General features: G+C 71.2%; 41 protein-coding genes, 1 tRNA gene, 3 rRNA genes and 1 pseudogene (2 of these 46 cut by a window edge). 25 read left to right on the forward strand and 21 right to left on the reverse strand.

The annotated features are described in order from the left end of the window. Positions 1-18, reverse strand: partial view of a phosphatase PAP2 family protein gene (locus C7M71_RS13600; RefSeq protein WP_111491247.1) — the beginning only. It extends 675 nt beyond the left edge of the window; 18 of the gene's 693 nt are visible here — the first part of the coding sequence; its start codon is at positions 16-18; the stop codon falls past the left edge of the window. 204 nt (positions 19-222) lie between these two features. Continuing rightward, on the reverse strand, positions 223-1278 hold the full coding sequence (locus C7M71_RS13605; RefSeq protein ID WP_111491246.1) for a C40 family peptidase: 1056 nt from the start codon (positions 1276-1278) through the stop codon (positions 223-225). Positions 1279-1558: 280 nt separating this feature from the next. On the opposite strand from C7M71_RS13605, the gene C7M71_RS13610 reads away from it, so the two are divergent. From C7M71_RS13610 to C7M71_RS13640, 7 genes are all read left to right on the forward strand, one after another. Then, positions 1559-1894: a hypothetical protein gene (locus C7M71_RS13610; protein WP_111491245.1), complete on the forward strand. Its 336-nt coding sequence runs from the start codon at positions 1559-1561 to the stop codon at positions 1892-1894. Between the two features lie 214 nt (positions 1895-2108). Continuing rightward, complete coding sequence (locus C7M71_RS13615) at positions 2109-2924, forward strand: hypothetical protein (RefSeq protein WP_111491244.1); 816 nt, start codon at positions 2109-2111, stop codon at positions 2922-2924. Continuing rightward, entirely contained in the window at positions 2914-4209 is a 1296-nt protein-coding gene (locus C7M71_RS13620; RefSeq protein WP_229758705.1) for a hypothetical protein, read from the forward strand. The genes C7M71_RS13615 and C7M71_RS13620 overlap by 11 nt, the downstream gene beginning before the upstream one ends. 93 nt (positions 4210-4302) lie before the next feature. Beyond that, on the forward strand, positions 4303-5802 hold the full coding sequence (locus C7M71_RS13625; protein WP_111491260.1) for an SCO6880 family protein: 1500 nt from the start codon (positions 4303-4305) through the stop codon (positions 5800-5802). 37 nt (positions 5803-5839) lie between these two features. Beyond that, positions 5840-7195, forward strand: coding sequence for an ATP-binding protein (locus C7M71_RS13630; protein ID WP_111491243.1), 1356 nt, complete (start codon positions 5840-5842; stop codon positions 7193-7195). Positions 7196-7516: 321 nt separating this feature from the next. Next, a complete protein-coding gene (locus tag C7M71_RS32600) occupies positions 7517-9115 on the forward strand; it encodes a type IV secretory system conjugative DNA transfer family protein (RefSeq protein WP_265737654.1) in 1599 nt (532 codons plus the stop codon). A 290-nt stretch (positions 9116-9405) separates the two neighbouring features. After that, complete coding sequence (locus tag C7M71_RS13640; RefSeq protein ID WP_111495068.1) at positions 9406-11148, forward strand: ricin-type beta-trefoil lectin domain protein; 1743 nt, start codon at positions 9406-9408, stop codon at positions 11146-11148. Positions 11149-11219: 71 nt separating this feature from the next. Here C7M71_RS13640 and rrf read toward each other — a convergent pair. From rrf to C7M71_RS13670, 5 genes and pseudogenes are all read right to left on the reverse strand, one after another. Then, positions 11220-11336, reverse strand: a 5S ribosomal RNA gene (gene rrf / locus C7M71_RS13645). A gap of 74 nt (positions 11337-11410) precedes the next feature. Continuing rightward, positions 11411-14533: ribosomal RNA gene (locus C7M71_RS13650) — 23S ribosomal RNA — on the reverse strand. Positions 14534-14804: 271 nt separating this feature from the next. Further along, positions 14805-16321 (reverse strand): 16S ribosomal RNA (locus tag C7M71_RS13655). The 16S, 23S and 5S rRNA genes sit together here, the layout of an rRNA operon. Positions 16322-16948: 627 nt before the next feature. Then, a pseudogene (locus C7M71_RS13665) lies at positions 16949-18786 on the reverse strand (ATP-binding SpoIIE family protein phosphatase). Positions 18787-18962: 176 nt separating this feature from the next. Continuing rightward, on the reverse strand, positions 18963-20384 hold the full coding sequence (locus C7M71_RS13670) for an NAD(P)/FAD-dependent oxidoreductase (protein ID WP_407675895.1): 1422 nt from the start codon (positions 20382-20384) through the stop codon (positions 18963-18965). A gap of 744 nt (positions 20385-21128) precedes the next feature. Here C7M71_RS13670 and C7M71_RS31745 point away from each other — a divergent pair. From C7M71_RS31745 to C7M71_RS31755, 3 genes are all read left to right on the forward strand, one after another. Further along, a complete protein-coding gene (locus C7M71_RS31745; RefSeq protein WP_229758706.1) occupies positions 21129-21893 on the forward strand; it encodes a TetR/AcrR family transcriptional regulator in 765 nt (254 codons plus the stop codon). A 256-nt stretch (positions 21894-22149) separates the two neighbouring features. After that, positions 22150-23550, forward strand: a complete 1401-nt coding sequence (locus tag C7M71_RS31750) for a sigma-70 family RNA polymerase sigma factor (RefSeq protein ID WP_229758707.1) — start codon at positions 22150-22152, stop codon at positions 23548-23550. A 344-nt stretch (positions 23551-23894) separates the two neighbouring features. Continuing rightward, positions 23895-24335, forward strand: a complete 441-nt coding sequence (locus C7M71_RS31755) for an NPCBM/NEW2 domain-containing protein (protein WP_111494992.1) — start codon at positions 23895-23897, stop codon at positions 24333-24335. 47 nt (positions 24336-24382) lie between these two features. Here C7M71_RS31755 and C7M71_RS13690 read toward each other — a convergent pair whose 3' ends face one another. The 7 genes from C7M71_RS13690 to C7M71_RS13725 form a co-directional block, all read right to left on the reverse strand. Further along, on the reverse strand, positions 24383-25183 hold the full coding sequence (locus C7M71_RS13690; RefSeq protein WP_111494994.1) for an ABC transporter permease: 801 nt from the start codon (positions 25181-25183) through the stop codon (positions 24383-24385). Continuing rightward, positions 25180-26187, reverse strand: a complete 1008-nt coding sequence (locus tag C7M71_RS13695; RefSeq protein ID WP_111494996.1) for an ATP-binding cassette domain-containing protein — start codon at positions 26185-26187, stop codon at positions 25180-25182. Before C7M71_RS13695 ends, C7M71_RS13690 begins: the two co-directional genes overlap by 4 nt. 103 nt (positions 26188-26290) lie before the next feature. Then, the gene (locus tag C7M71_RS32605) at positions 26291-29572 is read right to left on the reverse strand and encodes a BTAD domain-containing putative transcriptional regulator (protein ID WP_407675896.1); all 3282 of its coding nucleotides are present in this window, start codon (positions 29570-29572) and stop codon (positions 26291-26293) included. Between the two features lie 21 nt (positions 29573-29593). After that, entirely contained in the window at positions 29594-30301 is a 708-nt protein-coding gene (locus tag C7M71_RS13710) for a DsbA family oxidoreductase (RefSeq protein WP_111495443.1), read from the reverse strand. A 142-nt stretch (positions 30302-30443) separates the two neighbouring features. Beyond that, positions 30444-30516 (reverse strand) — tRNA-Gly (locus tag C7M71_RS13715). Positions 30517-30613: 97 nt separating this feature from the next. Further along, positions 30614-31150 (reverse strand): universal stress protein, encoded by a 537-nt coding sequence (locus C7M71_RS13720; protein WP_111495441.1) that lies wholly within the window; start codon positions 31148-31150, stop codon positions 30614-30616. A gap of 456 nt (positions 31151-31606) precedes the next feature. Further along, entirely contained in the window at positions 31607-33808 is a 2202-nt protein-coding gene (locus C7M71_RS13725; RefSeq protein WP_114914360.1) for an asparagine synthase-related protein, read from the reverse strand. 549 nt (positions 33809-34357) lie between these two features. Here C7M71_RS13725 and C7M71_RS13730 point away from each other — a divergent pair. From C7M71_RS13730 to C7M71_RS13750, 5 genes are all read left to right on the forward strand, one after another. Continuing rightward, complete coding sequence (locus C7M71_RS13730; RefSeq protein ID WP_111494382.1) at positions 34358-35842, forward strand: MFS transporter; 1485 nt, start codon at positions 34358-34360, stop codon at positions 35840-35842. Positions 35843-35909: 67 nt separating this feature from the next. Further along, positions 35910-37154, forward strand: a complete 1245-nt coding sequence (lhgO, locus tag C7M71_RS13735) for an L-2-hydroxyglutarate oxidase (RefSeq protein WP_229759119.1) — start codon at positions 35910-35912, stop codon at positions 37152-37154. Between the two features lie 27 nt (positions 37155-37181). Next, positions 37182-37943 carry a tRNA (guanosine(46)-N7)-methyltransferase TrmB gene (gene trmB / locus C7M71_RS13740; protein WP_111494378.1) on the forward strand — a complete coding sequence of 254 codons (762 nt, stop codon included), beginning with the start codon at positions 37182-37184 and terminating at the stop codon, positions 37941-37943. A 120-nt stretch (positions 37944-38063) separates the two neighbouring features. Continuing rightward, a complete protein-coding gene (locus tag C7M71_RS32610) occupies positions 38064-39299 on the forward strand; it encodes a PrsW family intramembrane metalloprotease (RefSeq protein WP_265737655.1) in 1236 nt (411 codons plus the stop codon). Positions 39300-39407: 108 nt separating this feature from the next. Further along, positions 39408-39971 carry a hypothetical protein gene (locus C7M71_RS13750; RefSeq protein WP_111492938.1) on the forward strand — a complete coding sequence of 188 codons (564 nt, stop codon included), beginning with the start codon at positions 39408-39410 and terminating at the stop codon, positions 39969-39971. A 213-nt stretch (positions 39972-40184) separates the two neighbouring features. Here C7M71_RS13750 and C7M71_RS13755 read toward each other — a convergent pair whose 3' ends face one another. Further along, positions 40185-41078 carry a LysR family transcriptional regulator gene (locus tag C7M71_RS13755; RefSeq protein ID WP_111492939.1) on the reverse strand — a complete coding sequence of 298 codons (894 nt, stop codon included), beginning with the start codon at positions 41076-41078 and terminating at the stop codon, positions 40185-40187. A 102-nt stretch (positions 41079-41180) separates the two neighbouring features. Between C7M71_RS13755 and C7M71_RS13760 the strand changes: the two genes are divergently transcribed. From C7M71_RS13760 to C7M71_RS13770, 3 genes are all read left to right on the forward strand, one after another. Beyond that, on the forward strand, positions 41181-41570 hold the full coding sequence (locus C7M71_RS13760) for a nuclear transport factor 2 family protein (protein WP_111492940.1): 390 nt from the start codon (positions 41181-41183) through the stop codon (positions 41568-41570). 48 nt (positions 41571-41618) lie between these two features. Continuing rightward, positions 41619-42425, forward strand: a complete 807-nt coding sequence (locus C7M71_RS13765) for a nucleotidyltransferase domain-containing protein (RefSeq protein ID WP_111492941.1) — start codon at positions 41619-41621, stop codon at positions 42423-42425. Between the two features lie 229 nt (positions 42426-42654). Further along, positions 42655-45786 (forward strand): DUF3427 domain-containing protein, encoded by a 3132-nt coding sequence (locus C7M71_RS13770; protein WP_111492942.1) that lies wholly within the window; start codon positions 42655-42657, stop codon positions 45784-45786. Here the strand turns inward: C7M71_RS13770 and C7M71_RS13775 are convergent. Together C7M71_RS13775 and C7M71_RS13780 are read right to left on the reverse strand one after the other, a co-directional pair. Next, entirely contained in the window at positions 45762-46166 is a 405-nt protein-coding gene (locus C7M71_RS13775) for a hypothetical protein (protein WP_111492943.1), read from the reverse strand. The genes C7M71_RS13770 and C7M71_RS13775 overlap by 25 nt on opposite strands. Next, entirely contained in the window at positions 46163-46813 is a 651-nt protein-coding gene (locus C7M71_RS13780; protein WP_111492944.1) for an ATP-binding protein, read from the reverse strand. The genes C7M71_RS13775 and C7M71_RS13780 overlap by 4 nt, the downstream gene beginning before the upstream one ends. A 186-nt stretch (positions 46814-46999) precedes the next feature. Between C7M71_RS13780 and C7M71_RS13785 the strand changes: the two genes are divergently transcribed. The 3 genes from C7M71_RS13785 to C7M71_RS13795 all read left to right on the forward strand — a co-directional run bounded on the left by C7M71_RS13785 (position 47000) and on the right by C7M71_RS13795 (position 48891). Then, positions 47000-47881 carry a helix-turn-helix domain-containing protein gene (locus C7M71_RS13785; protein ID WP_111492945.1) on the forward strand — a complete coding sequence of 294 codons (882 nt, stop codon included), beginning with the start codon at positions 47000-47002 and terminating at the stop codon, positions 47879-47881. Next, positions 47878-48081 (forward strand): DUF397 domain-containing protein, encoded by a 204-nt coding sequence (locus tag C7M71_RS13790; protein ID WP_111492946.1) that lies wholly within the window; start codon positions 47878-47880, stop codon positions 48079-48081. The genes C7M71_RS13785 and C7M71_RS13790 overlap by 4 nt, the downstream gene beginning before the upstream one ends. 66 nt (positions 48082-48147) lie before the next feature. Further along, positions 48148-48891, forward strand: a complete 744-nt coding sequence (locus C7M71_RS13795; RefSeq protein WP_111492947.1) for an HNH endonuclease — start codon at positions 48148-48150, stop codon at positions 48889-48891. 13 nt (positions 48892-48904) lie between these two features. On the opposite strand, the gene C7M71_RS13800 is transcribed toward C7M71_RS13795, so the two are convergent. Beyond that, the gene (locus C7M71_RS13800; protein ID WP_111492948.1) at positions 48905-49444 is read right to left on the reverse strand and encodes a hypothetical protein; all 540 of its coding nucleotides are present in this window, start codon (positions 49442-49444) and stop codon (positions 48905-48907) included. A 155-nt stretch (positions 49445-49599) separates the two neighbouring features. Further along, positions 49600-50565: a LysR family transcriptional regulator gene (locus tag C7M71_RS13805; protein ID WP_114914361.1), complete on the reverse strand. Its 966-nt coding sequence runs from the start codon at positions 50563-50565 to the stop codon at positions 49600-49602. 34 nt (positions 50566-50599) lie between these two features. Between C7M71_RS13805 and C7M71_RS13810 the strand changes: the two genes are divergently transcribed. From C7M71_RS13810 to C7M71_RS13825, 4 genes are all read left to right on the forward strand, one after another. Continuing rightward, on the forward strand, positions 50600-51526 hold the full coding sequence (locus tag C7M71_RS13810) for a serine hydrolase (RefSeq protein WP_111491783.1): 927 nt from the start codon (positions 50600-50602) through the stop codon (positions 51524-51526). Positions 51527-51609: 83 nt separating this feature from the next. Beyond that, entirely contained in the window at positions 51610-52605 is a 996-nt protein-coding gene (locus tag C7M71_RS13815; protein ID WP_111491782.1) for an MBL fold metallo-hydrolase, read from the forward strand. A gap of 84 nt (positions 52606-52689) precedes the next feature. Continuing rightward, on the forward strand, positions 52690-54162 hold the full coding sequence (locus tag C7M71_RS13820) for a WGR domain-containing protein (protein WP_111491781.1): 1473 nt from the start codon (positions 52690-52692) through the stop codon (positions 54160-54162). A 211-nt stretch (positions 54163-54373) separates the two neighbouring features. Beyond that, complete coding sequence (locus C7M71_RS13825; RefSeq protein WP_111491780.1) at positions 54374-56353, forward strand: discoidin domain-containing protein; 1980 nt, start codon at positions 54374-54376, stop codon at positions 56351-56353. Between the two features lie 34 nt (positions 56354-56387). On the opposite strand, the gene C7M71_RS13830 is transcribed toward C7M71_RS13825, so the two are convergent. Then, entirely contained in the window at positions 56388-57410 is a 1023-nt protein-coding gene (locus C7M71_RS13830) for an alcohol dehydrogenase (RefSeq protein ID WP_111491779.1), read from the reverse strand. A gap of 125 nt (positions 57411-57535) precedes the next feature. Further along, positions 57536-57671: the 3' portion of an STAS domain-containing protein gene (locus C7M71_RS13835; protein WP_111491778.1), read on the reverse strand. 182 nt of this gene lie beyond the right edge of the window; 136 of the gene's 318 nt are visible here — the last part of the coding sequence; the start codon falls outside the window, past its right edge; its stop codon occupies positions 57536-57538.

Raw genomic sequence — 57671 nt, forward strand, 5'->3', positions numbered from 1 at the left:
AGCCGGCAGCGTGAGCACGCCGCACCTCCTGTTCCGCCTGCCGACCGCTGTTCGGCCGGGCCGTGGCGCATGGTCGTCCCGCGTCGTCGCGGCGAGGGCCGTCGCGGCGGGTCCGGGAGACACAACGCCGCAAGGAAGGCACAGCGTTCCACGTCAGAGCGGTGTTATGGAAACTTGACTGGTCGCTCACGGCTCCCTTACACGGGAGTGCCTGAAGCGCGGTCAGCTCGCCCCGGAGGGGTCGGCCGCGATGCCCGCGCCATTGGCGATGGTGCCGTCGCTGCCGCGTGCGGGGAGGGCCGCTGCGCCGTCGGAGGTGACCCGGGTGGCGCCGATGTAGTCCGGGGCGTCGATTCTGTCGTAGCGGATCACGGCCCCGGTGTGCGGGGCGTTGATCATATAGCCGCCGCCGACATAGATCCCGACGTGGTGGATGGTGCGCGGATCGTTGAGGTCGTGGGCGAAGAACACCAGGTCACCGGGGCGCAGCTGGTCACGCGAGGGGTGCTCGCCGGCGTACCACTGGTCGTTGGCGACCCGGGGCAGCGTGATGCCGACGGTGGCGTACGCGGCCCGGGTGAGCCCGGAGCAGTCGAAGCGGCCGCCCTGCGAGGGCAGTCCCTCGCCGCCCCAGAAGTAGGGGGTGCCCAGCTTGGTCTGGGCGAAGTAGATGGCGCCGGATGCCTGGGCCGAGTAGGCGACCGGGCTGGTGGCGGCGGTGAAGCTGATGGACAGCGAGCGGATCCGCTTCACATAGCCCTGGGTCTCGGCGTACGGCGGCACCCCGCCGTACTGGATGACCCGGTAGGGCCCGGCGTTGTAGGCGGCGAGCATATTGGCGACCTTGTCGCCGGGGACGTTGCGGGTGTCGCGGGCCAGGGAGCAGTCGTAGGAGGCGGCGGAGGGGATGGCGTCGGCCGGGTCCCAGATGTCCTTGCGGCCGTCGCCGTTGCCGTCCACGCCGTGGCTCTCCCAGGTCGGCTGGATGAACTGGGCGATGCCGTAGGCGTGGGCGGGGGAGACCGCAGTGGGGTTGAAGCCGCTCTCCTGGTAGAGCTGGGCGGCCAGCAGCGGCGGGCTGAGCTCGGGGCAGAGGGTGCCCCACTTCTGGATCAGCCCCTGGTAGGCGGCGGGCACGGTCCCGGGGGCCAGCGCCGGGACGCCGCCGGCGACCGCAGGCCCGGCTGCGACGTAGGTACCGACCGCGATCAGTCCCAGGAAGGAGAGCCCGACCGCCCCGGCCGCCCCGGCCACGGCCAAGGACCTGCGGAGTACCATCACATGCCCCCTGCACATGCCGGGCCGACGGACTGACGCCACCACACAGTGTGGGGCAGGGCGTTGCTCTGAGCAATCGTCAGAGGTACAAGGAGTGAGCGGTATCCTCTGTCAGGGGGGCACTGCCCACCCGGCCCATCCTGGCCGATGTGGCCCCCACCGCACGACGGATCCTTGAGAAGTAGCCAAGTCGACATCAAATCTGGCCAAGAATAGTCCCCGACCCTTCGCCCGAGCCCGGTGCGGGGCCTTGAATGCCTGATCAGGCGGTGAGAAACACATGACGTCCGACACTCTGAACTACCTGAGCGCGGAGCCCGACAAGGGCAAGAGCATCGACACCATCATCGGCGGCATCGCGCCCGACTGGGGACCGTTCGCCAGTCTCGGCTCGGAGGCGCGAGTCATGGTCGAGGTGGTGATGGCGGCCTGCCTCCTGGGCTGCCTGGCCATCGCGATCTGGGGGGCTGCCAAGCAGCGCATCGGGGCCACGGCCATGCGCGACACCTTCAGCGCCGAACAGGGGAAAGGGCTGATCATCGCCGGGCTCACCGGCGTGTTCATCATCGGTTCGCTGGGCACCCTGTTCACCATTGTGTATGGGATGGCCATCTGACGATCCTATTAGTCATCCCGCAGCGGAGTCCCGGTCACCGGACCCGGGGCAGCGGACGGTCCGCCCTCCCACGGCGCACGCCTTCCGCCCGCTGTGCACCAGCCGCCGGTCTTATGCCCCTTGCAGCAGCCGTCCCCCGTCCGTCACCGTTGCCACCGTCTCCCCCGGGCCCGCCCGCCGGGGTTGCTCCTTCCTTCGTCCCAGGAGGGCCGCCGTGTCGTTGTCCGACGACCAGCCGCACACCCGTACGCGGCTCCCGGTCGGCGACCTGCCGCCTCCGCAGCCGGGCCGGCAGCCCCGGCCGCTGCGCACCCTGCTGACCGTGATGGGGATCCTGGTGCTGCTCGTGGTGGCGATCTCCTTCGCCAACCGCGACAAGCCCGACCCCCACCGTGGCAGCGGCACCGCCGCCGCCGACGGCAGCGGCGGCGGCGGCAAGGCCGCGCCCACCGCCGCCACCGGGCAGCGCCCGGTCGACACCACCAGCAACGGCATCCCCGCCGGCTTCCCGCACACCGACCAGGGCGCCCAGTCCGCGGCGGCCAACTACGCCGTCGCCCTCGGCTCGGCCGGGATGTTCGACGCCGACACCCGGCACTCGGTGATCGACACCCTCGCCGACCCGGCCGCCGCCGACGCCCTGCGCAACCGCCTCGACAGCGCCTTCGCCCAGGGCGCCGCCGCCAAGTACGGCCTCGGGGAGCACGGCACCGCCCCGGCCGGCCTCACCTTCATCAGCCGCACCATCCCGGTCGGCACCAAGGTGGAGCAGTACGGCGACGCCGCCGCCCGGGTCGCGGTCTGGAGCAGCGGCCTGATCGGCCTGGCCGGCCAGGGCTCCACCCAGCCGGTCGCCGAGAACTGGTTCACCCTCACCCTCAGCCTGCGCTGGGTCGGCAACGACTGGAAGGTCGTCGACTTCCACCAGCAGCCCGGCCCCGCCCCGGTCAACGGCGACCAGCAGGCGGCCAACGCCGACGAGATCAAGTCCGCGGCCGAGCAGTACGGAGGGTTCCGCTATGCCCGCTAGCCCCCTACTCCGCCGTGCAGGCTCCCTGGGCACCGCACTGGCCGCGATGCAGTTCACCGCGCTGATGGCCGCCCATAGCGTCCTGGCCGCGCCCAGCCCCACACCGACGCCCACATCGGTGCCCACGCCCGCACCGACCTGCGTGACGCTGCCAGGACCGGGGAGCAGCCACTGCGGCAGCGGCAGCGGGGTGCCCGGCAGCGGCACGCTCGACACGGTCACCGACCCCCTCGGCTCCCTCGCCAAGGGCTGCGCCGAAGCCGCCGCCTGGGTGATCCGCCGCCTCTCCACCGCGATCGACAGCACCACCGAGGTCGACTTCACCAACGGGGCCTTCCTCCGCCAGTACGCCGTGGTCTTCGCCGCCTCCACCATCCTCACCATGGTCCTGTGGCTGCTGGCCGTGGCCAAGCGGGCGGTCCGTGGCGCCCCGCTCCAGCAGGCGTTCTCCGAGGCCGTCGGCTACCTCTGGCTGACCGTGCTCGCCTCCGCCTTCACCCCGCTGATCCTGTACACCGTGGTCACCGCCACCGACGGCATCACCAAGGCCATCGCCCTGGGCACCAAGTCCGACACCGGCACCTATCTCGGCGGCTTCGCCGACACCCTGGAGAAGGGCGACCTCGGCGGCGGCCCGCTGATCCTGATCATCGTCTCGCTGGTCGCGGTCCTGGCCGCCGCCGTCCTCTGGCTGGAGCTGCTGATCCGCGCGGCCATGCTCTACGTGGGCGCGCTGCTCGGCACCGCCGTCTACGCGGGCCTGGTGGACAAGCAGCTCTGGAAGCATGTCCGCCGCTGGGCCGGGCTGATGATCGCCGTCGACCTGGCCAAGCCGGTGATCGTGATCGTCCTGGGCCTGGCCGGGGCCATCGCCTCCGACGCCGGCGCCACCGACTCCTTCGCCAGGGTCCTCTCCGGCCTGGCCATCCTCTTCCTCTCCATCTTCGCCAGCACCGCCATCTACCGCTTTGTGCCCGGCTTCGGCGACGACATGATCGCCATGCGCCGCGCCCGCGCCGGAGCGGTCTCGGCCGGCCAGGCCGTGGTCAACGGACCCGCCAACTTCGTCAAGCAGGGCATCTCCACCCACGGTTCGCGCGGCGGCGGCGACTCCGGCCCGGGCCGGGCCTCCGGCGGCTCCTCGTCCGGGTCCGGCGGCTCGGTCGGTCCCGGCATCGCCGCCCACTCCACCCGCAGCACCGGTTCCGCCGCCGCACCCCCGGCCCAGTCGGCCTCACCCGCCTCCTCCGCCCACCACAACAGCCCGACTTCGAAGGGGGTGTGACGGCCGGTGACCAGCCAGCCCGTCGGCCAGTACGGCGGACAGTACGGCGGACAGTACGGCGGAAGCCCCTACACCCACCAGCGCCGGACCTATCTGATCGGCAAGGCCCGGCCCAACGCCGTCATCGGCCGCAACCGCGAGACCGGCGAGGTGCTGCTGATCATCGCCGGGGCGTTCGTCGGCATGATGGTGGGCCTGCTGGTGCCGCTCCTCCCGCTGCGCCTGCTCGGTCTGGTCGGCTTCCCCGCCCTCGCCTTCGCCGCCGTCTACGTCCCCTACCGCAAGCGCACCTTCTACAAGTGGGCCGAGATCAACCGCACCTACCGGCGCACCGTGCGCTCCGGCAAGGGCAGCTGGCACTCGGGCGTGATGGAGGCCGGCACCCGCCTCGACGGCCGCGAGGTGGAGATCGGCCCGCCGCCCGGCGTCGGCCGGCTGCGCTGGCTCTCCGCGCCGTTCGGGCCCGACGAGGTCGCCGTACTGCTCCACCTCGACCGGCACACCGTCACCGCCGCCATCGAGATCGAGGGCCCCGGCGTGGGCCTGCGCGACTCCGAGGACCAGGAGGCCCTGGTCGACCGGTTCGGCACGCTGCTCAAGCATGTCGCCAACGGCGACGGCTTCGTCACCCGCCTGCAGATGCTGGCCCGTACGCTGCCCGCCGACCCGGACGCCCACGCCAAGGACGTCGAGCGGCGCGGCGACCCCGCCGCACCGCCCTGGCTCCAGCACTCCTACGACCAGCTGCAGTCGATGGTCTCCACCTCCTCCGAGCAGCACCGCGCCTATCTGGTCGCCTGCATGCACTACACCCGCGAGCTGGCCGCCGAGGCCAACGCCATGGGCCGCACCGCGCACCGCCGCGCCCGTGGCGACGAGGGCATCGCCGCGGTGATGGCGCGCGAGCTCACCGACATCTGCGCCCGGCTCGCCGAGGCCGACATCCGGGTCCGCCAGCCGCTCGGCCAGGCGCGGCTCTCCTCGCTGCTGCACTCGATGTACGACCCGGACCACCCCATCGACCACATCCAGGCCATGTCCCGCCGCAACGCCTGGCCGGCCGAGCTGGACGCCACCCACCCGCAGTACCTGACCGCCAAGACCCGCGAGTCGGCCACCCGCGAACCCTGGTGCCACGCCACCGCCTGGGTGAAGGAGTGGCCGCTCACCCCCGTCGGCGTCAACTTCCTGGCGCCGCTGCTGGTCCACACCCCGGACGTGATCCGCACCGTCGCCGTCACCATGGACCTGGAACCCACCGACGTCGCCATCGAGCGGATGCTCACCGAGAAGACCAACGACGACGCCGAGGCCAGCCGCGCCGCCAAGATGAACCGCACCATCGACCCCCGCGACCTGGCCCACTCCGGCCGCGTCGACCAGCGCGGCGACGATCTGGCGTCCGGCGCCGCCGGCGTCAACCTGGTCGGCTACATCACCGTCTCCTCCCGCTCCCCCGAGGCGCTGGCCCGCGACAAGCGCACCATCCGCGCCTCCGCCGGCAAGAGCTATCTCAAGCTGGAGTGGTGCGACCGCGAGCACCACCGCGCCTTCGTCAACACCCTGCCCTTCGCCACCGGCATCCGCCGATGAGCACCCCGCCCCCCAGCCGCCGCACCGAGGAGTCGCCATGCCGTCCCCGCTGAGCGCGCTGACCGAGGCATTCACCAGTTTCGTCTTCGGCAAGGTGGAGACCACCCGGCTGCCGGTACGCACCTCCACCGGCCAGGCGCAGGCCGTCTACCTGCCCACCGCCGCCCCCGGCCTGGGCGACTCCGGCGTGATCATCGGCCGCGAGGTCTACAGCGGCAAGGGCTATGTCTACGACCCGTTCCAGCTGTACGGGCAGCAGCTCCCGGCACCGCACTGGCTGGTCCTTGGCGAGTCCGGCAACGGCAAGTCGTCGCTGGAGAAGACCTATGTCCTGCGCCAGCTGCGCTTCCGCGACCGCCAGGTGGTGGTCCTGGACGCGCAGGGCGAGGACGGCGTCGGCGAGTGGAACCTGATCGCGGAGGCGCTGGGGATAACGCCCATCCGGCTCGACCCGATGGCCGCGCTGGACGGCGGCATCCGACTCAACCCGCTGGACCCGGCGATCACCACCACCGGCCAGCTGGCCCTGCTGCGCACCATCGTCGAGGTGGCGATGGGCCGTGGCCTTGAGGAGCGGGCCGGGTTCGCCCTCAAGGCCGCCCACGCCCATGTCCACACCGCCATCACCGACCGCCAGCCGGTGCTCACCGACATCGTGGACACCCTGCGCAACCCCAACCTGGTGTCGGTGGAGCCGCTCGGGGTGTCGCTGGACGACGTCCGCGCCTGGGGGCTGGATGTCGCCCTGGTCCTGGACCGCCTGGTCGACGGCGACCTGCGGGGCATGTTCGACGGCCCCACCACGGCCGGCATCGACCTGGATGCGCCGCTGATCGTCTTCGACCTCTCCCATATCGACCGCAACTCCATCGCCATGCCCATCCTGATGGCCATCGTCGGCGTCTGGCTGGAGCACACCTGGATCAGGCCGGACCGCCGCAAGCGGATCTTCCTGGTCGAGGAGGCCTGGCACATCATCAGCAGCCCCTTCGTGGCGCAGCTCTTCCAGCGGCTGCTGAAGTTCGGCCGCCGCCTGGGCCTCTCCTTCGTGGCCGTCGTCCACCACCTCTCCGACGTGGTCGACGGCGCCGCCGCCAAGGAGGCGTCCGCCATCCTCAAGATGGCCTCCACCCGCACCATCTACATGCAGAAGGCGGAGGAGGCCCGCGCCACCGGCCGGGTCCTCGGGCTCCCCCGCTGGGCCGTGGAGATCATCCCCACCCTGTCCCCCGGCATCGCGGTCTGGGACGTCAACGGCAACGTCCAGGTCGTCAAGCACATCATCACCGAGACCGAGCGGCCGCTCGTCTACACCGACCGCGCGATGACCGAGGACGCGGTCGCCGAGCGGGTACGAGCGGAGCAGCAGCTCGCCGACGACCCCGCCGCCTAGCACCCCTCGGAACGCCATGACCCGTCCCGTGCGCCCCTCACCCGCCCCCGCCCCCACCCCCGTGCCCCGCTCCGGGATACCGGACGGGGCGGTGATCGCCCTGCTGGCCGTGCTGCTCGGCTCGGTGGCCCTCATGTGGACGGCCACCGGGCTGGCCGCGCTGGTCACCTGCGGGTCCTGGCCCCACGATCTGCCGTTCACCCGGTCCGCGCAGGCGATCCGGCGTCTGGTGACCGCACCGCACGACGTGGCCGCCGCCTGGGCGCCGGGCGCGGGTACGGATGCACCGCCGGCGCCGCTGCCCTCCGCGACCGCCTTCTGGTGGACCTTCTTCCTGCTCCTGGTGGCCCTGACCGCGCTGCTACTGCTGGCGCTCGGCGCCTGGGCACACCTCCGCCGGGCGCCCCACCGGCTCCCGGCGGGTGTGCGGACCAGCCCCGAGCCCGCTCCGCCGCCCCATCCACAGCCTGTGGACAGAACCTCCGCAGCCACCCCGCCCCACCGACCCCCGTCTCCGCAGACCTCCCCCTCGGATGCCTCCCCACGGAGACCTCTCCCCCGAAGACCGCCCCCTCGCTGCCCCCGCCCCCACATCCGCTGTCCTTCGCCGCCCTGCTCCCCCGGGCCGCCGCCATCCGCCCGCACCCCGACACCGGCCTCGCCGGGCCCGGCGCCCGCACCGCCCCCGACCCGCTCGCCTACGGTGTCGCCCTGGGCCGCGACACCGCCACCGGCACCCCCCTCTACGCTCCACTCGACCGCGGCCACTGCGTCTTCGCCCCGCCCTCCGCCACCCGCGCCAAGGGCCCGCTGCTGATCCACCCCGCGATCACCCACGCCCCCGGACCGGTACTGGCCACCTGCGCCGGCCCCGCCACCTGGGAGGCCACCACCGAACAGCGCGAGAAGACCGGCCCCGTCCGCGTCTTCGACCCCCTGCGCCTCACCACCGCAGAGGTGCCGCAACGGCTCCGCTGGGCCCCGCACGACGGCTGCCAGGACCCCGCCACGGCCACCGCCCGCGCCGCCGCGCTGCTGCACCCGGTGATCCCCCCGCACAGCACCGGCCCCGCCGCCGCCGTCCACACCGCAGCCCGCACCCTGCTGCGCTGCTGGCTGCACGCCGCCGCCCTCGACGACCGGCCGTTCCGCCAGGTGCACCGCTGGTCGGGCAGCCACGGCACCCATGACGCGCTGCGCATCCTGCGCACCCACCGTGGAGCGGCCGAGGGCTGGAGCGGCGAACTGGAGGCCGCGCTCACCGCCGCCCCGCACGCCACCGGGCGCGAACTGCGGGACGCGGCCCTGGAGTTGCTCACCCGGACCTTCTCCGCCCTGGAGGAGCTGCATGTGCTGCAAGCCTGCACACCGTCCGCGAGCGACCGGCTGGACGTGGAGTCGCTCCTCTCGGAGCGGGGAACCCTCTATCTGGTGGCGGAGCCGGTCGAGGCCCCGCACCACCAGCCCGGCGCAATGCCGCTTCTGACCGCACTCGCCCAGGACGTGGTCGAGCGCGGCCGCCGCATGGCCGTACGGTCATCCGCCGGCCGGCTCGACCCACCACTGCTCGCCGTCCTGGACGATGTGGCGTCGGTCGCCCCACTGCCCGCCCTGCCCGACCTGATGGTGCGAGGCGGCGCCCAGGGGGTGCCGACCGTCGCGGTGCTGCGCTCTCCCGAGCAGGCCCGAGCCCGCTGGGACGATCGCTCTGTCCACAGGCTGTGGACAGAGGCCGCCACCCGCACAGTGCTCGGCCCGTCCGACGCGGCATCGGTACGGGCACTGCTGGCCGCCACGGCAGGCGGCGGCCGGGCGCACCCCGACGGCGGCAGCCCGGGACCGGCGGCCGACGGCGAGGGCATCGTCCTGCACCCGGCCTCGGGAGCGACGACCACGGTCCGTCTCCCGGGCGCACCATGACAGCCGCACTCAGGCACCACATCGATCCGCTCCAGCACCCTCAGCCACAGGGTGTACACAGACTCGGCACCACTTCCGATCCAAACGTGACTCCCGGGTAATTTCCTCTTCCGTGGCAGCCGGAAGTCCAGCAACATGGTCATCCCCACCCCACGAGTTCGATGGGCGCCCCGGGCCGCAGCAGCACGAGCCGGTCTCGACCTGCCGCCGACACCCCAGTGAACCGGGGTGCATGACCATGCGTCATCACAGGAAGTGCACGGGGCGCCGCAGGACGAGGAGTCGAGAGCGTGCCTCAGCTCCACCCGTACGACCGGTTCGACCGGCTCCCCTCGACGGAGGCGGCACCACCCGTCGACAGCCCGTGCTCCACCCTGTCCGACCCCGAGCTCACCCGCCTCATCCGCAGCAGCGAAGCACCCATCGCCCAGGAAGCCGCCGACGAACTGCGCCGCCGTCACCTTCCGCCGGTGCTCGCCTATGCGCGCATCTGCGCCCGGGACTCGCACGCCGCCGAGCAACTGGCCACCGATGCCTTCAACCGGGCCGCACAGGCCGTCCAGGCCGCCGGAGGGCCCAAGCACGCCTGGCGGCACCAGCTGCTGATGCTCGTGCAACGCACAGCCGCCGGCTGGGCCACCACCACCCGGCGAGCCCGACTCGCCCCCGACTTCGCCGCCTGGCTCGACAGCACCGCCTCTGACGCCCCCGAGGCCCGCCCGGACCTGCCCGCGCTCGAACTGCGCTCCCCGATGCTCCGTGGCTTCCGCGCCCTGCCCGAGCGTACCCAGGCGGTCCTCTGGCACTCCGTGGTCGAGGAGGACGACGACACGGAGACCGGCCGCCTGCTCGGCCTGGAACCGCAGAGCGTCCCCTACCTCCGCGAGAAGGCCCGCGAGGCCTACCGCGACGCCTACCTCCAGGCCCACGCGGAGTATGGCGCCGCAGAGGAATGCCGGGGGTTCAGCGGGCTGGTGGAGGCCGCCGCCCGGCGCTCCGGCGTGCACCAGAACGAGGACCTGGACCGCCACCTCGCCGCCTGCCCACGCTGCTCCCGGCTGCTCATCGACCTGGTGGGCATAAGCGAACGCCCCGACGCCGTACTCGCCGAAGGACTGCTGATGTGGGGCGGCGCCGCCTATGTCGCAGCCCGCCTCGGCAAGACCGTCACCGGCCGGACCAGCGCCGTCCGCAATCCACGGGCCCTACGCGCCCGCCGCGTCCCCGCAGCCCCCACCGGGCGCCTGGTCTCCGACCGTTCCGCAGCCCGGCGCCTGGTCCGGCTGCCCCGTCAGTTCCCGGCCCTCAGTGCTGCGGCGGCCGTCGTCGTCATCGCAGCCACGGCCGCCACCACCATCGTCACCCTGGTCCCCTCCAACAGCAGCAGTACGGCCGTCGGCGGCGGCGATCCGCTCGGCATCCCGCCGCTGGTCGTCTCCCGTACCACCGCCTTCGCCACGGTCACGGTCGCGGCGCCCACCTCAGCCGCTCCACCATCCGCATCCGCATCGGCCTCGCCGTCACCCAGCACCTCCCTGTCCAGCCGCCCGGCCTCCCCACCCCGCACCTCCGCCGGCACCGCAGCCGCCCTACCGCCCCCGCCGACCCTCGGCATCACCTACAGCGAGCTGGTCGACGGACGATCCGGGCTCTGCCTGGACGTCCAGGACCAGTTCCTCGAACAGGGCGCCGATGTGATCGTCCACACCTGCACAGGGGCAACCTCGCAGAAGTGGTACCTGGACGCGGGCCATCTCCTCCGCAATTACGCCAACCCGGATTTCTGCCTCGACTCCCGGGGTGGCACCCGACGCGGCGTCGGCGTCTGGACCTGCGCATCCGCCGCCGGCCGCAACGGCGACAACCTCCGCTTCGAGATCACCGCCGACGGCGCCATCCGACCCTCCATCGACGGCCGCCACGAACTCACCCCCACCGGAGACGACTCCGGCAGCAGGGTCGCCCTCGCATGGGCCCAGGACCGCACCGACCAGCAGTGGCGCAAGGGCGCCACGGCCGTACTCCAGGAGTGAGGACGCCCAGTGTCCGGGCATGCGAAAGGGCCCCGTAGCCTTCCGGCTACGGGGCCCTCCCGTCAAAGATTGTTCGGCGGCGTCCTACTCTCCCACAGGGTCCCCCCTGCAGTACCATCGGCGCTGTAAGGCTTAGCTTCCGGGTTCGGAATGTAACCGGGCGTTTCCCTCACGCTATGACCACCGAAACACTATGAAGTTGACCCACCGGCAACCGGCACAGGTCATTGCTTCAGAACTACACAGTGGACGCGGAGCAACTATGGACAAGCCCTCGGCCTATTAGTACCGGTCAGCTCCACCCCTCACGAGGCTTCCACACCCGGCCTATCAACCCAGTCGTCTACTGGGAGCCTTACCCACTCAAGGTGGTGGGAGCCCTCATCTCGAAGCAGGCTTCCCGCTTAGATGCTTTCAGCGGTTATCCCTCCCGAACGTAGCCAACCAGCCATGCCCTTGGCAGAACAACTGGCACACCAGAGGTCCGTCCGTCCCGGTCCTCTCGTACTAGGGACAGCCCTTCTCAAGACTCCTACGCGCACAGCGGATAGGGACCGAACTGTCTCACGACGTTCTAAACCCAGCTCGCGTACCGCTTTAATGGGCGAACAGCCCAACCCTTGGGACCTACTCCAGCCCCAGGATGCGACGAGCCGACATCGAGGTGCCAAACCATCCCGTCGATATGGACTCTTGGGGAAGATCAGCCTGTTATCCCCGGGGTACCTTTTATCCGTTGAGCGACGGCGCTTCCACAAGCCACCGCCGGATCACTAGTCCCTGCTTTCGCACCTGCTCGACCCGTCGGTCTCACAGTCAAGCTCCCTTGTGCACTTACACTCAACACCTGATTGCCAACCAGGCTGAGGGAACCTTTGGGCGCCTCCGTTACCCTTTAGGAGGCAACCGCCCCAGTTAAACTACCCACCAGACACTGTCCCTGATCCGGATCACGGACCCAGGTTAGACATCCAGCACGACCAGAGTGGTATTTCAACGATGACTCCACCATGACTGGCGTCACAGCTTCACAGTCTCCCACCTATCCTACACAAGCCGAACCGAACACCAATATCAAGCTATAGTAAAGGTCCCGGGGTCTTTCCGTCCTGCTGCGCGAAACGAGCATCTTTACTCGTAATGCAATTTCACCGGGCCCGTGGTTGAGACAGTCGAGAAGTCGTTACGCCATTCGTGCAGGTCGGAACTTACCCGACAAGGAATTTCGCTACCTTAGGATGGTTATAGTTACCACCGCCGTTTACTGGCGCTTAAGTTCTCAGCTTCGCCACGACGAATCATGACTAACCGGTCCCCTTAACGTTCCAGCACCGGGCAGGCGTCAGTCCGTATACATCGCCTTACGGCTTCGCACGGACCTGTGTTTTTAGTAAACAGTCGCTTCTCGCTGGTCTCTGCGGCCACCACCAGCTCAGAGTGCAAGACCCATCACCAGCAATGGCCCCCCTTCTCCCGAAGTTACGGGGGCATTTTGCCGAGTTCCTTAACCACGGTTCACCCGAACGCCTCGGTATTCTCTACCTGACCACCTGAGTCGGTTTGGGGTACGGGCCGCCACAGAACTCGCTAGAGGCTTTTCTCGACAGCATAGGATCATCCACTTCACCACAATCGGCTCGGCATCAGGTCTCAGACTATATGCAGGGCGGATTTGCCTACCCCACGTCCTACACCCTTACCCCGGGACAACCACCGCCCGGGCTGGACTACCTTCCTGCGTCACCCCATCGCTCACCTACTACCCTGTTGGACCGGCGGCTCCACCACTCCCCCTCGACCCGAAGGTCTCAAGGGCGGCTTCACGGCCTTAGCATTCAGAGGTTCAGCGTTGACGCTCTACAGCGGGTACGGGAATATCAACCCGTTGTCCATCGACTACGCCTGTCGGCCTCGCCTTAGGTCCCGACTTACCCTGGGCAGATCAGCTTGACCCAGGAACCCTTGGTCAATCGGCGCAAGAGTTTCCCACTCTTGTATCGCTACTCATGCCTGCATTCTCACTCGTATACCGTCCACGACTGGCTCCCGCCGCCGCTTCACCCGGCACACGACGCTCCCCTACCCACCCACACACCCGTTAAGGCTATTGTGTGAGTGACACGGCTTCGGCGGTGTACTTGAGCCCCGCTACATTGTCGGCGCGGAATCACTTGACCAGTGAGCTATTACGCACTCTTTCAAGGGTGGCTGCTTCTAAGCCAACCTCCTGGTTGTCTCTGCGACTCCACATCCTTTCCCACTTAGCACACGCTTAGGGGCCTTAGCCGGTGTTCTGGGCTGTTTCCCTCTCGACCACGGAGCTTATCCCCCGCAGTCTCACTGCCGTGCTCTCACTTACCGGCATTCGGAGTTTGGCTAAGGTCAGTAACCCGGTGAGGCCCATCGCCTATCCAGTGCTCTACCTCCGGCAAGAAACACACGACGCTGCACCTAAATGCATTTCGGGGAGAACCAGCTATCACGGAGTTTGATTGGCCTTTCACCCCTAACCACAGGTCATCCCCCAGGTTTTCAACCCTGGTGGGTTCGGGCCTCCACACGGTCTTACCCGCGCTTCACCCTGCCCATGGCTAGATCACTCCGCTTCGGGTCTTGGGCATGCGACTAAGAACGCCCTATTCGGACTCGCTTTCGCTACGGCTACCCCACACGGGTTAACCTCGCCACACACCGCAAACTCGCAGGCTCATTCTTCAAAAGGCACGCAGTCACGGCCGCAGTCCGAAAACCACGACGACGCTCCCACGGCTTGTAGGCACACGGTTTCAGGTACTATTTCACTCCGCTCCCGCGGTACTTTTCACCATTCCCTCACGGTACTATCCGCTATCGGTCACCAGGGAATATTTAGGCTTAGCGGGTGGTCCCGCCAGATTCACACGGGATTTCTCGGGCCCCGTGCTACTTGGGAAACGCACAAGCAAGCCGCACAGATTTCGTCTACGGGGGTCTTACCCTCTACGCCGGGCCTTTCGCATGCCCTTCGACTACCTATACGGTTTCTGACTCGCCCAGCCGCCGGCAGACGACTGAAGTACGCTCCCACAACCCCGCACGCGCAACCCCTGCCGGGTATCACACACATACGGTTTAGCCTCATCCGGTTTCGCTCGCCACTACTCCCGGAATCACGGTTGTTTTCTCTTCCTGCGGGTACTGAGATGTTTCACTTCCCCGCGTTCCCTCCACACTGCCTATGTGTTCAGCAGCGGGTGACAGCCCATGACGACTGCCGGGTTTCCCCATTCGGACACCCCCGGATCAAAGCTCGGTTGACAGCTCCCCGGGGCCTATCGCGGCCTCCCACGTCCTTCATCGGTTCCTGGTGCCAAGGCATCCACCGTGCGCCCTTAAAAACTTGGCCACAGATGCTCGCGTCCACTGTGCAGTTCTCAAACAACGACCAGCCACCCACCCAGAACAAGCATGGGACCGGCACAACCAGAGGAAACAACCAACCGTTCCCTCAGGACCCAACAGCGCGCCCGACAACCCCCACACCCCCGACCCGCCTTCCACACGCCAAAGGCGCAGTACTAACGAACCCGGGGACCCGGGACCTGCCGAATAGTCAACGTTCCACCCATGAGCAACCGCTCCGAGACACTCGCTCGAAGCCGGCCAATGCTCCTTAGAAAGGAGGTGATCCAGCCGCACCTTCCGGTACGGCTACCTTGTTACGACTTCGTCCCAATCGCTGGTCCCACCTTCGACGGCTCCCTCCCAGAGGGTTGGGCCACCGGCTTCGGGTGTTACCGACTTTCGTGACGTGACGGGCGGTGTGTACAAGGCCCGGGAACGTATTCACCGCAGCATGCTGATCTGCGATTACTAGCGACTCCGACTTCATGGGGTCGAGTTGCAGACCCCAATCCGAACTGAGGCCGGCTTTTTGGGATTCGCTCCACCTCGCGGTATCGCAGCCCATTGTACCGACCATTGTAGCACGTGTGCAGCCCAAGACATAAGGGGCATGATGATTTGACGTCGTCCCCACCTTCCTCCGAGTTGACCCCGGCAGTCTCCTGTGAGTCCCCGACATTACTCGCTGGCAACACAGAACAAGGGTTGCGCTCGTTGCGGGACTTAACCCAACATCTCACGACACGAGCTGACGACAACCATGCACCACCTGTACACCGACCACAAGGGGGCGCCTGTCTCCAGACGTTTCCGGTGTATGTCAAGCCTTGGTAAGGTTCTTCGCGTTGCGTCGAATTAAGCCACATGCTCCGCCGCTTGTGCGGGCCCCCGTCAATTCCTTTGAGTTTTAGCCTTGCGGCCGTACTCCCCAGGCGGGGAACTTAATGCGTTAGCTGCGGCACGGACGACGTGGAATGTCGCCCACACCTAGTTCCCAACGTTTACGGCGTGGACTACCAGGGTATCTAATCCTGTTCGCTCCCCACGCTTTCGCTCCTCAGCGTCAGTATCGGCCCAGAGATCCGCCTTCGCCACCGGTGTTCCTCCTGATATCTGCGCATTTCACCGCTACACCAGGAATTCCGATCTCCCCTACCGAACTCTAGCCTGCCCGTATCGAATGCAGACCCGGGGTTAAGCCCCGGGCTTTCACATCCGACGCGACAGGCCGCCTACGAGCTCTTTACGCCCAATAATTCCGGACAACGCTCGCACCCTACGTATTACCGCGGCTGCTGGCACGTAGTTAGCCGGTGCTTCTTCTGCAGGTACCGTCACTTGCGCTTCTTCCCTGCTGAAAGAGGTTTACAACCCGAAGGCCGTCATCCCTCACGCGGCGTCGCTGCATCAGGCTTTCGCCCATTGTGCAATATTCCCCACTGCTGCCTCCCGTAGGAGTCTGGGCCGTGTCTCAGTCCCAGTGTGGCCGGTCGCCCTCTCAGGCCGGCTACCCGTCGTCGCCTTGGTAGGCCATCACCCCACCAACAAGCTGATAGGCCGCGGGCTCATCCTGCACCGCCGGAGCTTTCCACGCACACCCCATGCGGAGGTACGTCGTATCCGGTATTAGCACCGGTTTCCCGGTGTTGTCCCAGAGTGCAGGGCAGATTGCCCACGTGTTACTCACCCGTTCGCCACTGATCCACCCCGAAGGGCTTCACCGTTCGACTTGCATGTGTTAAGCACGCCGCCAGCGTTCGTCCTGAGCCAGGATCAAACTCTCCGTGAATGTCTCATTCGCGGAAGAGCGGCACGGCATCCGGCGGAATAAGCCGGACCCGCGCACAGCGTCCTCGCTGCACTTCATTCAAAGGAACCCAAAGGGTTCAAATATCTGGCGTTGACTTTTGGCACGCTGTTGAGTTCTCAAGGAACGGACGCTTCCATCGAAACCCTTCCGGGCTCCTCCGGGCGCTTCCCTTCTTCGTGTTCCAGCCTATCAGATCCGCTTTCCGCTTCCCTGACCCCCGCTGGCGGGGTGTTGCGTGTTCCATCGGCCTTTCGGCGCTTTCCGACTCTATCAGATCTCTCTGACCGTCTTCCTGCGTCTTCCGGCCTCGGAAGGTTTTGCCGACCCGGCTTTTCGGCCCTGTCGACGGGGTGAAACCTTAGCGAAGAGAACCTGTCGGGTCCAATTCGCCGAATTCCTCTCCCGCCACACATGACGCCGTACGGCAAACGACGGAGACCGCCGCAGCCATGGGCTTGAGTGGTGTTGAGAGGAGACCGCCTCGGGACCGTCCGTGCAGAATGCGCGTCCGGTGCTCCCGGTCAGGCAGCCCGACGTACGTTAGGCACTTCGCTGAACGATGTCAAGTCTGCCTCGACACCGTGTCAGCCAGGTCCTGATGCCCCCTCAGTGTGCACGCCGGACCGGCAGCAGGAACTCGCACCACACCGCCTTTCCCCCGTCCGGCGTACGGCGTGTTCCCCAGCCGGAGGCGATGGTGGCGACGATGGCGATGCCACGGCCGGACTCGTCGACTACGGCGGCTCGCCGGCGGCGGGGGAGGTGGTCGTCGGCGTCCGTGACCTCGATGATCAGGCGGCGGTCGGTGCGGCGGATGCGCAGGCGCATGGGCGGGATGCCATGGGTGAGGGAGTTGGAGACCAGTTCGCTGACGGCGAGGACGCCGAGGTCGCGCAGTTCGTCGCTGAGCCGCCAGCTGGAGAGCACGCCGGAGGTGAAGGCGCGGGCGCGGGCCGCTGTCTGGGGGGTGCCGAGCAGGTCCAGGGAGGCGACGCGGAAGAGGTCGGCGGTGTGCTCGTCCCGTTGGGGGAGCTGGAAGGCGAGGACCGCGACATCGTCGTCGTGTTCGGGGGTGACGCCCATGGCGCGGAGCAGCCGGGCGCAGAGGACTTCGGGGGACCGGCGGGGCCGCCGAGGGTGCGGTCGAGCGTGTCGAGGCCGACGTCGATGTCCTCGCCCCGGCGTTCGACCAGGCCGTCGGTGTAGAGCACGCCGGTGGCGCCGGGGTTCAGCGGGACGGAGCCGGAGGTGTGCAGCCAGCCGCCGGTGCCCAGGGGTGGGCCGCACTGGGCGTCGGCGCGGGTGACGGTGCCGTGGGGCTCGCGGATCATCAGCGGGAGGTGGCCCGCCGAGGAGTAGGTGATGCAGTTGTCATTGGGGTCGAATACGGCGTACACGCAGGTGGCGATCTGGGTGGCGTCGATCTCCATGGCGAGGCCGTCGAGGAGTTGCAGCACCTCGTGGGGCGGCAGGTCCAGGCGGGCGTAGGCGCGGACGGCGGTGCGGAGTTGGCCCATCACGGCGGCGGCGCGCATGCCACGGCCCATGACGTCGCCGATGACCAGGGCGGTGCGGCCGCCGCCGAGGGTGATGACGTCGTACCAGTCGCCGCCCACGGCGGCGTCGGCTCCGCCGGGCTGGTAGGTGGCGGCGACGCGCAGGTCGTCGGGCTGCTCCAGTTTCTGCGGGAGCAGGCTGCGTTGGAGGGTGACGGCGGCTTCGCGGTGGCGGCGTTCGCTCTCGCGGAGGCGTTCGGCGACCTGCATCTGGTCGGTGACCTCGGCGGCGAAGACCAGCACTCCGGTGACCTCGGTGGTGTCCGGTGTCCCTGCGGCGGCGGCGCGGCGGAGGGTGGCGAGCATGCCCAGCCCGCCGGCCGGCGTGGGCGGGGTGTCGGAGGTGGCGGGGTGCTCCGGGCCGTCGGTGGCGAGGGCGGAGAGCTGGGCGCCGAGCGGTTCGCCGGCTCGGATGGGTGCGCAGACGAAGCTGTAGTAGCGGTGCCGTTCGGGGGCGGTGGAGAGGACCACGCGGCGGGCCTTGACGGTGCGCGGGCGGCCGCTGCGCAGGACCTGGTCCATCAGGGGCAGCAGGCCGAGTTCGGCGAGTTCGGGCATGGTGTCGCGGGCGGGGGTGCCGGCGGTGCGGTGGCCGAAGACCTCGACATAGGCGTGGTTGACATAGCCGACGTGGTGGTTGGGCCCGTAGGTGACGGCGACCAGGGCCGGGACATGGGCCAGCACATCGTGCACGGAGAGCTCATGTCTGCCGGGCGGTTCGCCGGGCTCTCCGGGGGGAGGCCCGTCGGCGGGTGGTCCGGGGCGGGCTTGGGGGACCGCTGCCGCGCCGGAAGCGTCGGCTGGGCCGGGCGACCGCTCGCCCGTCTGCTGCGGGGCGGTACGCCGCTGTGCTCCGGGGAGCCGGGCGCTCCAGCGCGTGAGATTCAAAACGACCGCTGCTTCCTCGCGTTTCTCGTGCTTCGTCACTCCTCGCGTGCACGTCCGCACGCCAGGTCATGGACCAGTGTGACCGATCGGGGCGGCTGCGGGGACCGGTGCCACTGCTGCGGCGCACCCCGCCCTGCATGATCCTGGACGTGGGCGCGTGCTGCTACCCCAGGTGGTCAGCTGCCCGGCCGGGTCGGTGGTTCGGGTTGCGACCGGGGCTCGGCGGTGGGCGTGCCGCGCCCCATGGCGGCCTCGAACTCGGCGCGTGGGTGTTCGAGCGAGCCGAGCGAGACGATCTCGCGCGAGGAGACGCCTGCCAGCATCCAGTCGGCCAGCACCCGTGCCTTGCGGTTGAAGGTCGGCATCCGGCTGAGGTGGTAGGCGCGGTGCATCAGCCAGGCGGGGCGTCCGGTGAGTCGGCGGCCACGGACCTGCGCCACGCCCTTGTGCAGACCGAGGGAGGCCACCGCGCCCCGGGAGGAGTGGCGGTAGGGCGTCTGCGGCTCGCCGCGCAGCTGGGCCAGCACATTGTCGCCGAGCACCTTGGCCTGCCGGACGGCGTGCTGCGCGTTCGGGGCGCAGTACTCGCCCGGACGGGTGAGGTCGGGGACGGCGGCGCAGTCGCCGGCCGACCAGGCGTCGTCGACCCCGGCCACTCGGAGGGTGGGTTCGCAGCGGATGCGGCCGCGTGCGTCGGTGGGGAGGTCGGTGGCGGCGAGGACGGGGGCGGGGCGGACTCCGGCGGTCCAGACGAGGGTGCGGGCGGCGAACCGGCTGCCGTCGGAGAGGACGACGATCCGGTCGGTGAGGGATTCCAGGCGGGTGCCGAGGCGCACCTCGATGTTGCGGCCGCGCAGTTCGGAGACGGTGTAGCGGCCGAGTTCCGGGCCGACTTCGGGGAGGATGCGGTCGGTGGCCTCCACCAGGATCCAGCGCAGGTCCTCGGCGGTGACGTTGTGGTAATAGCGGACGGCGGCGCGGGCCATGTCCTCCAGTTCGGCGAGCGCCTCGACGCCCGCGAAGCCGCCGCCGACGAAGACGAAGGTGAGGGCCGCCTCGCGGATGGCCGGGTCCCGGGTGGAGGAGGCGATGTCGAGTTGCTCCAGGACGTGGTTGCGCAGGGCCACGGCCTCCTCGACGGTCTTGAAGCCGATGCCGTGTTCGGCGAGACCGGGGATGGGGAGCGTCCGGGAGACCGAGCCGGGGGCTGCCACCAGCAGGTCGTAGGGCAGTTTCAGGTCGGGGTCGCCGGTGGAGCGGGTGGCGGGGGTGGCGGCCTGGGCCTGGCGGGCCGCGTGGTCCAGCCGGGTGATCTCGCCGGTGACGACGGTGCAGCCGTGGAGCACCCGGCGGAGCGGGACGATCACATGGCGCGGATCGATGGAGCCGGCGGCGGCCTCGGGCAGAAACGGCTGGTAGGTCATGTACGGCTGAGGCTCGACGACCGTGATCTCGGCCTCGCCTCGGTGGAGTCGGCGTTGCAGGCGCAGCGCGGCGTACATGCCGACGTATCCGCCGCCGGCGATCAGGATGCGGGCGGGCGGGCTGCCTCCTGGCCGGGGGTCGGCGGGGCCCTGCGGGAGTGTGACCTGTTTCACGGATCCATGACGCCCTGTCCGGGGGCCTCTTGTCCACAGTGCGTACGGGATCCGTGGGGCGGATGGTGCGTGGGGGGCCGGTGGGGAGGCGGTTCGGAGCGTGGTGACTCCGTCATCGGGGGAGGCTGTCCACGCAGGTCCGGGAAGGGGCTGCCGGGTGGCGGAGGCGGAACGGCCGAATCCTCACCGTCTCCCCTGTCGGAGCCGAATCGGCATCAACTATCGTCGGGGAATTGGTGGATCGGTGGATCGGCCCATCGGTGTCGGCATGGACGGTCGCCGTCCGTGCAGGCTTGGTCACCGGGCCGGTGGGGGCTGCCGCTTTCGGGGCGGTACTCCGCTGCTGGTCCATGGACTGCGGTCGGCCGGGTCGGCGGGGAGGACGCCGAGCGTGCCGACGACGGTGAGGCTCCTGTCGCGCCGGGGGGTGTGCGGGGGTGCACGGTGGGCGCCCAATGCCGGGCGGGCCCACGGGGGAGGGCTGGCTATGGATCAGCAGGAGCAGGCGCGCGTGCGTCTGTCCACGGCGATGAGTGCGGCGGTGAGTGCGGTGGGCAGGCCGCCGGGGGCGGTGCCGGGTGCGCTGCCAGGCGTGGTGCAGGGTGCGCCTGGCGTGGTGCCGGGGCAGCGGTCGATGGGCGCGCGGTTCGGCGCCGGGGCGGGGGCCGGTGGGGCGTGGGGGCCTTAGGAGCCGGCGGGGGTGAAGGGGTTCCGGACGGCCGGGGGCCCGGTGGGCGGCTCCGGGTGGATGCGCGGCGCAATCTGGAGAGCGTGCTGCGGGCTGCCCGTGAGGTGTTCGGGGAGTTGGGCTACGGGGCACCCATGGAGGAGGTCGCCCGGCGGGCCGGGGTGGGCGTCGGCACGGTCTACCGCCGCTTCCCCAGCAAGGAGGTGCTGGTGCGGCGGATCGCGGCGGAGGAGGTCGGCTGGCTCACGGCGCAGGCGCAGGAGGCGCTGCGCGGCGACTCCGCCCCCTGGGAGGCGCTGGCGGGTTGTCTCTCGCGGGCGGTGGCCACCGGGGCAGGACGGCTGCTGCCGCCGGAGACGTTCCGCTGTGCGGAGCAGTTGTCGCGGGCGGGCGGTTCGCCGTCTAGCGGAGAGGTCCCGGCCGGGGCGGTAGGGGCAGCGGGAACGGCAGGGTCAGCGGGGGCGGTGTCGGCGGAGGGCGGGGACGGGTTCGCCCTGATCGCGGGTGTGCCGGTGGTGCGGGTGCCGGAGCAGGGCCCCGGGCACCCGGCGGGCGGCGAGACGGCGGAGGAGGGCCCCGAGGCATGGGGCGACGCCGATCCAACGGTGCTGCTGCGACTGCTGGGCGCGCTGGTGGAACGGGCCGATGCGGTCGGTGAGTTGCGGCCCGGGGTCACCGTGGCGGATGTGGTGCTGGTGCTGACCGCTGCGGTGCCGGCCCAGCTCGGGGCGGGCGGCGGGGCGGCGGACCGGCCCAATGGGCCGGGCTCTCCCACCGACCGGCTGCTGCGCATTCTGCTCAATGGGCTGCGGGCGGGCTGACACCCCGGCAAGGGGGACCGCAACGGCGTTCGGACGGCGGTCGGACGGCGGTCGGTTGGGCCAAACGGGTGAAAGGGGCGGGTGCGGAGGGCGTGCGCCCGCCCCGGAAGAGTGGGATACGCCCCTCTCCCTGCACCGGGAGAGGGGTGGCTGTGCCATCCTTTGCCGGTGATTGGAGGCCAGAGCGCAGCGGGAGCGTTGACCGATCGCGGTGCCACTGTGCCCGGTTGGGCCGATGTGCGGTGCGGCGGCGGTCGTGAGCACTGAGGAACGGGACGGGTCCGGCCACGGCGGCGAGGGCCCCCCGCAGGACGGCCGGAACGACGGCCTCGGCCACAGCCGGAACGACGGCCGGGTCGACGGGCCGCACCAGCCCGTCCCCGGGCAGGTGCCCGGGCAGGGTTGGGCGCCGGATCAGGAGACCCTGGCCGCCTCCGGAGGCGCTGCCGGGTCGGCGCGGGTTCCGGGTCAGGCGCCCGCCGGATTCGGCGGGGTGACCTCGGCGGCGGCCGCACCCAAGGCGGGCACGGCCGGAAACGCACCCGCCGTACCGGCACCGGCCGATCCGGTGGACGGTGAACTGCCGCCGTCCGACGCCGAGTTGACGGCTCGGGTGCGCGAGGGCGACGACGGGGCGTACGAGGAGCTGTACCGGCGCCATGCCGATGCCGTGCGCCGTTACGCCCGCACCTGCTGCCGGGACAACTTCACCGCCGAGGACCTGGCCGGCGAGGTCTTCGCCCGCACCTTGCAGGCGCTGCGGTCCGGGCGGGGGCCGGATGTCGCGGTACGCGCGTATCTGCTGACGGCGGTACGCAACATCGCGGCCGCGTGGACGCGCAGCGAGCGGCGTGAGCAACTGGTCGAGGACTTCACCGCGTTCACGGCCACCTCGGCCGTGAAGCAGCCGGCGGAGGTCACCGATCCCGGTGCGGACACCTGGGCGATGGCGATGGCCGACCGGCGGATGGTGCTGCGGGCCTTTGTGGCGCTGCCGGAGGACGACCGGGTGGTGCTGTGGCACACCGAGGTCGAGCGGGAGTCGCCCAAGCAGGTGGCGGTACTGCTCGGCAAGACGGCCAACGCCACCGCCGTACAGGCCCATCGGGCGCGTGACCGGCTGGCCACGGCGTTCCTCCAGGCGCATGTCTCCTCGGTCCAGGAGGAGACCTGCCGTCGGCATGCCGACCGGCTGGGGGCCTATGCCCGGGGTTCGCTGCGCAAGCGGGCGTCGGCGGAGGTGAGTGCCCACCTCAAGGAGTGCGACCGCTGCTCGGCCGCGTACCTGGAGCTGGTGGACCTCAACACCGGCCTGCGGGCGGTGCTGCCCGGCGGGGTGCTCGTCTGGGTCGGCGCCGGGTACTTCACGGCGGCTGCGGCTGCGGCTGCCGTGGGGGCCGGGGCGGCGGCGGGTGCGGTCGGCGGGGCTGGTGCGGGTGGGGCTGGTGGGGCTGGTGCTGGTGGTGCCGCCGGGGGTCGGGCGGTGGGGCGGCGGGGGCCGTCGGCGAGGGGCTGGGGGTGGCAGCCAAGGCCGCGGTGGCGGCGACTGCCGTGGTGGCGGCCGGGGCTGTCCTGGCGTACGCGCTCTCGGGCAGCACGGCTCCTGCTCCCCCACCGGCGCGGGCGGTGCCGCAGGCGGCTCCGTCGCCGACCGTGATCCCGCCCTCGGTGACGCCCAAGGCCAAGCCGAGGCCCAAGCCCGCACCGCAGCCGGTGCGATCGTCTGCACCAACGCGCACGCCTGCACCGACGCCTACGCCGCAGCCGAAGCCCGCTGCGGCTCCGACTCCGACTCCGGCTCGGGATCGGACGCCGGTGCCTACGGTGGAGCCGACCCCTCGGCAGCCTGTGCGGCCCAGCGCTGTGCCGGTCCCCACGGTCCGGCCGGTGCCGACGCCCACGCCTCCGCCGTCGCCGTCGCCGTCGTTCACGGCTCCGCCGTCACCGACTCCGTCACCCACGCCGACCCCGACGCCCACCCCGACGCCGACGCCGACGCGGGTGGACCACTGGCTGGACGAACTCTCCTACGGCGGCCTCGGAGCGGGCGATGTGCCTACGGTGCGGGGGTCGGAGAGCGGTTGGTTCTGGCAGCACCGTGGCCTCAGCGTGGGCGGTACCCGCTATGCGCGCGGAGTCACGGTGCGTGCCCCGTCGACCGTGACCATCGACCTCAACCGCGCCTGCTCGTCCTTTGACGCCATGGCGGGTCTTGACGACATGGCGCGGCGGCACGGCAGGGTGGTCTTCTCGGTGCTGGGCGGGGACGGCCGCACGCTGTGGAGTTCCGAGCCGGTCGACGGGGGCGACGCTGCCGTACCGGTGCATGTGTCCCTGGCCGGTCAGCAGACCATCCGGCTGGTGGTGCAGCCCGCGCACGACAGGTGGCATGCCGCGGACGTGGCCGACTGGGCGGACGCCCGGCTGGGCTGCGAGGGCTGAGGGTTGGGGTTGGGGCTGGCGGTCGGGGGCTTTGTGGGGGTCCTCTGTCAGCGGCGCTTGCGGTAGCGCCGTACGGCGAGCGGCGCGGCCACGGCGGTGATGCCGGCGATCCAGGCCAGGGCGCCCCAGAGGGAGTCCGCGACCGGGCCGCCGGACAGCAGGCCACGGCAGGTGTCGGCCACCAGGGAGGTCGGGTTGGCCTTGACGAATGCCTGGAGCCAGCCGGGCATGGTGCCGACCGGGGCGAAGATGGAGCTGCCGAACTGCACCGGGATCAGCCAGAGGAAACCGATCTGCTGCACCGCCTGAGGGGAGCTCATCGAGAGGCCGATCAGCGCCGACACCCAGCAGAGCGCGAACCCGAAGGCGGTGGCGAGGCCCATCGCGGCGGCGATCTGAAGGGCGTTGCCGGAGGGGCGGAAGCCGAGCAGCGTCCCGAAGGCCAGCATCACTCCGGTGCCGATCAGCAACTTGGCGCAGTCGGTGGCGATGCGGCCGGCGAGTACGGCGCTGCGGGCGATGGGGAGGGACCGGAAGCGGTCCATCACCCCGGTGTGGAAGTCGGAGTTGAGGCCGACGCCGGTGGCCATGGCGGTGAAGGCGACCAGTTGGGCCATGATGCCGGGAAGCAGGTACTGGATGTACTCGTGCCGGCTGTTGGAGATGGCGCCGCCGAAGACGTAGACGAAGAGCAGGGTGAAGATGATCGGCATGATGGTGGCGTCCATCAGCTGATCCGGGTCGGCGCGCAGCTGCATCAGGTTGCGGTGCGCGATGGTGAGAGTCTGCTGGACCGCGCGGCCGGGGCGGGGGCGGTGGCGGATGAGGGCGGCGGCGGCGGTGGTCATGGGCGGGGCTCCTGGTCGGTGATGGTGAGGAAGACCTCGTCGAGACTGGGCAGCGGGGTCTCGACGGCGGCGAGCGGGATGCCGGAGGCGCCGAGGGCGGCGATGGCGGTGGTGAGGGCCCGGTCGTCGTCCAGTGGCAGCGTGGCGGTGCCGGAGCCGTGGTCGAGGTCGGGCGTACGGCCGCCGGAGGCGGTGGCGAGGACCTGGGCGATGGCGTCGAGGTCGGCGGCCGGATCGGTCGGTCGTACATGCAGGATGCGTCCGCCGAGGCGGGATTTGAGGGCGTCGGCCGTGCCGTGGGCGATCACCCGGCCGTGGTCGATGACGGTGATGGCGTCGGCGAGCGCATCGGCCTCCTCCATGTACTGGGTGGTGAGGAGCACCGTGGTGCCCTCCTGCTCGACAAGTCGGCGGACCTCCGCCCACACCTCGTTGCGGGCCCGGGGGTCGAGTCCGGTGGTGGGCTCGTCCAGGTACAGCACGCGGGGGGCAGCGACCAGGCTGGTGGCGAGGTCGAGGCGGCGGCGCATGCCTCCCGAGTAGGTGCGGGTCAGCCGGGTGGCGGCCTCGGTGAGGCTGAACCGGGCGAGCAGGTCGTCGGTGCGGCGGCGGGCGGCGCTGCGGGTGAAGCCGTGTAGGCGGGCGACCACATAGAGGTTCTGACGGCCGCTCAGGGACTCGTCGACGGAGGCGTACTGGCCGGTGAGGCCCACTGCGGCCCGTACGGCCTGCGGGGCGGCGACCACGTCGTGCCCGTCCACCAGGGCCGTGCCGGAGTCGGGGGTCAGCAGGGTGGAGAGGATGCGGATCAGGGTGGTCTTGCCGGCGCCGTTGGGGCCCAGGACACCGAGGACGCTGCCGCGCGGGACGGTGAGGTCGATGCCGTCCAGGGCTTGGGTGGTGCCGTAGCTCTTGGTCAGGGCGCGGACGTCGATGGCGGCGTCCGTGCCGGGGGTGGTGGGCGGGCGGCGGGCGGTGACCGCTGCGAGGGGGGTGGTGGTCATGGGACCACGGTGGATGGCGCGGCCGACAGATGGCCGACACGGCGCCGACAGGGTGCTGAGAGGGGTGTCGGTGGTGGGGAGGGGTGTCGGTGTCGGTGGTGGGTCAGTTGGGGGTGAGGAGGGGTTCCAGGTCGGCGGGGTGCAGGGTGGTGCCCTCGGTGTGGGCGGCGGCGTACTGGTCGGCGGGGAGGGCGGAGCGGGCGGCGGCCTCGGCGGCGACCGCCAGTTGATGGCCGGGCCGGGTGCGGGGGAAGGAGCCGCGCAGGGTGTCGGCGGCACCGAGGGCGCGGGCGGCACGGGCGGGGTGGCCGGCGGCGGCCAGGGTCACGGCGGCGGTGTCGAGGACGGCGGCCAGCAGGCGGCTGTCGCAGTTGCCGTCGAGGCCGACCCGGAGCGCGGTGCGGTGGTGGGCGAGGGCCGTGTCGGGGTGGCCCTCGGCAAGGGCGACGCGGGCGGCGAGGTTCTCCAGAGCGAGGCGGAACATCGGCGGCGGGGCGCCCCGGTTGATCTCGGCCATGGCCGCGGCGATCTTCTCCTGCGCTTCGGCCAGCCGGCCGGTACGCAGGCAGATGTCGGCGATCAGGACGCGCGCGTAGGTGACGCTGTCGTGCGCGCCGAACCGCTCGGACTCGGCGAGGGCTTCGCGGGCGATGCGCTCGGCGGTCTCGTCGTCGCCGGCGTACGCGGTGTTCTCGGCGAGGCGGGTGAGGACGAAGGGCACGTCCTGGTGGGCGCCGACCTCGCGGGCGTAGTCGATGGCGCGGGCGATGCCACGGGCGGCGGCGGCATAGTCGCCGTACGCGGTGGCGATCTCGGCCTGGGCTCCGGCGCACTCGGCGAGTCCCCAGCGGTCGCCGATGCGGGCGTAGAGCGCGGCGGCTTCGGCGGTGTCGGCGGCGGCTGCTTCGATGCCGTCCCGGCTGTCGAAGAGGAAGCGTCCGCGCATCGCCAGCACGGTGGCCAGGTCCCAGTCCGAACCGTGGCGGCGGGCGCCCTCGACGGTCCGGCCGATGTCCTCGATGATCCCCCGGGCGTGGATACGGCCGTCGAGGAAGACGGTGGCGAGCGGCCAGACCATGCCGGGGTAGGTGCTGGCCTCGCGGCTGCCGGGGACGAAGCGGCGCAGGATTTCGGTGGCGAGGGCGCGGTGCTCGGGGGTGGGGGTCAGATCGGCGCAGAGGAAGAGCAGCAGGGCCTTGGCGGTGAGGCGGGGGGTGTCGAGGGCGTCGGTGGGGGTGGTGGGTGGGTGAGGCGTGGTGGGTGGGTGAGGCGTGGTGGGTGGGTGAGGCGTGGTGGGTGGGTGAGGGGCAGAGAGGGCGAGTGCTTCGTGGATCCAGTTGCGGGCCTCGGCGCGGTAGTTGCGCACCATCCAGAACCAGCCCATGGCGTTGACCAGGGCCAGGGCGGGGCCCTCCTCGCGGGCGTCGATGCTGCGGCGCAGGGCGGCGCGGATGTTGTCGTGCTCGGCCTCCAACCGGTCCAGCCAGTGGAGTTGGTCGGCGGTGCGGAGGCGGGCGTCGGCGGTGCGGGCGAGGTCGGTGAAGTGGTCGCGGTGCCGGCGGCGGAGGGCCTGCTGCTCGCCGGGTTCGGCGTCGGCGAGACGCTCGCGGGCGTAGGCGTGGATGGTCTCCAGCATCCGGTAGCGGACGGTGCGGGGGTCGGTGCGGTCGGCGGTGAGCAGGGACTTGTCCACGAGGGAGCCGAGGAGGTCGAGGACGTCTCCGTCGGCGGAGGCGCAGACGCTCTCGGCGTCCTCCAGGGTGCAGCCGCCGGCGAAGACGGAGAGGGCGCGCAGCAGGCGGCGCTCGCCGGGGGTGAGGAGGTCCCAGCTCCAGTCGACCACCGCGCGGAGGGTCTGCTGGCGGGGCAGGGCGGTGCGGCTGCCGGTGGTGAGCAGGCGGAACCGGTCGTCCAGGCGGTCGGCGATCTGGCGGGCGGTGAGGATGCGCAGCCGGGCGGCGGCCAGTTCGATGGCGAGCGGCAGTCCGTCGAGGCGGTGGCAGATCTCGGCGGCGGCGCGGGTGTCGTCGGTGGCGCGGGTGTCGTCGGTGGGGGTGGGGGCGGTGGGCGTGGGGGCGGGGGCGCGGTCGTGGAAGAGGCGTAGGGCGTCGGCCCCGGGGAGGGGGGCGAGCGGGCGTACGGTCTCGCCGGGGATGCCGAGGGGTTCGCGGCTGGTGGCGAGCACGGTGATGCCCGGGCAGGCCGCGAGCAGGGTTTCGGCGGTGCGGGCGGCGGCGGTGATCAGGTGCTCGCAGTTGTCCAGGACCAGCAGCAGGCGGCGGTCGGCGCAGTGGTCGAGCAGCCGGTGCAGGGGGTCCTCGGTGGCGGCCGGGGCGGCGCCGGTGAGGAGGGTGCGGCGCAGGCCGAGGGCGGTGAGTAGGGCGTCGGGTACGGCTTCCGGCGCGTCGAGCGGGGCGAGTTCGGCGATCCAGACGCCGTCCGGGTGGGCGGGGCCCTGGGCGGCGCGGGCGGCCTGGATGGCGAGGCTGGTCTTGCCGGAGCCGCCGGGTCCGGTGAGGGTGACCAGGCGGGTGGTGGCGAGGCGGGTGCGGAGGTCGGCGAGGTCGGTGGTGCGGCCGACGAAGCTGGTGAGGCGGGTGGGGAGGTTGGTTGGTGGGGTGGGTGGGGGTGAGGCGGGTGCGGGTGGGGCGGGGGGTTGCTGGAGCAGGCGGGTGTGGAGGGCGCGGAGTTCTGGGCCGGGGTCGGTGCCGAGGCGGTCGGCGAGGGTGCGGCGGGTCTGCTCGTACGCGGCGAGGGCGTCGGCGGAGCGGCCGGCCTCGTGCAAGGCACGGATGAGGCGGGCGCGGAAGGGTTCGTGGAGGGGGTGCTCGGCGGTGAGCTCCTCCAGTTCGGGCAGGACGTCGGAGGCGCTGCCGAGGGCGAGGTCGGCGTCGAGGCGGCGTTCCAGCGCGGTCAGGCGCAGGGCGTCGGCGCGGGCCGCCGGCGCGGCCCGGTCGGGGAGGTCCGCGAGGGCCGGGCCGTGCCACAGGGCGAGGGCCGCGCGCAGGGTCCGGGCGGCGGCAGCCGGGTCGGTCGGCAGGAGCCGGGCGCCCTCGGTGGCGAGCCGTTCGAAGCGGCCGAGGTCGGTCTCGTCGGGAGAGGCGGAGAGGCGGTAGCCGCCGGGCGCCGACTCGACGGCCTCATGGCCGAGGGCCCGCCGCAGTCGGCCGATCAGGGCCTGGAGTGCGCCGGTGGCGTCCTGCGGTGGGTCTCCGTCCCAGACGGCGTCGATCAGCAGGTCGGCGGGAACGGCCCGGCCGGGGCGCAGGGCGAGTGCGGTGAGCAGGGCACGCAGACGAGCCCCGCCGAGATGGGCGGGGCTGCCGTCGGCCCTGCGGGCCTGGGTGTCGCCGAGGATCGCGTACCGCACCGTCACGTGCTCCATTGTGGCGGCACGCGCGGGTGGTCAGATGGCGCAGGACCCGTCTGCGCAGTCGTCGGCGGTGGGGGTGTTGGGGGTGGGGGTGTTGGGGGAGGGCGTTGCCGTCTCGGCGGCGACCTGCTCCAGGACCTGGAGGAAGGTGGATGCCTCCTGGGCGCCCTGGACGGCCCACTTGCCCTCGAAGACGAAGGTCGGTACGGCCGTGATGCCCATCAGCTGGGCCTCGGAGATCCTGGCCTGCACCTCGGCGGTGCCCTCGTCGGAGGCCAGGTAGGCGGTCACCCGGTCGCGGTCCAGGCCGGCTGCGACGGCGAGTTCGGTGAGCTGGTCGCGGTCGCCGACGTTGCCGCCCTCGACGAAGTACGCGTGGAGCAGGGCGTTCTTCAGGGTGGCCTGGGCGGTGGTGCCGTACTCGGTCTCGGCCAGGTGGAGCAGGCGGTGGGCGAGGAGGGTGTTGACGGACTTGGCGTTCGCGAAGTCGAAGGCGATGCCCTCGCGGCTTCCGACCTCGGCGAGGTGGGCGTGCATCTCGCTGACCCGGTCGCCGAACTTGCGGCGCAGCACCGGCTCCAGGGGCTCGGCCTCCGGGGACGCCTCCGGGGCGAGCTGGTACGGCCGGTAGGCCACCTCGACGGTGTCGGCGCCGGGGTAGGCGGCGAGGGCGCGCTCGAAGCGGCGCTTGCCGACGTAGCACCAGGGGCAGGCGATGTCGGAGTAGATCTCGACCTTCATGGGGCGTCCGTCCTCGGATTGCGGCTTCGTACGAGGCGGTCAACGCGTACGGGGGCAGGGGCATTCCCGTGGCCGGGGGAGGTGGTGGGGGGAATGCGGAGAGGGCCCCGGGGTTTTGGCCTCGGGGCCCTCTTCTGAGCGGAGCGGACGGCAGGGCTCGAACCTACGACCTAAACCCTGGAGGGGTTTCGCTCTACCAACTGAGCTACATCCGCGTGTCCACCGGGAGGAACCTTTCTCCTGGCGACGTCATGAACTCTAGCGGATTCCGGCGCTAGATCAAACTCCGCTCCACGGAGCCGAGTTGCCAGGTCAGTCGTGGTTGGCGGGAGGGGCCGGGACGATCAGGACCGGGCAGGCGGAGTGGTGTACGGCGGCGGTGCTGACCGAGCCGAGGAGGAGGCGGGCGAAGCCTCCGTTGCCCCGGGTGCCCATGACCAGGGTGTGGTGGTGGGTGCTGGAGGCCAGCACGGTCTCGATGACGTTGCCGAGGACGACATGGAGCGAGGCGGGGCCGGTGTAGGGGCGGCTGCGGGCGTTCTGGACGGCGACGACTCCTCGGCGCAGGCCGTCGCGCATGGACTCCAGCAGTCGGTCGACGCTCTCCTGGACGATCGCGGCCATGCCCAGGGTGTAGCCGCCGGGGGACGGGTTGACCACGGAGAGGACGTAGAGGGGGAGGTCGAAGAGTTCGGCTTCCGTCATGGCGCGGTCCAGGGCCCACAGGGAGCCGTTGGAGCCGTCCACTGCGGCGAGGATGCCGGGGGTGGGCGGCGAGTCGGGGGGCTGGTCCGAGACGGGGAGGTCGGCTGGGTCGGGGTGGGCGGGGAGGTGGGACGGGTGGGGCATGGCACGTCCTTTGGGGGGTGGTCCGTGCCTCCCTTATAGCGCGGGGCGTGGTTCTTTGCGGGTCGTGGTGCGGGGTTTGTGGTGGGGGTTGTTGGGCTGGTGCGGGTGTCGGCCGGTCCGGGGTGGGGGGTCCCGGGCGTCCGGTGCTCGCCGGTGTCCCCCTGCGCTCGTTCCTCGCTCCGGGGGAACCGGCTGCATCCTCCATGGGCCCCTCCTCGCCGAAGGCGGGCAAGGAGGGAGTCCGGGACCCCCCACCCCTACCCGTCCGCCACCCTCCGCCCGTGGGGGGAAGGTCTGTCCGTGCATGGTTGATGTGAGTGGGTCGGTCAGGCTCTCGGGCCCCTACTCGGCCGGCATCCTCCGCCCGTGGGGGGAGAGTTGGGTCGGTGGGGCTTTCGGGGCCGGGTGTTCCACTCCGGACCGGCCGGCATCCTCCGGTCGGTGGGAGGGCTGGGGTCAGGCGGGGTGGAGGGCGCGCCGGGCGGCGATGGGCATGCCGGTCCAGCAGGAGCCGGCTTGGCGGGCGGTGTAGCGGCGGAGCCAGAGTTCGGTGGAGACCAGGTCGGCGAGGCCGTCGAGGGGGACGGGGGCGGTGCCGGCGGCGGCGTGGGCGAGGTCTTTCTGGACGGCGAGGAGGTCGATCAGGCCGAGTTCGGCCAGAAGGGGGGCGCGGAAGAGTTCGGTGAGGCCGTCGGCGGCGTGGCGCAGGCCGGTGCGGACGGTGGCGGCGCGGTCGGTGTGGGGGGCGGCGCCCCAGTCGGCGGGGAGGTCGGCGATGCCGGCGCCGGCGAGGACGGCGCGCAGCAGGGTGTGGCGGGCGCCGGGCTGGACGCGCAGGCCGTCCGGGACCAGTCGGCAGGCTCGGATCACCTGGTTGTCGAGGAAGGGGGCGTGCAGGCGCTGGCCGTGCTGCTCGGTCGCCTGGACGAGGGTGCGGTAGTCGGCGGCGTGGCGGTGGAGGGCGAGGCGGGCGCGGCGTTCGCCGGGGCGTTCGGAGGGTGCGGGGCGGCGGGCGGCGAGCCGGAGGCGTACGGCGATGCCGGAGAGTGCGGCGTCGGAGAGCCAGCGGGCGGCCGGGCCGGGGACGCACCAGGTGAGGGCGGTGGTGGAGGCGTGGCCGGGGCTGGTGGCGGCGGCGGGTCCGCGGCGGGCGATCAGGCGGACCGCTGCGTCCTCCAGGGCTTCGGCGTAGGGGGCGCGGGCGAGGCGGCGGGCGGCGCGGAAGACGGAGACGGGGGTGGCGAGGGCGCCGGTGAGGGGGCCTTCGGTGGCGGTGTCGGCGCGGGCGAGGGCGGCGACGGGGCGGAGCAGGTCGCGGCGGCGGTGGTCGCGGACCAGGTCGGCGAGGCGGGCGGGGTGTCCGTCGAGGGCCTGGCGGGCGCCGTAGCCGGTGAGGTGGTCGGCGCCGCCTGCGGCCAGCCGGGCGCGTACGGCGGAGGCTTCGATCAGGGCGGGGCCGGGTTCGTCGGTGAGGGGGCCGGTGAAGGGGTCGTCGGCGAGGTCGGCGTAGGGGAGCGCGTGGGTGGTGGCGGGGACGACGGTGTGGTGGAGGCGGGGTACGGCGCCGGCGAGGGTGCGGGCGCGTTCCAGGGGGGCGGTGGGGGCTTCGGCGAAGGTGATGGCGGTGAGTCCGGCGGGCGCGGGGGCGGTGGCCTGCGGGCGGGCCCACGATCCTTTGACGGCGCCGCTGCGGGGGGTCGCCTCGGCGGGGCGTGGGATGTCGGGCCGGGGGGCGGTGGCGCCGGTCTGGTGGGCGGCGGGGGTGGCGGCGGCGAGCAGGGCGAGGGTGGTGGAGGCGGTGCCGCCGGAGAGGTCGGCGCCGATCCGGGGCCTCGGCGGGGCTCCGCCGGGGGGTGCCGAGGCGGGGGTGCGGACCCGGCAGCGTACGGCTTCGAGGAGGGAGCGGGTGAGTTCGCGGACCGCCGGTGCCTCGGCCAGTTGGGCGGGTCCGCCGGCGCTGGGTGCGGGGGCGTCGTACGAGGCGGTCTGGGCGCGGCCGGAGCGGATGGAGAGCGAGTGGGCCGGTGGCACCCGGTGGACGTGCAGGTACGGGGTGGTGGTGCCGACGGCCTCGGGGGCTTCCGGGCAGGCCAGTCGGGCGGCGAGGTGGGCGGCGTCCAGGCCGGTGCCGACCAGGTCGGCGAGCGGCAGTGCGGCGGTCGCGTAGGCGGTGCCGCCGCACCAGGGGGTGTGGAAGACGGGCAGCGTCCCGGCGAGGTCGGTGAGCAGCACCGTGCGGGTGCCGAGTTGGAGGGCGGCGGTGTAGCTGCCGGGCCAGGCGGTGAGGTGGCGCAGGGCGCCGCCCCGGGCTGCGGCGAGGCCGGAGCGGAGTTCGGCGTCGGAGGCGCCGCAGCGGCCGACGACGGCCAGCCGGGCGGTGGGCGAGGTGCGGCGGGAGGGCGGGACGGCGGGCGGCTGGTCGGGGTCCTGGGGGATGTCGGGGAAGCCGGTGGCGGTCTCGGCGGTGGCGCCGGGCCGCAGGGTGACCAGCCGGATCTCGTCGGGACGCCAGTCGCCCACTGCCCAGAGCGGGTCGGGGCCGGGCCAGAGGAGGCGGGCGGCGATGGGGCGTACGGTGCGGAGCGGGTCGGAGCCGGGCTCATGCGCCGGAGTACCGGTTCCCGGCACGCTTCCGGCCCAGCCCGCCAACCACCGCATCGCGCCTCCAGGGGATTCCCCGTCGGGCACAATCGTGCCACCTGTGGCGCGCGAGGGCTGCGGTGTTGACGCGTGTGATGTGCGTCCGGGTGGCGGAGGAGTGGTGACGGTGCGTCATGGATGGGGTCAGGTGGCGGGGTACGAGACCGGCCCGGGCCTCCCCCTCCTCGGCCCGGACCGGTGGTTCGCAGCGGGGCGCTCGGGGAAGCACACAGCCCGGGAGGGCGTCGGCACGCCCTCCCGAGCCGATCCGCCGCCCGCGGGGAATGAGGCGGCGGTGTCCCCCGGCCCACCGGGTCCTCGGACGATGGGCCGACCCACGCCCTCCAGAGAACCCTCGCCCCAATGGTCTGGACAGGTCGCACAGGGCGGCGCACGTCTACACGGAACCGGAGCACGCGCACTGCTCTTACAACCGGCAAGCGGCCGGAAAAGCGCGCAATCTCGCCATCCGGAATGCGGGCTCTTAACCGTCGGGATGCACCGAACTACTCTGGGTGTGCCAAGGCTGTCGGAACGCCAGTGCCCGAGGGGGTGGCAGGGTTGACAATCATCAGCCCGCGGGGACCGAACGAGAAGCTCGGCACGCTGCTGTCCCTCGCCGGGATCAGCAACGCCGGGTTGGCGCGGCGCGTCAACGACCTCGGTGCGCAGCGCGGCCTGACGCTGCGGTACGACAAGACGTCGGTGGCCCGGTGGGTCACCAAGGGCATGGTGCCGCAGGGTCCGGTGCCGCATCTGATCGCCAGTGCGATCGGCGGGAAGCTGGGCCGGCCGGTGCCGTTGGAGGAGATCGGGCTGGGGGACACCGACCCGGCGCCGGAGGTGGGGCTGGCGTTTCCCCGGGAGGTGCCGGAGGCGGTGCGGACCGCCACCGACCTGTGGAAGGTGGATCTGGAGAACCGCCGGGGTCCCGGGGGTGGCCGGTGGAGCGACAGCCTGGCGGGGACGTTCTCGGTGGCCGCGTACGCCACACCGGTGTCGCGGTGGCTGATAACGCCCGCCGACGCGTCGGTGGCGCGGGACGCGGCGGTGATCGCGGCGTCGCCGGCGGCCGGGGCGGGGCATGGCAGCAGCATCCTGACGGCGGCGGCCTCGCCGGCGGAGCTGTCGTCGTACCGGGTGGGGCACGCGGATGCGGCGAAGCTGCGGGAGGCGGCGCAGGAGGCGCGGCGGTGGGACTCCAAGTACGGCGGCGGGGACTGGCGTTCGTCGATGGTGCCGGACTGCCTGCGGGTGGAGGCGGCGCCGCTGCTGCTGGCGTCGTACAGCGATGACGTGGGGCGGGCGCTGTTCGGGGCGACGGCGGAGCTGACCCGGTTGGCGGGGTGGATGGCGTTCGACACCGGGCAGCACGAGGCGGCGCAGCGGTACTACATCCAGGCGCTGCGGCTGGCGCGGGCGGCTGCGGATGTGCCGCTGGGCGGGTATGTGCTGGCGTCGATGTCGTTGCAGGCGACATATCGGGGGTTCGCCGACGAGGGGGTGGACCTGGCGCAGGCGGCGCTGGAGCGGAACCGGGGGTTGGCGACGGCGCGGACGATGAGCTTCTTCCACCTGGTGGAGGCGCGCGCGCATGCCCGGGCGGGGCATGCGGGGCCGTGTTCGGCGGCGTTGGCGGCGGCGGAGTCGTGGTTGGAGCGGTCCCGGGGCGGTGACGCGGATCCGGCGTGGGTGGACTTCTACTCGTACGACCGGCTGGCGGCGGATGCGGCGGAGTGCTTCCGGGACCTGGGGGTGCCGGCCAAGGTGCGGCAGTTCACGCGGGAGGCGCTGGCCCGGCCGACGGAGGGGTTCGTCCGGTCGCATGGGCTGCGGCTGGTGGTGTCCGCGATGGCGGAGGCGCAGGCCGGGGAGCTGGACGCGGCGGTGGAGGCGGGGGCCCGGGCGGTGGAGGTGGCGGGGCGGATCTCGTCGCAGCGCACCCGGGAGTATGTGCTGGAGATGCTGCGGCGGCTGGAGCCGTTCCGGGGGGAGCGGGCGGTGCGGGAGCTGGAGGAGCGGGCCAAGCTGGTGTTGGCGGCTCCGGCGTAGCCCCTGCGCGGTGTCCGTGGTGCGTGGCACGATCGCGGGGGCGGGTCGCTGCGGAAGGGAAGAGGGCCTGGTGGCGTACGACTACGACGTGCTGGTGGTCGGCGGCGGGATCGTCGGGCTGGCGACGGCGTATGCGCTGGTGCGGGGGCGGCCGGGGCTGGCGGTGGGGGTGCTGGAGAAGGAGGACTTCCTGGCCTCGCACCAGACGGGGCGCAACAGCGGGGTGATCCACAGCGGGGTGTACTACCGGCCGGGGTCGTTCAAGGCCCGGTTCGCGGTGGGCGGTGCGGCGGAGATGGTGGAGTTCTGCCGGGAGCACGGGATCGCGTACGAGGTGACCGGGAAGCTGATCGTGGCGGTGGACCGGGAGGAGCTGCCCCGGTTGCATGCGCTGGCGCAGCGGGGCCGGGAGAACGGCATCCCGGTGCGGGAGCTGGGGGCGGCGCAGATCGGCGATTTCGAGCCACATGTGGCGGGGGTGGCGGGGCTGCATGTGGGGTCGACGGGGATCTGCGACTTCCCGGCGGTGGCGCGTACCCTCGCCAAGCTCGCGGAGGAGGCGGGGGCCGAGCTGCGGCCGGCGACCGAGGCGCGGTCGGTGGCGCACCGGGCGGACGGGGTGACGGTGGGGACGCGCCGGGGCGAGCTGCGGGCCGGGGTGCTGGTGAACTGCGCCGGGCTGCAGAGCGACCGGGTGGCGCGGCTGGCCGGGGACGATCCGGGGGTGCGGATCGTGCCGTTCCGGGGTGAGTACTACACCTTGGCGCCGGAGCGGCAGGGGCTGGTGCGGGGGCTGGTGTATCCGGTGCCGGACCCGGCGTTCCCGTTCCTGGGGGTGCATCTGACGCGGGGCGTGCACGGGGAGGTGCATGTGGGGCCCAATGCGGTGCCGGCGCTGGCCCGGGAGGGCTATGACTGGCGGACGGTGCGGCTGCGGGATGTGGCGGACACGGTCGCGTACCCGGGGACCTGGCGGGTCGCGCGGCGGCACTGGCGGTACGAGGTGGGCGAGTTGCACCGCTCGCTGTCCAAGCGGGCGTTCACGGCGGCCGTACGGCGGCTGCTGCCGGAGGTGTCGGCGGGGGATCTGGTGCCGGCCGCGGCGGGGGTGCGGGCGCAGGCGGTGGCGCGGGACGGGTCGCTGCTGGACGACTTCGCGTTCGCGGGTTTCGACCCGGAGGCGAGGGCTGCGGCGCCGTCCCGGCTGGTGCATGTGCTGAACGCGCCGTCCCCGGCGGCGACCGCTTCGCTGCCGATCGGCCGGGAGGTGGCACGGCGGGCGCTGGCGGCGCTGGACGCGGGCCGGGGGTAGGGGCGGTCCCCGTAGGATGGGTGCACTGTGACTGCCTCCACCGATTCCCGCCCGTACCCGCACGCCGCCACGCCCGAGCAGCACCGGGAGCGGCGGATCCGTTCGTTCCACCCTCGGCGCGGTCGGCTGACCTCGGCCCAGGGAAGCGCGCTGGAGCGGCTGTGGCCTCGGTACGGGACGCCGATCGACGGGACGCCGCTGGATCTGGCGGAGCTGTTCGGCGGTGCGCTGCCGGTAGTGCTGGAGATCGGCTTCGGGATGGGCGAGACCACGGCGGCGATGGCTGCCGCCGACCCGGGCACCGGCATCCTGGCGGTGGATGTGCACACCCCCGGCCACGGCAATCTGCTCGCCCGGGTCGAGCAGGACAGCCTGGAGAATGTGCGGCCGGCGGCGGGTGACGCGGTGCTGCTGCTGCGGGACATGCTGGCGCCGGGGTCGCTGGCCGGGCTGCGGGTGTACTTCCCCGATCCCTGGCCGAAGAGCAAGCACCACAAGCGGCGGCTGATCCAGCCGGAGTTCGTCGCGCTGGCCGTCTCCCGGCTGGCGCCGGGCGCCACCGTGCACTGCGCGACCGACTGGGAGCCGTACGCGGAGCAGATGCTGGAGGTGCTGTCCGCCTCACCGGAACTGGTGAACCTGCACCCCGAGGGCGACGGCACGGTGCTGGAGGACGGCAGCGTGCCCGGCTATGCGCCGAGGCCCGCGTGGCGGCCGGTGACCAAGTTCGAGCGGCAGGGCCTGGCCAAGGGGCACCGGGTGCACGATCTGCTCTTCCGGCGGCGCTGACGGGCCCGTTCGCGGTGCCACGGCAGGTGTCACGGCAGGTGTCACGTTAGGTGCGGTGGGCGCCACTCAGGGTGTGCGTAAGCCCTCCCCCGGGTGCGGTGCTTCCCCTAAGGTCGTGGCGTGAGCAGCCCGCAGCCGGTCGGCCCGTGGTGTTCCGCGCACGCCCGGCCGCAGGACTCCGTGCCGTGGTTCCGGCGGCGGATGCCGACGGTGGGCCGGGGTGTGCGGCTGGTGGCACCGGCGGCCTTCCTGGCGCTGTGCGGGGTGCTGATCCTGGCGATGGTGGAGCGGCAGACCGGTCGGCCCGGCTTCCTGGTGGGGCTGGGTCTGGCGGTGCTGCCGGTGCCGCTGGTGCTGGGGTCGCTGGCGTGGCTGGACCGGGTGGAGCCGGCGCCGCTGCGCAGCCTGCTGTTCTGCTTCGGCTGGGGGGCGTGCGCGGCGACGCTGGTCGCCATCTGGGCCAACAGCTGGACGGCCGGGCTGCTGGCCTCGCATCAGAGCCCTCGGGGGGAGACCATCGGCTCCGCGGTGGTCGCGCCGCTGGTGGAGGAGAGCTGCAAGGGCGCGGCGGTGCTGCTGCTCTTCCTGGTGCGGCGGCGGTACGTCGGTTCGGTGATCGACGGCATCGTGCTGGCCGGTTTTGTCGCCTGCGGCTTCGCCTTCACCGAGAACGTGCTCTATCTGGGCCGCTCCTACACCGAGGACCAGGCGGTGGGGAACGGCATGGGCGGCACCGTGTACACCTTCGTCCTGCGCGGGGTGATGTCGCCGTTCGCGCATCCGCTGTTCACCGCCCTGATCGGGATCGGGTTCGGCGTGGCTGCGGTCGGCCGGGGGCGGCTGCTGCGGGTGGCGGCGCCGGTGGGCGGCTGGCTGGCGGCGGTGGTGCTGCACGGCACATGGAACGCTGCGGCGTCGCTGGGCACCGGCGGTTTCCTGCTGGTGTACGGGGTCTTCATGGTGCCGGCGTTCGGCGGGCTGATCGGACTGTCGGTGTGGTCGCGCAGCGATGAGCTGAAGGTGGTCGGGCGTCAGCTTCCGGTGTACGTCTGGGCGGGCTGGCTGGGCCCGGCCGAGCCGGCGGCGCTGTCGGCGATGCGGCTGCGGGGGCGGGCGCGGCGGCGGGCGCGGGCGCTGTACGGGCCGGCGGGCGGCCGGGCGGTGGCCGAGTACATCGCGCTGGCCACCGCGCTGGCGCTGCTGCGGCGGCGGGCGGAGCGGGGTTCGACGCCGGTCGCGGAGTTCACGGTGCGGGAGCGGGAGTTGCTGCACCGGCTGTGGGAGCGCCGTCCGGTCGCGGCGGTGGTGCTGGCGGAGGTGGCGGCGGCCGCGCCGTGCTCGTACGGCCGCAGCTGAGGGGGCGGGGCGGGGCGTTAGTACGTTCGGTGGTGCTCCGATTGCGGAGCGTGGCAGGCCGTGACATCCGTGGAGGGGTACGCCCGTCTCTTCCCGAAAGGCTCTGCCATGCGCAACAGACGGCTCGCAGCCGTAATCGCCGGTGCCCTGCTCGCCGGTTCGCTGACCGCCGGTGCGGGGGTCGCCATCGCCACCGCCGACCGGGACGAGGCCCCCGGGCCCGCCCCGGTCGCCCCCGCCCCGCACGCCAGGACCGACGCCGCCCGCACGCTCGACGTGCTGTCCTCCCTGGGCACGGTCACGCACCGCGTCAATGACCTGGTCGTCGCGGCCAAGCACGGTTCGGGCACCACCGAGGCGCAGCAGAGCGCCTCCGCGCTGGGCAACGCGGCGGAGGAGTTGGCGGCCAAGGTCGGGAAGTCCGCCGGGCAGGGGGTGCCGGACCGCCACCAGCGGACCACCCGCGACAGGGTTGCCATCCCGACCGTCGAGCAGGCCATCGCGGCGCTCCGGACGGATGTGCAGGCGCTGCTGGCGGCGCTCCGGGCCAATGACCCGGCTGCGGCGGCCAAGGCGGTCGAGGCGGTGGCGCGGGACACCGTCGCCCTGGTGAAGGCGATCCTCGCCGCCCTTGACGCGCCTGCGCTGCCGGTGGGCATCCCGGCGTCCTGAGGCGGGTCGGAGGGGGTTGCGGCCGTCCGGCTGCGGCCCCCTTCGGCGTGCGGGGGCGGGGGCGGCGGGTTCCCCTTGTACGCGTTGTACGCGCACGGCTGCGCTCCGCAGACCGCGGTCGGCGCGGTCGGCGCGGTCGCGGACGCCACCCTCCTGGGGGTGGCGTGCGGGCCGGCGTCCGGGCTGGTGTGTGCGGGCTGGTGTGCGGCAGGGTCAGCCGCGGTCCGGCAGCGCCGCCCGGACATGCCGGACCAGGGCGCGGGCGGCGGGGCCGACCGGTCCCGCGGACCGCCAGGCCAGGGCGAGGCGGCCGCGCAGCCGGGGGCGGGTCAGGGTGAGGATGTGGAGCCGGTCGGCGTAGCAGCGGGCCAGGGACTCGGGGACGACGGCCGCGCCCAGGCCGCGTACGGCGAGCCGCGCCAGCACATTGGGGTCGCCGGCCTCGAAGGCGATGCGGGGTCGGAGGCCCGCTGCGGCGCAGGCGTGGTCCAGGGCGGTGCGCAGCCCGGTGCCCGGGGGCAGGCTGATCAGGGGCCGGTCGGCGAGCGCGCGGAGGGTGGCGGAGGTCCTGGCCGCCAGCGGGTCGTCGCGGCCCACGACCACCACCAGCGGCTCGTCCACCACGACCTGGAGCGCCACCCCGGGCGGGGTGGCGGTGGGCAGGCCGATCACGGCCAGGTCGGTGCTGCCGGTGGCGACGGCATGGACCAGCCGGTCGGAGGTGTCCTCGGTCAGGCCGGTCTCCACCGCCGGGTGGTCGTGGTGGAAGGCCGCCAGCAGCCCGGGCAGGTCGATGTCCGGGCCCAGCGAGGTGACCGTGCCGACGGTGACCTGCCCGCGTACCAGCCCGGCCAGCTCGTCCACCGCTTCGCGGGCCCCGGCGACGGCGGCGAGCGCGGCTCTGGCGTACGGGAGCACGGCCGCGCCCGCCTCGGTCAGGCGGACGGTGCGGCCGGAGCGGTCCAGCAGTTCCTGGCCGAGTTCGCGTTCCAGCTTGCGGATCTGGGCGCTCACGCCGGGCTGGGCGACATGCAGCCGGGCCGCAGCCCGGGTGAAGTTGGCCTCCTCGGCGACGGTGGCGAAGTACTCCAGCTGGCGCAGCTCCATAACCGATGATGCTAGCGACGAGTCGTACCAGCTCTTGGACGTATGGACGGGCGGCGCCGGAGGATGGCGGCACGGCACCCGATTCCGCTGAAGGAGACCCCGATGACCGCCGACGCCGCCCAGGTCGCCGCCGCCTACTTCGAGACCTGGAAGGCCAGGGACTTCACCGCCCTCAGGTCGCTGCTCGCCGACGACGTGGAGTTCAGCGGGCCGCTCGCCCGGGTGCGGGGCGCCGACGACTGTATCCGGGGCATCGAGGGACTCTCCCGGATCGTCACCGATGTCGTCGTCCGGAAGGTCTTCCGCGACGGTGGCGATGTGCTGACCTGGTTCGAGCTGCACACCACGGTCGCGGACCCGGTGCCGGTCGCCAACTGGAGCCGGGTGGAGGGCGGCCTGATCACCCGTATCCGGGTGGTCTTCGACGCCCGTCCGCTCGCGTCGGCCTCGGGGGCTGGGGCTGGGGCCGGGGCGGGGGCGGCTGCCGGCTGAGCGGAGACCGGTTCGACGTGGGGCGTCGGGGCGCGGCAGGGTGCTGCCATGACCGGTAGCGGACTGGACGACCACGGCTTCATCGCGCGGGAGGGCTCCCTCGGCCTGGTGCCGGAGGAGTTCGCCGCCGTGGTCGACGCCGCCCGTACCCGGATCGCCGCAGCCTTCGGCCCCGCCCGACTGCACAGCGCCTACCTGTACGGCAGCATCCCGCGCGGCACCGCCGTCCCCGGCGTCTCCGACCTCGACCTGCTGCTCGCGCTGCGCCACCGGCCGGGCGCTGCCGACCGGGCAGACGCCAGGGCGCTGGAAGCCTCCCTGGACGCCGACTTCCCGCAGGTCGACGGGGTGGGCGTGCTGCTGCACGACAGGGCCACCCTGCTGAGCGACCTGGAGCGGTACGACCTGGGCTGGTTCCTGGCCTGCCTCTGCACCCCGCTGCTCGGCGACGACCTCGCCGCACGGCTGCCCCGTTACCGCCCCACCTCCCTGCTGGCCCGCGAGACCAACGGCGACCTGGCCCTGCTCCTCCCCCGCTGGCGCGCCCAGGCCGCCGCCGCCCGCACGGCCCCCGAACGCCGGGCCCTCTGCCGCCGGGTCGCCCGCCGGATCGTCCGCACCGGGTTCACCCTGGTGATGCCGCGCTGGGGCGGCTGGACCAGCGACCTCACCGCCTCCGCCGAGGCGTTCGCCCGCTACTACCCGGACCGCGCCGACCAGCTGCGCCGGGCCGCAGCGGCAGCCCGCACCCCCACCGCCGACCCGGCCGTCCTCACCCTCCTGATCGACGACCTCGGCCCCTGGCTGGCCACCGAATACACATCCGTCCACGGCCACAAGACCCCCCGCCCCTGACGCACCCCGAGCACAGGGCAGCTTTCCCATCGCAGCCGCCACCCGATACCTTCCCGTGAACGCGACCGGCCGCGCCGGTCGCCCGCAGTGTGCGGCGAGGTGCGATGAGCAGCGGCAACTGGAAGTTCAACGGGCCCTGGAGTTGTCCTGAAGCTCGCCATGGGCACAGCGCCCGCAATGTCAGTGGCCCCTGCTATACCAAGGACACTGCCAACCGTCAGGAGCCGCAATGACTCACCCGGTCCACCTCCAGGCCGTCCCTGGCATCTACGAGAAGCTGATCACGGACAGGCTGGAGGAACGGCTCCGGGAGCTCAGCGCCGAGGGATGGCTGGCCGGTCACAAGTCGGTGGGCACGGAGTCCAGCTCCCATGTACTGGCCCGCCACATCGCCGACACGGTGACCCGGTTGCTCAAGTCACTCGACCATGAGAAACGGGTCGCCGCGGCCAACCAGATCCTGGACCACCTGGCCACCCTCAATGGCGCTCGCGAGTGGATAGAGCGGGTGGCCGACGGCCCGCGAGAACTGGTCACCCTCGCCCAGCAGGAAGCTGAGGGCGTCTATCAGCTGCGGCCGTTGACCCCGCTGTCGGACACTGCACTGTTCACCAACTCCCCGGACGATCTCAACCTTGGTTCGGAGCTGCGCGGCGAACTCGCCACAGCCGACCGTGTGGATCTGCTCTGCGCCTTCGTGAAGTGGCATGGCGTCCGCGTCCTCGAAGGTGCCCTTCGGGCTGCTCATCAGCGTGGCGTCCGGATCCGTGTCATCACCACGACGTACATCGGGGCCACCGAGCGACGCGCTCTCGATCGTCTGGTTCGGGAGTTCGGCGCCGAGGTGAAGGTCAACTACGAGCTGCTCTCCACACGTCTACACGCCAAGGCATGGTTGTTCCGCCGCAACAGCGGCTTCGACACCGCCTATGTCGGCAGTTCCAACCTCTCCAAGGCTGCCCTGCTTGACGGCCTGGAGTGGAACGTTCGCCTGTCTTCCGTGGCCACGCCGGCAGTGCTCAAGAAGTTCGAAGCGACCTTCGACGCCTACTGGCACGACCCGTCCTTCGAGAGTTACGACCCCGATCGAGACGCTGAGCTCCTGGACAGGGCTCTAAGCGAGGCGAGCGGCAAGACCGACCGAACCACTGCCACCATCTCCCTCTCCGGCCTTGAGGTCCGCCCCTATCCGCACCAGCAGGACATGCTGGAGCGTCTGGAGGTCGAGCGGTCCATCCACAACCGGCACCACAATCTGTTGGTGGCGGCCACGGGCACGGGCAAGACCGTCATGGCGGCCCTGGACTACAGAGCCCTCCGCAAGAAGCATCAGCGCGACCTCAAGCTGCTCTTTATCGCGCACCGCAAGGAGATCCTGGACCAGTCGCTCCGCACCTACCAGGAGGTGCTGATCGACGCCAACTTCGGTGAGTGCCTGGTCAATGGCCAGGTGCCTCGGGACTGGACACATGTCTTCGCCAGCGTGCAGTCCCTCAATGCTCGAACCCTGGACCGCTTCTCGCCGGACCACTTCGACGTCATCGTGATCGACGAGTTCCACCACGGTGTGGCACCCACGTACCGCAAGATCATCGACTACTTCCAGCCGCTGGAGTTGCTTGGCCTCACAGCGACCCCCGAGCGGACGGACGGAAAGAACGTCCAGGACGAGTTCTTCGACGGCCGCATCGCAGCCGAGATGCGGCTGTGGGAGGCGCTGGAGAACGAGCTGCTGAGTCCGTTCCACTACTTCGGCATCGCCGACAACACCGACATGACCGGGCTTGAATGGAAGCGCGGCACCTACGACCCCGCCGAGCTCGACAACCTCTTCACTGGCAACGACGCACGGGCTCGATTGGTCGTCAAAGCGGTCCAAGACAAGATCGCCGATCCAGGTTCGATACGCGCACTTGGCTTCTGTGTCTCGGTGGCCCATGCCAAGTTCATGGCTGACTACTTCAACCGTGCCGGGTTGAACGCCAAGGCTCTGTCCGGGGGGACACCAACCGAGGAGCGGAAGGCCGCTCTCAGCGGGCTGCGGGACGGCTCCGTGCAGGTGATCTTCTCCGTGGACCTCTTCAACGAGGGGCTGGACGTCCCGGACGTCGACACATTGCTTCTACTGCGGCCGACTTCCAGCACCACCGTCTTCCTCCAGCAGCTTGGGCGTGGTCTGCGCCGAAGCGAGAACAAGGCCGTCCTCACAGTCCTGGATTTCATTGGCATGCACCGCAAGGAGTTCCGCTTCGAGAACCAGTTCCGCGCGCTGACCAACCTCACCCGCAATCGCCTGGCTGACCACATCGAGGACGACTTCCCCCGGCTTCCCTCGGGCTGCCAGATCATCCTCGACCGCAAGTCGAAGGATCGGGTGCTGGACAACGTCCGGAGCCAGCTGAAGATCAACGCGACCCAACTCGCCAAAGAGATCAGCGAGTACGGCGAGCCGAAGCTGGCCGCCTACCTACGCGAGAGCAATCGCGAACTCAAGGAGCTCTACCGCTCGAACAACTCCTGGACCGGCCTGCTCCGCCGCGCCAAGTTGCTGTCCGACCCCGTCCCGGATGGTGAAGCCGAACTGTCGAAGCGAGCGTCCGCCTTTCTCCACGTGGACGACCCGCTCCGGATCTCCGCCTACACCAAGCTGCTGTCAGATGACGCACCCCGCTACGAGGAGCTGTCATCGCAGGAGCAGGCGTTCGCCCGCATGCTGTTCTTCTCCCTCTGGCCGCTTGGCGGAGGCTTCGCCACCTACCAGAAGGGCTTCGACGCACTCCGCCCGCAGGTAGCCTTCCGCAGCGAACTCCGCCAGATCCTCGACCACGGCCTGGAACACACCGAGCACATCCCGATCCCGCTGCTGGGCTCCCAGATCGGTATCCCACTCGCCGTTCACGCCTCATACAGCCGCGAGGAGATCCTGCCTGCTCTCGGCCAAGCCGGCCTGGGAGCATTCCTTCCAGGTAACTTTCGGGAGGGCGTGAAGTGGTGTCAGAACATCAAGACTGACGCACTGCTCATCACCCTGGAAAAGGACGAAAAGGACTTCTCTCCGCAGACTCGGTACAGGGACTTCGCCATGGGCCCGGATGTCTTCCACTGGGAGTCCCAAAACCAGACCTCGGAGAGCTCCCCCACTGGCCTGCGCTACCAGCAGCACCGAGAGAAGGGCACCCATGTGCTGCTCTTCGTCCGCCGCTACAAGAAGACCGACATCGGCGGCCCTCAGCCCTGGATGCTCCTCGGCCCGGCCCACTACGAGTCACATGAGGGCAGCAACCCTATGGGCATCGTCTGGAAGCTGGACCACCAACTGCCAGCCGACGTCTGGACCTACTCCGCAATCGCCGCTGGCTGATCCTTGCCCGCCCCGACTGGCCGTAGCACTGCATCCTGCTCGAAGTCGAACCGAAGGACAAACGCCAGTTCCCCGAGCCGTCTGAGCACATGCTCAACGGCTTGGGGACCTGCGACACCAGCAGGTGGTCGGACTCTGTCCCAGCGGATCAGCTCCGAGCAGAGAACAATCCGTGGGGACACCTGGAGCGTCAACAGGAACTCATCGTTCTCTTGGTCCAATACCAGCAACTGCTGGAGCTCCAACCCCGGCAACGCACCGAAGTGCTGTGCTGCCCCAAGCAGGTTGCCGAGGTTGAGAGAATCTGCCCAGACGTCCTCAGTTGCATCAAACTCCTCAGTGACGGCCTCCACCAGTTCCGAGCTGATCGGGCTCGTCACGCCGCATCACCCTCCGACTCGAAGCGCGTGTGCGCCTGATCGAGCGCTTCGCCTGGATCCCATCCATGGGATGACAGCCAGTTCATAAGGTCCACCAACAGCGCGACGGCGGTCTCCCTCATCAACACTGGCCCCACTCGCAGTTCCGCCCCTACAAGCGCTGGCGCCGGTCCATACAGCAACAGCAGAGCCTCAGCCCGATCCACCCGGTGGCCACCGGCATGCCCAGCGGGCCCAGCCACCCCGCCATCCAGCTCAGCCCAGATGACCTTGCCAGGGCCGCCCTGATCCGCCCCCCAGCGGTCAGCGAGTGCGCCGACGATCTCCAGCCCTCGACCTCCTTCCGCATGCTCGGCCGCATGGCGGGATGTCGGCGTCGCACCGCCACCGTCAGGATCGTGGACCTCAATGCGTAGAAACCCGTCTCGCATCATCACCGTGAGTCGACTGGGCACACTCGTTCCCACATGCTCGATCACATTGGTGACCAGCTCGCTGAGGATCAGCTGCGCCCCTTCAGCCAGGTGCGACAGCCCCCACGATCGCAGGTGTGTACGCATGATCCGGCGCAGAGCGCCAACGACCTCAGGCCGAGCCTCGAAATCGAGATCCCACCGCTTCCTCTGCACGCACTGACATGCGAGCATGCCGCCTCCCGGAGATCAGCAAGGCTAACCATGGATGCGGAGAGCGACCATGTGAGCACCCTCCGCACCCGCAAGTGTGCTGGCTCATTTGCGATCTGCCATCGCAACCTTGCGCCGTTCACCTTCAAGAGTGAAGATGCAGCGCGATACTCGGCCTCAGCAGCCCGCTCTGGCCAGACTTGTGCCATGGCACAGAGCCCGACACCGACAGTCAGACGCCGTCGCCTCGGCGTGCAGATGAGGCAGCTTCGCGGGCAGGCGAACCTCACTCTTGATCAGGTCGCGGAGGCTACAGGCTGGGATCGCGCCAAGATCAGCCGCCTTGAGAACGGCCGATCCGGCATCCGCCTCAAAGAAATCAAGGACCTGCTCACCCTCTACCGCGTCGACGACCCCGGCCTGGCCGCCGCGCTGGAGTGCCTGGCTCGTGAAGGCTCCAAACGCGGCTGGTGGCAGAACTACAGCGACGTACTGAACCCGGCCTACGCTGACTTCATCAGCCTGGAGACCGACGCCTCACGGATGTGCGAGTACCAAGTCACCCTGATTCCGGGGCTATTCCAGACCACCCCCTACGCCCGTGAGGTGATCGCGGCGATCAACATGGGCAGCGAGCCGGACGAGGTCAACCGGCTCGCCGAGTTGCGGGCAGCCCGGCAGTCCGTTCTTACGCGCTCTGGTCCGCCGCTGTCTGTCTGGGCCATCATTCATGAGGCAGCCCTGCGCCAACGCACCGTCCGCCCCAACATCATGCGTGACCAGCTGCGGCGTCTCCTGGAGATCGCCGAGCTCCCACACGTCACCATCCAGGTGCTTCCTCTGACTTCAACTCCCCACCCCGGTGTCGCCGGAGCCTTCACACTCCTCAGCTTCGCCGGCACCACCGGGCTCGACGTGGCCCTGGCCGAAAACCTGACAGGCGCCGTATACATCGAGGAGGAACGAGAGGTGAGCGTGTACGTTGACGCCTTTGAACGCCTACGCGCGTCGGCACTTCCCACCACGGAGTCCAGCGAGCTCATCGATCGGCTGGCAGACACCCACAGGCTCACAGAGGAGAGCACGTGATCAGCCCCGACGTTTGGAAGAAGAGCAGCTACAGCGGCGGAAACAACAACTGCGTGGAGGTGACCGGCACTTCTGGGGATGCCCCTCAGGTCCTCGTACGCGACTCCAAGGATCCGCACGGCCCCAAGCTCGGCTACTCGGGGATGGCGTGGAGCGCGTTCGTCAGCGCACTGCGTGCGGGAGAACTCTCCCGCCACTGAGGGCCATGGAGATCGAGCGGGCGGCCCCCGACCGCCACATCTCGAACGTGCATACGATGTCGGACTATGGGGAATCCAGCCTGGGTATGGGATGAGCTTCTGCTCGCTTGCGCAGTCGTCGTTCAGAACGACTGGCGGGAGCTTCGAGAGAACGACCCAAGGGTCCACGAGCTCTCAGCAGTCCTGCGCGCCCTGCCCTTCCACGGACATGAAGCTCGCAGCGACGCCTTCCGGGGTCCCGGCAGCGTGAGCCGCAAGAGCACGGACATCGCCACCGCGCATCCCACGTACGCGGGCAAGACCACCCGAGGCGGCAGGACCACCAGGCTGGTGGTCGACGCGTTCATCGCAGACCCTACGAGGATGGTGACTGCGGCAGAAACGATCCGTCACATCGTCTCGGCCGGGATCTTCGTGGGCGCGGCCGAGGAAGAAGCCGACCTCGATGACTGGACCGCTCCTGAAGGCCGCCTGCTAGCCAGACTTCACCGCACCCGCGAGCGCAACCCTGCCCTACGCCGCCGGAAGATCGCCTCGGTGCGAAGGGCTAGCCTTCCCCTGAGCTGCGAAGTCTGCGCCTTCGACTTCGCCGACTTCTACGGATCTCTCGGAGAGGGATACATCGAGGTCCACCACACCGTTCCCCTGCACATATCCGGTGATACGGACACCTCGCTGAGCGACCTCGCCCTGCTCTGCTCAAACTGCCACCGCATGTGCCATCGCAGCCACGAGTCCGGAGCGAGATGGCGTAGTCCAGAGTCACTGCGGACGCTTGTAGCGTCTCGACCTCGCCTCCTAGGCCCGTAGCCCTGTGGGGGGCTCAGATGATGGTGAGGGTGGTTACGCCGGTGGCGGTGGTGACTCCGGTGGTGAGGCAGAGGAGCAGGGAGGGCTGGAGGAGGGTGGTGACCCGGACCGTGGTGTGGCCCTGGAAGCGGCCGGCGGTGACGGTGCCGGTGAGGGTGGTGATGATCTGGCCGGCGACGGCGTTGGTGGCGGCGGATTCGCTGAAGGTGCTGGTGTCGCCGGTGCTCCAGTGGAAGACCCGGGTGTCCTGGAAGGGGTCGAGGAGGTCGTTGCAGCCGACGTGGATGGTGAACTGCGTGCCGTACCAGCCGCCGGTCACCTGGCCTGCGCCGTCCACGCAGGAGGTCAGCCGTTCGTCGGTGGTGATGGTGATGTCCTTCGGCTGGAAGGTGAGACCCGGGTGGTAGGTGGTGGTCTCGGTGCCCAGGCACTCCAGCAGGGTGGGCGGGGCGGCCTGGGCCGGGGTGGGGGCGAGGGCCAGCATGGCGGTGGCGAGTGCGGTGGTGGCCGCCCAGATCGCGGGGCGGCGCAGTCGTGGTCTGCTGTCGGTCATGGAGGTCTCCCTGGGGCAGGCGGCTGTGGTTTGTGTGATGCCCTGACCATCGGACTGGGATACCGGCGCGCGGCAGCAGTGGGCGCGTGACGGGCACCGTGGGGGGGCGCGGGGAGGCAGGAGTCCGCCCCGGGGTGCGGCACGCGGGTGGGGGCTCAGTGGCTGTAGACGACCGACCACGGCCGGTGCGGGGGTGATGGTGGTAACGCGCTGTGGCCGGGTGGGGTGGACGGGCGGGCGGGGGAGAGGACGGCGGCGGCGAGTTCGGCGAAGTGGCGGGCGGCGGGGTGCGGGGTCCGGGCGGGCCAGGCGCCGGCGATCCGCTGGGTGAGGGGCCTGCCGGACAGGGGCCGCCAGGCCACGCGCGGCTCCTTGCGCGCCACCGGGCCCTGGTCGAAGGCGACTCCGTATCCGGCGGCCACCATGCCGATCAGGAACTCGGGGTTACGGGCGTGCCGGATACGTCCGGGGACGAAGCCGCCCTGGCGGCACAGGTCCAGCGTGCCGTCGTACCAGCCGGGAGCGGTGGCCCTGGGGAAGAGCACAAGGTCGTGGCCGGACAGTTCGTCAAGTGCGACCTCCGGCTGCCGGGCAAGGGGCGAGGTGCGCGGCAGGACGACCCCCAACTCCACCGCCACCGCCGGGCCCAGGACCAGATCGGGGGCGTCCACCGGCTGGTGGACCAGCCCCACGTCGAGTCGGCCGGAGGTGAGCAGCCGCAGCTGCTCCTCCGTGGTCGCCTCCAGCAGGTCGACGCGGAGGCCCGGCGAACGGTCCGTGCAGGCGGCGAGTAGCGCGGGCAGTACGGGGGCTGCGGTGTCCGGCGGGACGGCCGCCCTCAGGGTGCCCAGTTCACCGTCGCGTGCCCGGAGTACCCGCGTACGGAGCCGGTCGTCCCGGGCCAGCAGTTCCCGGGCCTCCTCCAGCAGCACCGCGCCCGAGGCCGTCAGCCGGACCTGGCGGCGGGAGCGGTCGAAGAGTTCGGCGCCGAGTTCCCGCTCCAACCGGCGGATGGACTGGCTGAGCGGTGGCTGGGCCATGCCGAGCAGGTCGGCCGCGCGGCTGAAGTGCAACTCCTCGGCGACGACGACGAAGATACGCAGATGCCGCAAGAGGTCCACCCCGGGAGCCTAGGTGACAGGAGACGAGACGCGGATGTCGATCGAGGAGAGGCTGCACAAGGTCTTCGCAGACGCGGGGGCCGAGGCGCGGCTGCATGCCGTCGCCGTCGGTGCGGAGCCCCCGGGAACGGCGGATAGTGCCAGGAGCGGGGTCGGGATCGGCGCGGATGAGCCGGTCGTGATCGCGTCCGTGTTCAAGGTGCTGCTGGTGCTGGAGTTCGCGCGGCAGGTCGCGGCGGGGCAACTCGACCCACGGGAACGGGTCCTGGTGACCGCGGAGGACCGGCTCGGCGGGTGGGGCACGGCGGGCTGCCTGGACGATGTCGAGCTGTCGCTGCGCGATCTGGCCCACTTCACCATGTCGGTCAGCGACAATTCGGCGGCCGACCTGCTGATGGCCAGGGTGGGAGTGGACACGGTGCGGCTGCTGGCCAGGGAACTCGGCCTCGACCGCACCCGGATCGTCGGTGGCCCTCGGGAGGTGCTGCGGACGATGCTGGCGGAGGTAGGGGCGGGCGACGAGCAGGAGTTCGCCGCCGTCTATCCGTCGCTGCCGGCCGAGCGGCTGCGGCGGCTGAGCGCGCTGGACCCGCTGCGGACCAACGCGTCCACCCCGCGCGAGATCACCCGGCTTCTGGGGCTCGTCTGGCGGGACGAGGCGGGGCCGCCCGAGGCCTGCGCGCAGGTACGTGACCTGATGGGCAGCCAGGTCTTCCGGCACCGGCTGATCTCGGGCTTCCCCGACGAGGTGGTGGTCGCCGCGAAGACGGGCACGCTGCCGGGACTCCATATCGAGGCGGGCGTCGTCCACTACCCCGACGGCGGGCGGTATGCGGTCGCCGTCTTCGCGCGGACACTCGACCTCGCCACCGGCCGCGCCCAGGTGGATGCCGCCATCGGTACGGCCGCGCGGATCGCGGTGGAGTATCTGCGCGCCGCAGACCGGCGGAAGGGCGTCTGAGCAGCGGTCATAGCCGGACCGATATGGGAGCAGCGGGTTCTCGATCTTGGACGGCGGCAGGTCGGGCCTGGTCTGCTGCCGTCATGAGTGACAACCACGCACAGCGGAGTCGGCTCAGCCGTCGTACGGTCCTCAGGAGTGCCGCCCTCGGCGCGGCCGCTGCCCCACTGCTGCCCGCCGGGGCAGCGGCGGCGGCCGGCGGTCCGGCGTCGCCGCCCCCACGCCGCAGGACGGCGCCGGTGTCGCTGCGCTGGCTCGGCACTGCGGGCTGGCGCATCGACTGGGACGGCCGGACGGTGCTCTTCGACCCGTACATCACCCGCTTTTCAACCGGCATGTTCAGCGGCGGCTTCGACCCGGGCACGGAGCTGCGGACGGAGGCCGGTCTCGTCCGCCGGCACGCCGGGCGACCGGAGGTCATCCTGGTCAGCCACAGCCACTGGGACCACCTCAATGACGTCCCGTATCTCGCCCGTACCACCGGGGCGCAGGTTGTCGGCACGGAGACCACGTACCACCTGCTGCGTTCCTGGGGCGTCGACGCGGCGCAGCTCTCCGTGGTCCGGGGCGGTGAGGTGCTGGACTTCGGCGGGTTCACCGTCGAGGCCGTCTCCTCCCGGCACAGCCGCAACCAGCGGCACTCCTACTTCGCCCCGGGCATCCTCAACGCCGTGCCCGCCGCTGCCCCGACGACCATCGGCGACCTGCCGGAGGGCGACACCCTGGCCTTCCAGGTGACGATCGGCGACGGCCCGTCGGCCTTCCTCATGGGTGCGAGCGACTTCGCGGAACGGGAGGCGGACGGGCTGCGGCCGGACCTCGCCATGGTGGCGGTGCCGTCCAGTACGGCGACCCACCGCTATGTCCCCCGGCTGCTCGCGGCGCTGGGTCGGCCCGGGATTGTCGTACCGGTGCACTGGGACAACTTCGAGACGCCGCTCAGCGGGCCGGTGAGCCGTGATCCGGCGGTGGATCTGGACGGATTCCTGGCGGCGGTGGGCCGGGAGAGTCCGTCGTCCCGCACCGTCGTACCCGACTACCGCACGCTGTACGACGGGGAGATGCGGCCCCGGCGGTGAGCGGATCCGCTCCGGGCCGGTTGTCAGTGGTGGCTCCTACGGTGATGTCTCAAGGGGATCCGACCGCCTGAGGGGGCCACCCGTATGACCAGCGCCGTGACGACCGACGGGACGACCGACGGGACGACGTATCTGGAGCTGTCCGAGGAGGGCGGCGGTGCGCACAAGTTCTACGAGGTGCGGGTCGCCGGCGCCGAGGTGACGATCCGGTACGGGCGGATCGGCGAGCAGGGCCAGGTGCGGTCGTCGAGGTTCCCCGGTGCGGAGAAGGCGGCGGCGGCAGCGGCCCGCAAGGTGGGCGAGAAGGTGCGCAAGGGGTATGCGCCGGCGGTGCCCGGGGGGCGGCAGGCGCGGCCGGTGACGCGGCGCCAGCTGGTGAGCAGCACCTCGACGGCGCGGCAGGCTCCGGTGCTGTGGCGGTTCGCCTCCGGGGCACCGGCGTTCGGGATCTTCGTGGGCGAGGAGTACGCCTATGTCGGCAATCAGCGCGGCGATGTGTACACGCTCACCCACGACGGCCGGGTCACCGGCCGGTTCGGCCTGCCGGACGGGGTGAAGTGCATTGTGGCCGACGACTTCTGGCTCTACGCCGGGTGCGACGACGGCCGGGTGTACGACCTGAGCGGCAAGGTGCCGCGCGTGGCGTATGAGATCGCCGGGGACGTGGACATCTACTGGCTCGACATCGACGACGGCGTGCTGGGCGTCTCGGACCGGCAGGGCGGCATCACCACGGTCGACCACGAGGACGAGTTCCAGTGGTCTCGGGGCAGCCAGGGCCGCCAGGGCAGCCACGGCTGGATGGTGCGGTGCTCGGGCGACAGCGTCTTCCACGGCCACTCCAGCGGTGTGGACGCCTATGGCGCCCGCAGCGGCGAGCCGCTGTGGCACACCCCGACCGAGGGGCCGGTGCTGTTCGGCTGGCAGGAGCCGGGCGAGGTCTTCGCCGGTACCGGGCGGGGCTGGGTGTACCGGCTGGCGAAGGCGGACGGGGCGGTGCGCTCGCGGTACCGCTGCGACGCGGCGGTCTTCTCCTGCGCCACCTCCCCGGACGGGCGCTATGTCTTCGCCGGGGACAACCACTCCTCGGTCTACTGCTTCGCGGCCGACGGCACCCGGCTGTGGAAGCTCGGCACCGGCTGCGGCTCGGCGTACTCCATGCAGTACCGCGACGAGCGGCTCTACATCGTCACCACCGACGGCTCCCTGGCCTGCATCGACGCGACGGAGTCGGCGGTGCGGGAGGCCCAGCAGGGGCGGCTGCCCGAGCGGCGTGACATCAAGACCGCGCAGCTGGCGGCGGTGGCGCCGTCGGCCCAGGTGGAGACCGTCAGCGAGGCGGTGGTGCAGGCGTCCGGCGGGGTGGTCGTGGAGTGTGTGCAGGAGGCAGGTCGGCTGCGGGTGCGGGTGGTGTCGCCGGGCTACGACCCGGAGCTGCGGGTGCAGTTCCCCAAGGACATCCGGGTGCCCGGTGCGCGCTATCTGGTCGCCGAGGTGCGGTCGTCGGCGGCGGGCGGCTTCTACCGGGCGCGCGGCGACATCAGGCGGCTGCTCTGAGCACGGCTTCAGGGGTGCGGAAGCCCGCCGGTCCTGGCGGTGGCGTCCAGGCTGAGGCAATCCAGGGGCGTCATCGACTTCTTGCAGACTTTGGCACAGCTCTTGCGTTGGTTGGCAGGTTCATTGCATGCTCGGCTCGCTGCGCACTGCGAACCAGTCATCAGCCACGTACCGGTGGACCCGGTGTGCGGCCGCTGAGCGGAGGAGTCACATGGGAGTCTCACGCCGGTCGTTCATCGCCTCCATGGTGGCCGGGTCCACCATCGGCACCTGGTCGCTGCTCGAACCGGCCCGCGCCACGGCAGCGGTCGCGTCCCCGGCCGCCAGCCCTGCCGGTGATGTCGTCGGAAAGATCACCGTCGGCTACCAGGGCTGGTTCGCCTGCCCCGGCGACGGGGCGCCGATCAACGGCTGGTGGCACTGGAGCCAGGACTGGTCCAAGTCCCCCTCGCCGAGCAACAACGCGATCAGGGCCTGGCCCGACATGGCCGACTACACCCAGGGCTACCGGACCTCGTACGGGAACCTCGGCGACGGCCGGCCGGCGACCCTCTTCTCCTCGTACGACCAGCAGACGGTGGACACCCACTTCCGCTGGATGCAGCAGAACGGCTGCGACACCGCCGCCCTCCAGCGCTTCAACCCGACCGGCGGGGAGGGCCCGACCCGCGACGGGATGGCCGTGAAGGTGCGGTCCGCCGCGGAGGCGTACGGCCGGAAGTTCTACATCATGTACGACGTCACCAACTGGACGGACATGCAGTCGCAGATCAAGACGGACTGGACCGGCAAGATGTCCGCCCTGACCGCGTCGTCCGCCTATGCCCGGCAGAACGGCAAGCCGGTGGTGGGCATCTGGGGCTTCGGCTTCAACGACCCCGCGCGCCCCTGGTCCCCCGCCGTCTGCCTGGAGGTCGTCAACTGGTTCAAGAGCCAGGGCTGCTATGTGATGGGCGGGGTACCGACCTACTGGCGCACCGGGGTCAACGACTCCAGGCCCGGCTTCCTCGACGTCTACCACGCCTTCCACATGCTGTCGCCGTGGATGGTGGGACGGATCGGCAACGCGGCCGACTCGGACAACTTCTACGCCAACCTCAACGTCCCCGACCAGGCCGACTGCAACGCCCATGGGATCGACTACCAGCCGTGCGTCATGCCCGGGGACATCACGGCACGCCAGCGGGCGCACGGCGACTTCATGTGGCGGCAGTTCTACAACATGGTCCGGGTGGGCGCGCAGGGCATCTACATCTCCATGTTCGACGAGTACAACGAGGGGAACCAGATCGCCAAGACGGCGGCGACCGCCGCCCAGGTGCCGTCCGGCTCGGGGCTGCTGGCGCTGGACGAGGACGGTACGGCCTGCTCCTCGGACTACTACCTCAGGCTCACCGCCGACGGCGGCAGGATGCTCAAGGGCCAGATCGCCCTGACCCCGGTGCGCCCGACCTCCCCCCTCGGCGGCTCCGGCGGCGACCTCCAGCCGCCCACCGCCCCCACCGGCCTCCAGGTGACCGGCCACAGCTCCACCACCGTGTCGCTGGCCTGGGGCGCCTCCACCGACAACGTCGGGGTGACGGCGTACCAGGTGTACCGCGTCACCGGCTCCACCAGGTCACTGCTGGGGACCACCGGCACCACCGCGTTCACCGTCACGGGCCTGGCCCCGTCCACCGCCTATGCGTTCTGCGTCACCGCCCAGGACGCGGCCGGAAACGTCTCGGCCGCCTCGAACACGGTGAATGCCACCACCGACGCGGGCGCCCCGGTCAACCTCGCCGCCGGAAAGGCCACCTCGGAGAGCAGCCACACCCAGGGCTATGTCAGCGGCAATGCCGTGGACGGGAACCGCGACACCTACTGGGAGAGCGCCAACAACGCCTTCCCGCAGTGGTTGCAGGTCGATCTCGGGGCCAGGACGAGCACCAGGCGCATCGTGCTCACCCTGCCGCCGGCCGCCGCCTGGAGCACCCGGACCCAGACCCTCTCCGTGCTGGGCAGCACCGACGGGTCGCAGTTCAGCACCGTGGCGGGGTCGGCCGGCTACACCTTCGACCCGGCCACCGGAAACACCGCCACCATCACCTTCCCGGCCGCAGCCGACGTCCGCCATCTGCGGCTGGTCTTCACCGCCAACACGGGATGGCCCGCCGGGCAGGTCTCCGAGTTCCAGGTCTACGCGTCCTGACCGCGCCGGGCCCCGGGGCGGCGGCGCGCATCGCTCAGCCGCCCTCGGGGAGCAGCACCATGCGGAAGCGGGCCGCCCCGGAGAGCATCCGGGCGAAGGCGTCGTTCACTTCCGACAGCGGCACCGTCTCGGTCATCGGCCGGACGCCGCTGAGCGCGCTGAAGGCAAGGGTGTCCTCGACGTCCTGCGCGGTGCCGGACGGGTGGCCGTGCACCGAGCGGGCGCCGCTGATCAGCTGGCTCGGGCTGATCCGCAGCGGGTCGCCCACCGCGCCGAGCGCGATCAGCCTGCCCCGGTGCGCCAGGCCGTCGAACGCCGCGGACATGGCGTCCGCGCTGGCCGCCGTGGCCAGCACCACCTTGGCCCCGCCGAGTGCCTGGAGGGCGCCGGCGGGGTCGCCCGCAGAGCTGTCGATGTAGTGGTCGGCGCCCAGTTGCAGCGCGAGCTCCTCCTTGCCCCGGCCACGGGCCACCGCCACCGTCTCAAAGCCGAGCTTGGCCGCGTACTGGACGCCGAGGTGGCCGAGCCCCCCGATACCGAGCACCGCGACCAGGTCACCGGGGCGGGCCCCGCTGCTGCGCAGGGCGCTGAAGGTGGTGACCCCCGCGCAGCCGAGCGGGGCGGCCTCGACGGCCGAGAGGGCGTCGGGAATGCGGGCGAGGGCGGTGGCCGGGGCGATCATATGGGTCGCATAGCCGCCGTCGTACGCCCAGCCGGGGACCTGGAGGTTGCGGCAGTTGATGAAGTCGCCCTCGCGGCAGGGCAGGCAGTGGCCGCAGTTGCCGCCGAACCAGCCCACCTCGACCCGCTCCCCGGTCTCCCAGCCCTCCACACCCTCCCCCAGCGCATCGATGCGTCCGGCCACCTCATGGCCGGTGACCAGCGGGAAGCGCACCCCGGGAAAGGTGCTCTGGACGAAGGCTTCGTCGCTGTGGCAGACGCCCGCCGCCTCGACGGCGATGCGGACATGGCCGAGGGCGGGCTGCGGCAGCTCCCGCTCGACGATCTCGAACCTGCCGCCGGGTTCGGCGACCTGGGCGACGCGCATGGAGGGCATGGGCCTGTCCGGTGGGTGCGGGGGCTCGGGCGGCGGGTGCCGCCCCGTGGTCCATCCTCACGCGGGCGGCCGGGTTTCTCGCGCCGGGCGGGGCCGTACGGGCGGCCGAGGCAGGTGACGTACCGTCAGGCGGCGATGCCGAGGAGGGCGTCCAGGCCGGACAGCTGGAGAACCCCGGCAGGCTGCTCCTGGACGCCGACCAGGGTGGGGACGTCGGCGCCCGAGGTGGTCTGCCGGCGGCGCAGCTCGACCAGGAAGTGC

The organism is Peterkaempfera bronchialis, assembly GCF_003258605.2.
Lineage (GTDB): Bacteria > Actinomycetota > Actinomycetes > Streptomycetales > Streptomycetaceae > Peterkaempfera > Peterkaempfera bronchialis.

Excerpts from the sequence above, each read along its gene's own strand:
- C7M71_RS13605 (WP_111491246.1), bottom strand. The coding sequence starts at position 1,278 with ATGGTACTCCGCAGGTCCTTGGCCGTGGCCGGGGCGGCCGGGGCGGTC.
- C7M71_RS13610 (WP_111491245.1), top strand. The coding sequence starts at position 1,559 with ATGACGTCCGACACTCTGAACTACCTGAGCGCGGAGCCCGACAAGGGC.
- C7M71_RS13620 (WP_229758705.1), top strand. The coding sequence starts at position 2,914 with ATGCCCGCTAGCCCCCTACTCCGCCGTGCAGGCTCCCTGGGCACCGCA.
- C7M71_RS13630 (WP_111491243.1), top strand. The coding sequence starts at position 5,840 with ATGCCGTCCCCGCTGAGCGCGCTGACCGAGGCATTCACCAGTTTCGTC.
- C7M71_RS13690 (WP_111494994.1), bottom strand. The coding sequence starts at position 25,183 with ATGACCACCGCCGCCGCCGCCCTCATCCGCCACCGCCCCCGCCCCGGC.
- C7M71_RS13695 (WP_111494996.1), bottom strand. The coding sequence starts at position 26,187 with ATGACCACCACCCCCCTCGCAGCGGTCACCGCCCGCCGCCCGCCCACC.
- C7M71_RS32605 (WP_407675896.1), bottom strand. The coding sequence starts at position 29,572 with ATGGAGCACGTGACGGTGCGGTACGCGATCCTCGGCGACACCCAGGCC.
- C7M71_RS13710 (WP_111495443.1), bottom strand. The coding sequence starts at position 30,301 with ATGAAGGTCGAGATCTACTCCGACATCGCCTGCCCCTGGTGCTACGTC.
- C7M71_RS13720 (WP_111495441.1), bottom strand. The coding sequence starts at position 31,150 with ATGCCCCACCCGTCCCACCTCCCCGCCCACCCCGACCCAGCCGACCTC.
- C7M71_RS13725 (WP_114914360.1), bottom strand. The coding sequence starts at position 33,808 with ATGCGGTGGTTGGCGGGCTGGGCCGGAAGCGTGCCGGGAACCGGTACT.
- C7M71_RS13750 (WP_111492938.1), top strand. The coding sequence starts at position 39,408 with ATGCGCAACAGACGGCTCGCAGCCGTAATCGCCGGTGCCCTGCTCGCC.
- C7M71_RS13755 (WP_111492939.1), bottom strand. The coding sequence starts at position 41,078 with ATGGAGCTGCGCCAGCTGGAGTACTTCGCCACCGTCGCCGAGGAGGCC.
- C7M71_RS13760 (WP_111492940.1), top strand. The coding sequence starts at position 41,181 with ATGACCGCCGACGCCGCCCAGGTCGCCGCCGCCTACTTCGAGACCTGG.
- C7M71_RS13765 (WP_111492941.1), top strand. The coding sequence starts at position 41,619 with ATGACCGGTAGCGGACTGGACGACCACGGCTTCATCGCGCGGGAGGGC.
- C7M71_RS13770 (WP_111492942.1), top strand. The coding sequence starts at position 42,655 with ATGACTCACCCGGTCCACCTCCAGGCCGTCCCTGGCATCTACGAGAAG.
- C7M71_RS13780 (WP_111492944.1), bottom strand. The coding sequence starts at position 46,813 with ATGCTCGCATGTCAGTGCGTGCAGAGGAAGCGGTGGGATCTCGATTTC.
- C7M71_RS13785 (WP_111492945.1), top strand. The coding sequence starts at position 47,000 with ATGGCACAGAGCCCGACACCGACAGTCAGACGCCGTCGCCTCGGCGTG.
- C7M71_RS13795 (WP_111492947.1), top strand. The coding sequence starts at position 48,148 with ATGGGGAATCCAGCCTGGGTATGGGATGAGCTTCTGCTCGCTTGCGCA.
- C7M71_RS13800 (WP_111492948.1), bottom strand. The coding sequence starts at position 49,444 with ATGACCGACAGCAGACCACGACTGCGCCGCCCCGCGATCTGGGCGGCC.
- C7M71_RS13810 (WP_111491783.1), top strand. The coding sequence starts at position 50,600 with ATGTCGATCGAGGAGAGGCTGCACAAGGTCTTCGCAGACGCGGGGGCC.
- C7M71_RS13815 (WP_111491782.1), top strand. The coding sequence starts at position 51,610 with ATGAGTGACAACCACGCACAGCGGAGTCGGCTCAGCCGTCGTACGGTC.
- C7M71_RS13820 (WP_111491781.1), top strand. The coding sequence starts at position 52,690 with ATGACCAGCGCCGTGACGACCGACGGGACGACCGACGGGACGACGTAT.
- C7M71_RS13825 (WP_111491780.1), top strand. The coding sequence starts at position 54,374 with ATGGGAGTCTCACGCCGGTCGTTCATCGCCTCCATGGTGGCCGGGTCC.
- C7M71_RS13830 (WP_111491779.1), bottom strand. The coding sequence starts at position 57,410 with ATGCCCTCCATGCGCGTCGCCCAGGTCGCCGAACCCGGCGGCAGGTTC.